This window comes from Streptomyces sp. NPDC002044 (genome assembly GCF_040296725.1).
Taxonomy (GTDB): Bacteria; Actinomycetota; Actinomycetes; order Streptomycetales; family Streptomycetaceae; genus Streptomyces; species Streptomyces antarcticus.
The window spans coordinates 1-52,817 of record NZ_JBEOXU010000036.1; the positions used below are offsets into that span (position 1 = coordinate 1).

At 70.2% G+C, this 52,817-nt stretch carries 55 protein-coding genes; 39 read left to right on the plus strand and 16 right to left on the minus strand.

Annotation, left to right across the window (positions count from 1 at the left end; translation table 11 throughout):
* Nucleotides 1–428 precede the first annotated feature (428 nt).
* Complete coding sequence (locus tag ABT106_RS12345; RefSeq protein WP_351275747.1) at nt 429–1,616, minus strand: hypothetical protein; 1,188 nt, start codon at nt 1,614–1,616, stop codon at nt 429–431.
* Between the two features lie 1,510 nt (nt 1,617–3,126).
* Here ABT106_RS12345 and ABT106_RS12350 point away from each other — a divergent pair.
* Both ABT106_RS12350 and ABT106_RS12355 read left to right on the plus strand, forming a co-directional pair.
* A complete protein-coding gene (locus tag ABT106_RS12350; RefSeq protein WP_351275749.1) occupies nt 3,127–3,657 on the plus strand; it encodes a P-loop NTPase family protein in 531 nt (176 codons plus the stop codon).
* 231 nt (nt 3,658–3,888) lie between these two features.
* Nucleotides 3,889–4,509 (plus strand): helix-turn-helix domain-containing protein, encoded by a 621-nt coding sequence (locus ABT106_RS12355; protein WP_351275751.1) that lies wholly within the window; start codon nt 3,889–3,891, stop codon nt 4,507–4,509.
* Between the two features lie 514 nt (nt 4,510–5,023).
* On the opposite strand, the gene ABT106_RS12360 is transcribed toward ABT106_RS12355, so the two are convergent.
* Nucleotides 5,024–5,296, minus strand: a complete 273-nt coding sequence (locus ABT106_RS12360; RefSeq protein ID WP_351275753.1) for a hypothetical protein — start codon at nt 5,294–5,296, stop codon at nt 5,024–5,026.
* Between the two features lie 1,853 nt (nt 5,297–7,149).
* Here ABT106_RS12360 and ABT106_RS12365 point away from each other — a divergent pair.
* Entirely contained in the window at nt 7,150–7,773 is a 624-nt protein-coding gene (locus tag ABT106_RS12365; RefSeq protein ID WP_351275755.1) for a hypothetical protein, read from the plus strand.
* Nucleotides 7,770–8,198, plus strand: a complete 429-nt coding sequence (locus ABT106_RS12370) for a MarR family transcriptional regulator (protein ID WP_351275757.1) — start codon at nt 7,770–7,772, stop codon at nt 8,196–8,198. Before ABT106_RS12365 ends, ABT106_RS12370 begins: the two co-directional genes overlap by 4 nt.
* A 146-nt stretch (nt 8,199–8,344) precedes the next feature.
* On the opposite strand, the gene ABT106_RS12375 is transcribed toward ABT106_RS12370, so the two are convergent.
* Nucleotides 8,345–8,770 (minus strand): hypothetical protein, encoded by a 426-nt coding sequence (locus ABT106_RS12375; protein ID WP_351275759.1) that lies wholly within the window; start codon nt 8,768–8,770, stop codon nt 8,345–8,347.
* Nucleotides 8,771–9,362: 592 nt separating this feature from the next.
* Here ABT106_RS12375 and ABT106_RS12380 point away from each other — a divergent pair.
* From ABT106_RS12380 to ABT106_RS12425, 10 genes are all read left to right on the plus strand, one after another.
* A complete protein-coding gene (locus ABT106_RS12380) occupies nt 9,363–10,154 on the plus strand; it encodes a conjugal transfer protein (RefSeq protein ID WP_351275761.1) in 792 nt (263 codons plus the stop codon).
* On the plus strand, nt 10,151–10,453 hold the full coding sequence (locus ABT106_RS12385; RefSeq protein WP_351275763.1) for a hypothetical protein: 303 nt from the start codon (nt 10,151–10,153) through the stop codon (nt 10,451–10,453). Before ABT106_RS12380 ends, ABT106_RS12385 begins: the two co-directional genes overlap by 4 nt.
* Nucleotides 10,450–11,010, plus strand: a complete 561-nt coding sequence (locus tag ABT106_RS12390; protein WP_351275765.1) for a hypothetical protein — start codon at nt 10,450–10,452, stop codon at nt 11,008–11,010. The genes ABT106_RS12385 and ABT106_RS12390 overlap by 4 nt, the downstream gene beginning before the upstream one ends.
* Complete coding sequence (locus tag ABT106_RS12395) at nt 11,007–13,574, plus strand: ATP-binding protein (protein ID WP_351275767.1); 2,568 nt, start codon at nt 11,007–11,009, stop codon at nt 13,572–13,574. Before ABT106_RS12390 ends, ABT106_RS12395 begins: the two co-directional genes overlap by 4 nt.
* Nucleotides 13,571–13,936 carry a hypothetical protein gene (locus ABT106_RS12400; RefSeq protein ID WP_351275769.1) on the plus strand — a complete coding sequence of 122 codons (366 nt, stop codon included), beginning with the start codon at nt 13,571–13,573 and terminating at the stop codon, nt 13,934–13,936. The genes ABT106_RS12395 and ABT106_RS12400 overlap by 4 nt, the downstream gene beginning before the upstream one ends.
* The gene (locus ABT106_RS12405; RefSeq protein ID WP_351275771.1) at nt 13,933–16,695 is read left to right on the plus strand and encodes a hypothetical protein; all 2,763 of its coding nucleotides are present in this window, start codon (nt 13,933–13,935) and stop codon (nt 16,693–16,695) included. Before ABT106_RS12400 ends, ABT106_RS12405 begins: the two co-directional genes overlap by 4 nt.
* Nucleotides 16,692–17,816, plus strand: coding sequence for a C40 family peptidase (locus ABT106_RS12410; protein WP_351275773.1), 1,125 nt, complete (start codon nt 16,692–16,694; stop codon nt 17,814–17,816). Before ABT106_RS12405 ends, ABT106_RS12410 begins: the two co-directional genes overlap by 4 nt.
* A 158-nt stretch (nt 17,817–17,974) precedes the next feature.
* Nucleotides 17,975–18,490 (plus strand): hypothetical protein, encoded by a 516-nt coding sequence (locus ABT106_RS12415; RefSeq protein WP_351275775.1) that lies wholly within the window; start codon nt 17,975–17,977, stop codon nt 18,488–18,490.
* The gene (locus ABT106_RS12420) at nt 18,472–21,066 is read left to right on the plus strand and encodes an ATP/GTP-binding protein (RefSeq protein ID WP_351275777.1); all 2,595 of its coding nucleotides are present in this window, start codon (nt 18,472–18,474) and stop codon (nt 21,064–21,066) included. Before ABT106_RS12415 ends, ABT106_RS12420 begins: the two co-directional genes overlap by 19 nt.
* Nucleotides 21,063–21,968 carry a replication-relaxation family protein gene (locus tag ABT106_RS12425; protein ID WP_351275779.1) on the plus strand — a complete coding sequence of 302 codons (906 nt, stop codon included), beginning with the start codon at nt 21,063–21,065 and terminating at the stop codon, nt 21,966–21,968. The genes ABT106_RS12420 and ABT106_RS12425 overlap by 4 nt, the downstream gene beginning before the upstream one ends.
* Nucleotides 21,969–22,054: 86 nt before the next feature.
* On the opposite strand, the gene ABT106_RS12430 is transcribed toward ABT106_RS12425, so the two are convergent.
* Nucleotides 22,055–22,624, minus strand: a complete 570-nt coding sequence (locus ABT106_RS12430) for a hypothetical protein (RefSeq protein WP_351275781.1) — start codon at nt 22,622–22,624, stop codon at nt 22,055–22,057.
* A 665-nt stretch (nt 22,625–23,289) separates the two neighbouring features.
* Here ABT106_RS12430 and ABT106_RS12435 point away from each other — a divergent pair.
* The 13 genes from ABT106_RS12435 to ABT106_RS12495 all read left to right on the plus strand — a co-directional run bounded on the left by ABT106_RS12435 (nt 23,290) and on the right by ABT106_RS12495 (nt 34,918).
* Nucleotides 23,290–23,733, plus strand: a complete 444-nt coding sequence (locus tag ABT106_RS12435; RefSeq protein WP_351275783.1) for a hypothetical protein — start codon at nt 23,290–23,292, stop codon at nt 23,731–23,733.
* 608 nt (nt 23,734–24,341) lie between these two features.
* Nucleotides 24,342–24,599, plus strand: coding sequence for a hypothetical protein (locus ABT106_RS12440; RefSeq protein WP_351275785.1), 258 nt, complete (start codon nt 24,342–24,344; stop codon nt 24,597–24,599).
* A 47-nt stretch (nt 24,600–24,646) separates the two neighbouring features.
* Nucleotides 24,647–25,369 carry an SAF domain-containing protein gene (locus ABT106_RS12445; RefSeq protein WP_351275787.1) on the plus strand — a complete coding sequence of 241 codons (723 nt, stop codon included), beginning with the start codon at nt 24,647–24,649 and terminating at the stop codon, nt 25,367–25,369.
* Complete coding sequence (locus tag ABT106_RS12450) at nt 25,369–26,190, plus strand: CpaE/TadZ family protein (RefSeq protein ID WP_351275789.1); 822 nt, start codon at nt 25,369–25,371, stop codon at nt 26,188–26,190. The genes ABT106_RS12445 and ABT106_RS12450 overlap by 1 nt, the downstream gene beginning before the upstream one ends.
* 166 nt (nt 26,191–26,356) lie before the next feature.
* The gene (locus ABT106_RS12455; RefSeq protein WP_502979327.1) at nt 26,357–27,739 is read left to right on the plus strand and encodes a TadA family conjugal transfer-associated ATPase; all 1,383 of its coding nucleotides are present in this window, start codon (nt 26,357–26,359) and stop codon (nt 27,737–27,739) included.
* A gap of 11 nt (nt 27,740–27,750) precedes the next feature.
* Entirely contained in the window at nt 27,751–28,668 is a 918-nt protein-coding gene (locus tag ABT106_RS12460) for a type II secretion system F family protein (RefSeq protein ID WP_502979329.1), read from the plus strand.
* Nucleotides 28,665–29,546, plus strand: coding sequence for a type II secretion system F family protein (locus ABT106_RS12465; protein ID WP_351275793.1), 882 nt, complete (start codon nt 28,665–28,667; stop codon nt 29,544–29,546). The genes ABT106_RS12460 and ABT106_RS12465 overlap by 4 nt, the downstream gene beginning before the upstream one ends.
* A 17-nt stretch (nt 29,547–29,563) precedes the next feature.
* Entirely contained in the window at nt 29,564–29,779 is a 216-nt protein-coding gene (locus tag ABT106_RS12470; RefSeq protein WP_351275795.1) for a hypothetical protein, read from the plus strand.
* A 29-nt stretch (nt 29,780–29,808) separates the two neighbouring features.
* Nucleotides 29,809–30,258: a TadE/TadG family type IV pilus assembly protein gene (locus tag ABT106_RS12475; protein WP_351275797.1), complete on the plus strand. Its 450-nt coding sequence runs from the start codon at nt 29,809–29,811 to the stop codon at nt 30,256–30,258.
* Nucleotides 30,255–30,743 (plus strand): TadE/TadG family type IV pilus assembly protein, encoded by a 489-nt coding sequence (locus ABT106_RS12480; RefSeq protein ID WP_351275799.1) that lies wholly within the window; start codon nt 30,255–30,257, stop codon nt 30,741–30,743. The genes ABT106_RS12475 and ABT106_RS12480 overlap by 4 nt, the downstream gene beginning before the upstream one ends.
* A gap of 2 nt (nt 30,744–30,745) precedes the next feature.
* Nucleotides 30,746–31,195 carry a pilus assembly protein TadG-related protein gene (locus ABT106_RS12485; protein ID WP_351275801.1) on the plus strand — a complete coding sequence of 150 codons (450 nt, stop codon included), beginning with the start codon at nt 30,746–30,748 and terminating at the stop codon, nt 31,193–31,195.
* Between the two features lie 29 nt (nt 31,196–31,224).
* Nucleotides 31,225–34,623 (plus strand): LysM peptidoglycan-binding domain-containing protein, encoded by a 3,399-nt coding sequence (locus ABT106_RS12490; RefSeq protein WP_351275803.1) that lies wholly within the window; start codon nt 31,225–31,227, stop codon nt 34,621–34,623.
* Nucleotides 34,624–34,696: 73 nt separating this feature from the next.
* On the plus strand, nt 34,697–34,918 hold the full coding sequence (locus ABT106_RS12495) for a DUF397 domain-containing protein (RefSeq protein WP_351275805.1): 222 nt from the start codon (nt 34,697–34,699) through the stop codon (nt 34,916–34,918).
* A 451-nt stretch (nt 34,919–35,369) separates the two neighbouring features.
* On the opposite strand, the gene ABT106_RS12500 is transcribed toward ABT106_RS12495, so the two are convergent.
* The 10 genes from ABT106_RS12500 to ABT106_RS12545 form a co-directional block, all read right to left on the minus strand.
* Nucleotides 35,370–35,687 carry a hypothetical protein gene (locus tag ABT106_RS12500; RefSeq protein ID WP_351275807.1) on the minus strand — a complete coding sequence of 106 codons (318 nt, stop codon included), beginning with the start codon at nt 35,685–35,687 and terminating at the stop codon, nt 35,370–35,372.
* Between the two features lie 71 nt (nt 35,688–35,758).
* A complete protein-coding gene (locus ABT106_RS12505; protein WP_351275808.1) occupies nt 35,759–36,424 on the minus strand; it encodes a hypothetical protein in 666 nt (221 codons plus the stop codon).
* Entirely contained in the window at nt 36,414–37,229 is an 816-nt protein-coding gene (istB, locus tag ABT106_RS12510) for an IS21-like element helper ATPase IstB (RefSeq protein WP_240804075.1), read from the minus strand. The genes ABT106_RS12505 and istB overlap by 11 nt, the downstream gene beginning before the upstream one ends.
* Nucleotides 37,226–38,563 carry a Mu transposase domain-containing protein gene (locus tag ABT106_RS12515; protein WP_351275810.1) on the minus strand — a complete coding sequence of 446 codons (1,338 nt, stop codon included), beginning with the start codon at nt 38,561–38,563 and terminating at the stop codon, nt 37,226–37,228. The genes istB and ABT106_RS12515 overlap by 4 nt, the downstream gene beginning before the upstream one ends.
* Before the next feature lie 451 nt (nt 38,564–39,014).
* On the minus strand, nt 39,015–39,917 hold the full coding sequence (locus ABT106_RS12520; protein WP_351275812.1) for a hypothetical protein: 903 nt from the start codon (nt 39,915–39,917) through the stop codon (nt 39,015–39,017).
* An 87-nt stretch (nt 39,918–40,004) separates the two neighbouring features.
* Nucleotides 40,005–40,208, minus strand: a complete 204-nt coding sequence (locus tag ABT106_RS12525) for a hypothetical protein (RefSeq protein WP_351275814.1) — start codon at nt 40,206–40,208, stop codon at nt 40,005–40,007.
* Between the two features lie 222 nt (nt 40,209–40,430).
* Nucleotides 40,431–40,661 (minus strand): hypothetical protein, encoded by a 231-nt coding sequence (locus ABT106_RS12530; protein WP_351275816.1) that lies wholly within the window; start codon nt 40,659–40,661, stop codon nt 40,431–40,433.
* A 317-nt stretch (nt 40,662–40,978) separates the two neighbouring features.
* On the minus strand, nt 40,979–41,197 hold the full coding sequence (locus ABT106_RS12535; protein WP_351275818.1) for a hypothetical protein: 219 nt from the start codon (nt 41,195–41,197) through the stop codon (nt 40,979–40,981).
* Nucleotides 41,194–42,210, minus strand: a complete 1,017-nt coding sequence (dapF, locus tag ABT106_RS12540; protein ID WP_351275820.1) for a diaminopimelate epimerase — start codon at nt 42,208–42,210, stop codon at nt 41,194–41,196. The genes ABT106_RS12535 and dapF overlap by 4 nt, the downstream gene beginning before the upstream one ends.
* Nucleotides 42,207–42,455 (minus strand): hypothetical protein, encoded by a 249-nt coding sequence (locus tag ABT106_RS12545; protein WP_351275822.1) that lies wholly within the window; start codon nt 42,453–42,455, stop codon nt 42,207–42,209. Before ABT106_RS12545 ends, dapF begins: the two co-directional genes overlap by 4 nt.
* 137 nt (nt 42,456–42,592) lie before the next feature.
* On the opposite strand from ABT106_RS12545, the gene ABT106_RS12550 reads away from it, so the two are divergent.
* The 11 genes from ABT106_RS12550 to ABT106_RS12595 all read left to right on the plus strand — a co-directional run bounded on the left by ABT106_RS12550 (nt 42,593) and on the right by ABT106_RS12595 (nt 50,361).
* The gene (locus tag ABT106_RS12550) at nt 42,593–43,348 is read left to right on the plus strand and encodes a GntR family transcriptional regulator (protein WP_351275824.1); all 756 of its coding nucleotides are present in this window, start codon (nt 42,593–42,595) and stop codon (nt 43,346–43,348) included.
* Nucleotides 43,349–43,479: 131 nt separating this feature from the next.
* On the plus strand, nt 43,480–43,704 hold the full coding sequence (locus ABT106_RS12555) for a hypothetical protein (protein WP_351275826.1): 225 nt from the start codon (nt 43,480–43,482) through the stop codon (nt 43,702–43,704).
* 10 nt (nt 43,705–43,714) lie between these two features.
* Nucleotides 43,715–44,380 (plus strand): hypothetical protein, encoded by a 666-nt coding sequence (locus ABT106_RS12560; protein WP_351275828.1) that lies wholly within the window; start codon nt 43,715–43,717, stop codon nt 44,378–44,380.
* Nucleotides 44,381–44,415: 35 nt separating this feature from the next.
* Entirely contained in the window at nt 44,416–45,576 is a 1,161-nt protein-coding gene (locus ABT106_RS12565; RefSeq protein ID WP_351275830.1) for a PIN domain-containing protein, read from the plus strand.
* Nucleotides 45,577–45,849: 273 nt separating this feature from the next.
* Nucleotides 45,850–46,803 carry a fatty acid desaturase gene (locus ABT106_RS12570; RefSeq protein WP_351275832.1) on the plus strand — a complete coding sequence of 318 codons (954 nt, stop codon included), beginning with the start codon at nt 45,850–45,852 and terminating at the stop codon, nt 46,801–46,803.
* 49 nt (nt 46,804–46,852) lie between these two features.
* Nucleotides 46,853–47,092, plus strand: a complete 240-nt coding sequence (locus ABT106_RS32135) for a DUF8825 domain-containing protein (protein WP_502979328.1) — start codon at nt 46,853–46,855, stop codon at nt 47,090–47,092.
* Entirely contained in the window at nt 47,089–47,415 is a 327-nt protein-coding gene (locus ABT106_RS12575; RefSeq protein WP_351275834.1) for a DUF8825 domain-containing protein, read from the plus strand. Before ABT106_RS32135 ends, ABT106_RS12575 begins: the two co-directional genes overlap by 4 nt.
* Nucleotides 47,405–47,737, plus strand: a complete 333-nt coding sequence (locus tag ABT106_RS12580; RefSeq protein ID WP_351275836.1) for a DUF6233 domain-containing protein — start codon at nt 47,405–47,407, stop codon at nt 47,735–47,737. The genes ABT106_RS12575 and ABT106_RS12580 overlap by 11 nt, the downstream gene beginning before the upstream one ends.
* 275 nt (nt 47,738–48,012) lie before the next feature.
* Nucleotides 48,013–48,396: a hypothetical protein gene (locus ABT106_RS12585; RefSeq protein ID WP_351275838.1), complete on the plus strand. Its 384-nt coding sequence runs from the start codon at nt 48,013–48,015 to the stop codon at nt 48,394–48,396.
* 274 nt (nt 48,397–48,670) lie between these two features.
* Nucleotides 48,671–49,309 (plus strand): ParA family protein, encoded by a 639-nt coding sequence (locus ABT106_RS12590; RefSeq protein WP_351275840.1) that lies wholly within the window; start codon nt 48,671–48,673, stop codon nt 49,307–49,309.
* 17 nt (nt 49,310–49,326) lie between these two features.
* A complete protein-coding gene (locus tag ABT106_RS12595; RefSeq protein WP_351275842.1) occupies nt 49,327–50,361 on the plus strand; it encodes a hypothetical protein in 1,035 nt (344 codons plus the stop codon).
* Nucleotides 50,362–50,443: 82 nt separating this feature from the next.
* On the opposite strand, the gene ABT106_RS12600 is transcribed toward ABT106_RS12595, so the two are convergent.
* Both ABT106_RS12600 and ABT106_RS12605 read right to left on the minus strand, forming a co-directional pair.
* The gene (locus ABT106_RS12600; protein ID WP_351275844.1) at nt 50,444–51,499 is read right to left on the minus strand and encodes a hypothetical protein; all 1,056 of its coding nucleotides are present in this window, start codon (nt 51,497–51,499) and stop codon (nt 50,444–50,446) included.
* Between the two features lie 2 nt (nt 51,500–51,501).
* The gene (locus tag ABT106_RS12605; protein WP_351275846.1) at nt 51,502–51,678 is read right to left on the minus strand and encodes a hypothetical protein; all 177 of its coding nucleotides are present in this window, start codon (nt 51,676–51,678) and stop codon (nt 51,502–51,504) included.
* Between the two features lie 645 nt (nt 51,679–52,323).
* Here ABT106_RS12605 and ABT106_RS12610 point away from each other — a divergent pair.
* On the plus strand, nt 52,324–52,461 hold the full coding sequence (locus tag ABT106_RS12610) for a hypothetical protein (RefSeq protein WP_351275848.1): 138 nt from the start codon (nt 52,324–52,326) through the stop codon (nt 52,459–52,461).
* The last annotated feature ends 356 nt before the right edge of the window (nt 52,462–52,817 follow it).

A 52,817-nucleotide genomic window follows, 5' to 3' on the forward strand; every position in this document is an offset into this window, starting at 1 on the left:
TAGGCGGCGATGGCGGCCGTGAAGCCGGTCACCGCGCCGGACTCGATCTCCGCCTGCTTCAGGGCGGCCGCGTCGCCCTTCGGGCGGGGCTGGCCTGCGCTGCGCTTCGGCCTGGTGTGGTTCCGCTGCGCTTCACCACACCCCTCCCTCACCCCCTGCGCTGCGCTTCGGGGGTGAGGGAGGGTCACCGGCCGTGCTGCGCGCGGCTGGTCATGGCCTTTCGCTGCGCTTCAGGCCGGGCCGGTCCGCTGCGCTCCCCGGCCTTGAGCCCGCTTCGCGGGCCGCTGGCAAGGGGCGGAGAGGGGTGGCGGTGTGTGTCATCTGATGCAGGATGTAGCTTTGGCGGAATAGCTGGGCACCCCGGGTGGGGTGAACGCGGGGACGGAGAGTTTCTGGCCTTTCGTCAGAAACTCTCCGTCCCGGCTCGTTTAGATGCCCGGGAAGAACACCCGGGAGGCAAACGGGTGCTGGTGAATCTTACCGAGGTATTCGGCCTGGAATGCCTTTCGGGCCGCTACTTCGTCGGCGCGGAGGATTCCCACTCCCTTCTTCGTCTTCACAACCACTCCGTCGATGATGCTGATTCCCGCTCCGCCGAGATCGGAGAAGAGATTGATTCGCAGGTGCAGGTACACCCTTCCGTCCTGCTCGGCGATGGTGACCGCATAGGCCAAATCGGCGAGCGGGTAAACGTGGGTGTCACGGGACCGGTTGGCCTCCCGATGACTCGTCAGGATTTCCGGGCGGAGCGCCCGAAGGTAGTGCGCCAGGGTGGCGCGTGTAGCCGGGCGAAGGGGGATGCTGATGTCGTCCGCGTCGAACTCCCGGACCACGGGCCTTTCCCACATGCCGGTGACGCCGGTTGTGCAGGTGCTCACGATCTCGTTGTAGGTGCGCCGCAGCTTGCGCTGCACGTAGGCGAGATCGGCATGGAGCCCGGGGTCCGTAAGGCTTGCCCATCCCTCCGGCAGGAGGAACTGAGCGGTCACGGTTGCCGTGGGGGTGGAGAGCGCCGGTACGGGGACGAGGACGCGGAGCGCGTCCGGGTCCACGCAGTCGGCGCTGAGGAGCGATCCGAGCACGGAGGCTTCCTCCACGATGCGCCGCGACCGGGTGGCGGAGAGGGCCCCCGCCCGCACCGCCATTTCCGCGACGGTCGCCCGCTCGGCCTGGGTACGCCCGACCAAGTGAGCGTGGAACCTCTTTTCGCCCTGGATGGACTCGCGGTCCACCGTCGCGGGGTCGTAGCTCCACGACACGACCGAAGTGAGGTCGTAGGCGCGGCAGTGGTCCGCGAATGCATCGGCCATGACTCCGAAGGCCGCGCCGAACTGCGCGGAGTGGTCGTGCAGTCCCGGCCGGTGCGTCGCCCCGGCCGAGATCACCATGAGCTCGAACAACGCGTGGGGGGCACTCTTGTTGGTGAGGGCGAACGCCTCATCGGGCGAGATCACGACGTGTCCGAACACCGTGGTCCGGTCGTACAGGTTGCTGACGGTCCGCAGACGGCCCGTCGCGTTGACGTAGCCCCGGTAGCCCTTCGCGGGCAGGGAGTCCACGACCCGGAGATCCATCCGACGGGCTTCGAGGTCGAGCGGGAGGAGACGACTCGTCATGTGCTGTCCTTTTCCGGTTGGTGAACGTTGTTGCCGGGTCGGGGTGTGCCGCCCCTCTCCGACAAAGACAACTTTACAGGACTCAAGCTCGTCAGTCCACGGAAATCCCCTGCTCAGAAGCACTTCTCATGACTCCGAACCACCCGGGAGCGCAGCGGACCGCCCCTCCCTGGCGGGGAGCGCAGCGGACCGCCCCTCCCTGGCGGGGAGCGCAGCGGACCGCCCCTCCCTGGCGGGGAGCGCAGCGGACCGCCCCTCCCTGGCGGGGAGCGCAGCGGACCGCCCCCGCCCGCCGCGCAGCGGCGGGCATCCCCCGGGCGCGCAGCGCGCGGGGTCACCCGCTGCGCGGGGAGTGGTTGAACCTCAGCCACGCACCGGCCCGCACCCGGCCAACCAGGCCGCTGCGCCCCGGTGCGTGGGCGTGTCGATCGGCCCGCGTGCTCGGGGTGTAGGTGCGGCGGCCGTGAGGCGGGATTCCGCGTGAGTGTGGGTCTCTGGGTGCCCTGGCGCCGTTGAACCGGAGCTGGCGGGGTGCTAGCTCCCGGCCAGGGTGCGTGGAGACCCACACTCACGCGGAATCCCGCCGACCCGATCCCCTCAGGTGCGTCCCCCGGGGCCTACAGCCGTCCCGGCGCGCCCGGTGAACCCGTCAGACCGTGGCGGGCTCACAAGACTCGGCCAGCGGGTCGAGAAGCGCTGCGCGCCATCGGAGAGCGCGATCGCGGGAGCGACTGGACCCCGCGAGTCCGTCGGCCCCGGCATTCCGTCGGAATACCGGGGCCGGGGCGGCCCGGTCGTACTGCCCCAGAGCGCTCTGGGCACCGGCCCTGGCCCACGCACCCATGTCGGCGCGGACTGCCCACGAACCTAGCCTGCGCCCGCAGGTCCCCACGCCGCGCACAGGTCTCCCCTGGGTGCCGGCAGGCGGCCCGCTGCGCCACGGCTCTAAGCGCGGGCGGAGACTGTGCGGGTGGATGATCAGCGCCGCCCCCTGGGCACCGGCCCCCGCCAGCCCCCGACCCGGACGGGTCGGTACGACGTGGCCGTCTGGCGGCCGAACTCGCCGCCCCGGCCCCGGTGGTACCCGCGACCGAGGAACCGGCGCCAGAAGCCCCCGTGCGGCCGCATCGGCGGATCCTCGGCACCGGCGGCGCCAGCGCCTAGGCAGGGCCGGCACCGGCCGGGCCGCCTTCCTGGACCACCACGACGCGGACGGCGCGCAGGCTCGCGGCGACCGTGACTGCGGCGAGCCCGGGCTGGACGGGGTCGCCCAGGGCCGGCCGTCACGTACGTGGCGGCCGCGACGGCGGGCCAGGGCGAGGTAGCTCAGGACCAGTAGCAGGCGAACCGGCGCGCGCTGGGTAACCATGTCGGGCGCGTCGGCTCGGGGACTACACCGAGAGAGAAACACCTCAAATAGTTTGGATTTCAGAAAACAAGGCGGAATCAGTTCTGCGGTCAAGGATAATTGAGCTTCGCTAACCGTTGGACGAGTAGTCAGGAATCATTGGTGGTAAGAATCGCTCTATTCGGCCCTCCTGCGAGCGGGAAAACAACGATCGCGAAGAACCTCTCTGCTTCACTGGGCCTGCCGCATACCGATCTTGACGACGTGTTGTTCACGGAGGATGGCCCGCTTCCGCTCGATGAGTTTCGCGGCAAGGCCGATCGGGTCACGCGGGGAGATTCCTGGGTGGTCGAGGGAAACTACTCGAAACTCGCTGATGTGGTGTGGCATCGGGCTGACGTCCTGGTCTGGCTCGATCTTCCGTTGTCCTTGATCGTGTGCCGGATCGTGCACCGAAGCCTGCGTCAGCTCGCCGGTCTGGACACGAGCGCGCAAGCACGGCGTCTCACCTGGAACCGCGCCTTCTTCGGTCGGCGCTCCCTGCTGCGCACCGCGATCCGGAAGTACCGCGAGAACCGTCCCCGGTACGCCTTGCAGGTCGCCGAGACCGCGGCTCTGGGCGTCGATGTCGTACGGCTCCGCAGCGGGCGGCAGGCGGATGCATGGCTCGCGGGCCGGCTCTCCGGTCGGTGAACCAGGGGCCTCGGGCCCCGGGGAATCCCCTGATGAACCCAAATGCTGTAAGGTTAAATCCGTCTCTCGCGGGTGCCCGGGAAACGCCGAAGCCGGCGGAGGGCCGCTCTGGGAGCGACCCGGCACACCGCCGGCTTCGTACAACGTTCAGGCCCGGAAAACCAACCAGCCTGCACGCCAAGCCTACAGGCTGCGCCCCCGCGGCACAGCAGCAGCCGCCGAGGAGACGACGTGATCCCCCGCAATCAGCCGGTCATCAACGAGGCCGACATCGCCCGCCGGCTCGGGGTGCCCGTGGCCACCTGGCGCCGCCGCGACGCTCCCGCCTTCCGCAGCCACGTACCCAGCCTCCTCCCCGGAAGCCGCTACCTGATCTACAGCCTGGCCCAGGCGGACGCCTACCTCGCCGGCAAGCCGATCCCCGCGCTACCCGACGGCGAGCACCGCGACGACCTGCTCACCGCCGAGGAGGCCGCCGGCATCCTCGGCATCAGCCCGAGCACCGTGCGGGCCTACAGCGTCCAGGGCTACCTCTCCGCCGGAACCAGCGTCTACGGCGCGCGCCTGTGGCCCCGGCACGAGGTCGAAGCGCGCCGCGACCACGCACCCCGCCAGGGAAAGGGCGGAGGCCGCCGCGCCGGCGAACCCCAAGGCCCCCGCAAACAGCACGCCTACGAGGGCGACCCACGGCTGCGCACCGCGGCCAACGCCCTTACCGTCGCGCACAGCGCACCCAAGGGCCGCATCGCCGCCGAACTCGCCGCGCAGCACGGCGGAACCCCCCGCACCTGGGAACGTCTCCTCACCGCGGCCGCGGCAACCCGAGACAGCACCCCGCCTGTCCACGAGTGACCAGCCCCAGCTAGAAAAATACGGGCACTTCGGCAGATCTGGTGACCTGGATGGTCCGGCTCCCTGTCTCGGGGCCGTCAGCAGGGGTGGGCCGGGGAGGAGCCAGGCAGCTCATCGACGGGTGGGCCTGACGCCTGGGACGTGGGCACTGCGGAACGCCGTGCGGACGGCCCCATTCGGCCCGGGGGGGGCGGAAGGGGCGTACGGCCAGGTGTCAGGCGAGAGGGGCGTTTCCCGGAGGCTCGGGGGAGACCTCCGGAACGGGCGTTCCCGCCCCGCCCAACGAGCCGCCCCGCATACAGATGCGGGCGCCCGCCGGCGGTCGCCTCTCTCCCGCCCCGTGACGGGCAGAGACGACCGGCCGAACCGGCCCCCGGACGCTCGGGGCGCCCGGGGCCACAGGGTGTGCATTCCCTCCCCCTCCAACGACCGTGCGAGACACCCGGTACGAGTGACCCTGCGCCGGCCGGCGCCCTTGCCACCCGCTCTCAGCGGAAGTGGGCGTCGGCCACATTCATTTCCTCCCCCCTCCCTCTCCCCAGTCGCTCTCCCTCCATCTCCGCCTCACCTTTCCGCCGGTCTTCTCACCCACTTCCCCTCTCTCATCCAGCACTCCTCTATACCTCACCTTCCCCCACCTGCTCCCCTCCCCTTTCTTTTCGCCTCTCCACTTCCGCCCACCAAACACCCTTCCAAACCTGCCCTCCTCAATCTCTCTTTCCTCTTCACCCCTCCTCCCTATAAGTCCAGCCTCCCACCGGCTGCAATTTGGGGTCTGACCAGGCAAAATGCAAGTCGTCTGTAGAGCGCACCTACCCCGACCTGTGCCCCGACCTGTATCCCCACCTGTGCCCCGACCTGTGCCCCGACCTATGCCCCCAGGATGTGCAGCTGGCCAGGCCGCGGAATAGCACAACCAGGCGGTGGAAGGTCAGCGCGCTCGAAGCCGGCGTCACCGCCCCGGCGCCGAGCGCCATCTCCACCGCCACCTCTTCGCCGGCCTTCCGCTACGGCCGGAGCGGGTCGAGTGGGCCTGCCCTCCTTCACCGTCGGGGCGTCGGCGGCAGCGTCATCCTTGCGTCGCCGCAGCCGCCAAGTGGTGGGCGGCGGTGTCGCGGATACAGACGTGGCGTCCGGCAGCAGCGTCCAGCCGGCTTCGGCTCCCTCCGCCACGGCCTCCTCCGGAGTGTCGAACAGCATCGTCCAGTCCTCTCCTTAAAGTGAGGCGAGGCAGTTGTCGCAGTCGAGAACGTGGCCCCTGGGGCGGGGTGTGCGAATCGTCATCAGGTGTCTCTCATCCAGGGCGCTCGCCCCCCGTGCACGCGATGGCCTTCTGTCGGCTGGAGCCCCGGATCGCCCGGGAATCGGCTCGTCATCCTGAGTCACGCGATCAGCGTGACGGTCAAGGAAGTCCGGACGGCGTTGGCAACCATCATCACTCGCGGGACTACCGCGGGCGTGCTACCGGGGGTGCGGCGTACGGTCACGCCCCATTTGGAACTGAGGCCGGGACCTGTCAAACAGCACGCCTAATGGGAGCTATGGAACCGAGCAGAGAGCTTCCCGCTCCTGACCTGCGGTGGGGAGGAATTCGGTGACTACGGGTCCCCGGCGCCAGATCTGGGTCCCCTCCGCTCCAGCCCGTTCGAGCACCGCACCGCAGCCTGGAGACCTTGCGTGCCGCCGTCCTTCCCTGTGGCTGCCTCAGCCACCGAATGTGTGCCCACGCGATGCCGACACACGGTATCCGGCGGGCGGGGGCCACCCGCACCACAGACCAGACCAGCCCCCATGCTGCTTGCAACCGAGGCCCGCCCCCGACTCACCGTCACTTGGAGGGCCGGCCGCACCGACGAAGCGAGTACCGGAGCGCAGCGCAGGGCGCAGCCGCCCAGCCTGTGGATTCCGCAGGGAGACGACTTCGGAGTGGTGATGGTGCCTGTGACGTTGCTGCTGCTGGTGGGGTGCGGGTGAGTGCTGTGGGTACATGCCGGGCAGCAAGTACATCAGATTGGAGAGCCAGAGCGTTTCCGCTGGCCAGAGAGTTTCTGACGGAGTCTCAGCGTCTCCTCAGTAGTGACACTGGAGTCGCGCAGTGTCCCTTCTGGGGAGACATTGCGAAGCCAATAAGTCAGGAATCCTGACGCGATGACCCCTGAAACGTCAGCAATGCTGACCTTTCAGCGTCTCGGCGACACCCTTTGGCGTCGGCACGGGTGGCGGACCTGCTTCTTGCGGTGGGGAGTTCGGTGTGAGTCACCGGCTGGATCGTGTCCCAGCTGTGATGCCGGAAGGAGTGCCGTGGTGATCCAACCGGTGGGGTCGTCGCCGTTCCTTGGGGCAGAGCAATTCCCACCCCAGGAAAGGCTGACCATGGCCCCGACAGCTCCGCGGCCCCTCCGTACGCCGCAGCCGACCGCGCGGCTGCTTCGCCGGTTGGCCCCCGGGTGTCACCCCAGGGGTGACACCCAACACGCCAGAGGTCAGTAATACCGACCTGTAGGTCAGAATTGCTGACCTTCTGCTACGTTGCTGCCGCCCGGGATCTTGAAATGTGGAGAGTCGTCCGTGTCTGATTCGCCGAGTCGCCGTCGTGTCCCGAAGCAGCCTGCGCCCCCACCCCTGGACCCTGGCAATCCGTTGACCGCGTTCGGTTCGCGCCTGCGCAGCATCAAGGATCTGGACGACCTGGCGCAGCAGTATCCCGACCGGGAGCTCAGTCTCAGCCGCAAGCGGCAGAAGCTGGAGTTCTACTCCAGCAACGAGCGGCCGAACGCCTTCGCCATGGCGAGTCTGGAGTTCCTGCTCGTCATCGCGCAGTACTACCGCGAGGCGCTGCCTCTGCGCCTGATCCTGCTGCTGATTGCCGGGCAGAGAGCCGGGGGGAAGATTCCTCTCACCCAGGACGACATGGCGGCCGTCTTGGACGTGCCGCGGCAGAAGGTGAATCCGGCGCTGCAAGAAATTATGGAACACGGGATCGTGCTGAAGCGCCGACCCGGCGTCTACCAGTTCAACCCGCCATACTCCTACGTCGCGGCCGAACTAGTCCGCGGAGTCGACGGCAGCTCGGAGTATGTTCAGGTCGACCAGCAGGATGCGTTGGACGAGCTGAGGGCGGGCAAACTGCCGGAGCTGGTGCGCTATCCGTCGCTGCAGCTCATGCGCGAGGCGATCGACGAACTGCGCCAGGAACGGGCGGCAAAGCGTCGGGAACGGCGCGAGCGGAGCGGTTCTCAGGTGGAGAGGGAGCAGGGACTGTGAGCAGAGGGATGTTGTTCGCGCCCGTCAACGGCGAAGGAGTCATCGCGGCGTTGGACCTGCCGCAGCCGGCCTACCGCGTACTGCTCGCGTTGCGCTCCCGCAGTGAGCCCGGCGGCCGGGTGGACATGGGCCAGACCCAGATCGCGGCGCTCTTGGGCCTGAGCCGCCCCAGCGTCACCTCCGGCCTCCGCGAGCTGATACTCGCCCGCCTGGTCACCAAGCAGCGCAACGGCGTATACCGGATCAACGCCATGCTCGCCGGCTACGAGTCGCCTGCCTCCGCACAGCGCGCCATCGATGACATGGAAGCCGACGACCGGCTTGACGATCCGAACTTCGTCGCCCGCTACCACCAGGCCGCCGAGGACTACCGCGAGCAGCTCGCCCTCGAACGGCGCAAGAGGCTTCACATCGCCGTCGCCTGATCCTCCAACGGAAGGGTGCCGCACACCCCGGCCTGGGGTGCGGCGCCCTTCCTGCACTCTGACGGTCAGGGGACGGTGCCGCAGCAACCTTGTCTGCCGTGGCCCGGTTCAGCACGGAGCGCGACGGACAAGGAAATGGGCGGAGCTCAGTTGGTCTTGGTGCAGGTGAGCCACTTGCCCTTGGGAGCGGCCGTGCAGGCCCGGATCTTCACGCCGGGCCCGTCGTACTCCCATTCCGCCCCGGTGGTCATCAGCGGGTCGCCACTCGTGGGGTAGGTGGGAGCGGTCACCACCCGGGCCCGCTTCGGCGCTCCGCCGTTCTTACGGACCTCCAGCCAGAGCTGTCCGCCCTGGGGTACCCAGCCAATCGCCCGCGCGTGGTCTACCCCTCCGATCTTCTTGATCCGCAATTCCACGATCGGACCGTCCCATTCGCCCGTGGCCCGGTAGCAAAGCCGAGCCCCGTCCCGCAGTTCGCACGTTGAGTGCACCGTGACGGCCGCGTTCGCCGGAAAGCCAACCACCATCACCATCGCGGCCGCCAACGCGGCGCCGGTCATCGTCAGTCGCATGGCCGTACCAAGGGTCCCCGGCCTCATTCCGATACGGGCCGGCCCCCGCGTTCCTTCGCACGGACGACACCGGCCGCACCCGCAGCAGGCAAGCCCTCCCCCGCGGCGTCATCCCGCCAGCAAGGCTGTGACCTGCAATGGGGAGGTTACTGGTGACGTCACTGGTGAGTCTTCCGGGAGTCACCGGTGAGTCACCGGCTGGACCGTTGTCCACCCGTGACGCGGCATGGGTGGCCGTGGTGATCCAACCGGTGAGGGGGCCGCCGTTCCTTGGGAGCAGAACACAACTCCTCCCAAGGAAGGCGTCACCATGACCCCCGCTCCTCCCCCGCCAGGCCGTCGCCGTACAGTCCGGCGCAGCGTCGCGAAGGCGGCTTCCCCGTCGCTCCGTACGGCTCGTCCGGAGACTGTTCCGGTCCGGCAGCCGGTTTCCCGCGGGCCGAGGTTCGTCCGGGCCGGGATCTGGACCGCGCTGGCGGCCGGGCCGCTGGCCCTGGCCCTCGCGCTTACCGTTCCGCGGACCGTCACCGCGCAGGCTGCGCCCTCCCCGTACCCCGTCGAAGCGGTCCGGGCGTCGGCGGATCCGCGTGGTGTGGCGGAGCTGTTCGTGGACCTGTGGCTCCGGGCCGACGCTGCCGACCCGGACAGCTCCGTCGCGGCCGCGGTCCGCTCGCTGTCCTCGAAGGTGGAGCTCCCCAGGCGTTCGCGGACCGGTGGCGCACCGGCTCCCGCGCGCGTCATGGCGGTGCGGTCAACGGCCACCCCCGAGATGTGGACGGTGGTGGTCGCCGTACTTCACGACCAGGCCGTGCCCGCCCCGGACGGGGGCCCAAAGACCAAGGTTCCGCCGGTGCGGTACTTCGCCGTGTCCGGCAGTGGGGTGAAGGACGGCGGACCCGTCACGATCGGCGGACCGCCGGCGGAGGTCGCCGCCCCCGGCGCGGCCGCGGAACCGGCTTCCCCCTTCACCCACCCGATCCCCCACGATTCGGCGTTGGAGACGTCGCTGGGCGAGTTCCTCCGCACCTACCTCAGCGGCGGCCAGGGCGCTGGACTGGAGCGGTACCTGTCGCCGGGACTGCGGGTGTCGGCGCCAGCCGTAGCGCCGTACGTACGGGTCGATGTCGAGGATGTCGTCGCGGACGCTGCGGTGGCCATGGGCAAGGGCGTGGCCGCAGACGGTTCGAAGGCACGGGTCGAGGTCCGGGTCACGGGCGAGGACAAGCACGGGGCGAGGTGGCCCCTGATGTACCGGGCTGAGGTGAGCGCCCGCGCCGGGCGGTGGGAGGTCAGCGCGCTCGAAGCCGGCGTCACCGCCCCGGCCCCGAACGCCATCTCCACCGCCACCTCTTCGCCGGCTCCGGTCTCGGGCGGTGTGCGATGAACTCTGTGGTTCTGGCCGGTGGCCTTGATGTGCTCGGCGACTCCCTGCTCAACACCCTAGGCGACTGGGGCGACAAGGGCCTGAAGGTCATTTTGACGCTGGTGGTCCTTGTGATCATCGCCCGGAGTCTGTCCGTGAAGGCGGCGATCGGCGCGGTGCTGGCGATGATCATCGCCTTGTCGCTCTACGCCTCCCGCGACTCGCTCGCGTCGCTCTTCTCCGACGAGATCAACAACCCGGCCAGCGGCGCCGGTCAGGTCACAGCCGTGTTCACCCCGGACCGGGGGCCGGTCCTGTGAGCGAGAAGACGCGGCCGCGCATCGCGCGGGTCTACACGAAGGCGCGCCGGCACCCGTGGGTGCTCGGCAAGCTCGGCGACTGGACGGTCTGGTTCGGCCCCTACACCCCGGCGCAGCTCGTGGTGCTCGGGGGTGGCGCGTTCACTCTCATCAAGACCTACGCCTGGTGGTCGTGGGCCGGCCCGGTTCCCGTCGTGCTGTGGCTCGCTTCGGTGTGGGCGGTGCGCGGGGCGCAGATCGCCGGGCAGAACCCGTTCACCGCGCTCGCCGGCATCCTCGTGCTGCTGGCCCGGCATCCGGCCGGGCTGGTCGGCGGCAAGGTCGCCAGGGACCGGCGGCCGTCGCACATGCGTTGCCGGTTCGTCATCACCCCTGTGCCCGCCCCGCAGGCCGTCCTGGCGATGGCCGGTGCACGCACCGCGGCGCCTGTACCGGCCCGGGGCCGTACGGCTGCGCCCGCGCCTGCGGTGCGCGTCGCGGCCGATTCCGCTAGCGCGGCGGCGGGTTCAGGTCTGTCGCGGCTGCTCGTCGGTGCCGGACAGGGGGGTGCGCGGTGAGGACTCCATTCCGGCACATCAGCGGCCACCTGCTGTGGTCGACGTCGGCCCGCGTCTGGGGCGTATGGCGGGTCGCTCCCCTGCCCGGCGGTTACCTGCCCGCCCGAGTCCACCAGGAACTGCTGGGGCGGATCACCTCCCTGGTCCGGTCGATGCCCGGCATGGAGCCCCGGCTCCTGGTCCTCGCTTCGCGCACCGATCCGGGGGAGGTCGCGGAGCGGATGGTCGCGGACCTCGACTGGCGGCGCCTGCCCCAGTGGGCGCAGACCTGCGAGGCAGCCGTAGATCTGCTGGCCGGCCAGGAGATGCACGAGCGGACCCTGTGGCTCGCCATCCCTCTCCCCGCCAAGGGGACGGCGGCAGGGGCCACGTTCAGCGCCCTCTACTCCGAGCTGTCGGCTGCCCTGGACCTGCCGGCGGTCCCGGTCACGGACGCGGAGTTGTCCGCCGCCGTGGCGGAGGCTGAGCGGATCCAGACGTCCCTGGGGGGCGGGCTCGGGCTGCGTCCGGCGTCTCCGGCGGAGATCGTGTGGCTGCTCCAGCACGCAGTCCACCGCGGCCTGCCCCAGGAGCCGCTGCTGTGCGACGCCGAGCAGAGTCCCCTGTACGGCAGCCGCGTCCGGGAGGGGGTACTGAGTTCCCCTTCCTATGCCGACCTCGGGCAGATCCGTCTTGCCGAGGGCGGGCAGCCCCGGGGCGGTGCTCCGAAGGGGGAGAAGGCGCCATGGTGGCGGACGGCGGGTGTCTCTTCGCCGGTCGGCCGCAAGTGGCTTCAGGTCGAGTCGGAGTCCGGGACCGGATTTCAGGCGCACCTGGTCCTCGCCGAGCTTCCGCCGGCGGTGTCGGTGGAGAGCGCGGACATCCTCGCCCAGCTGGAGGGGCTTCCCTTTCCCGTCGACGTCGTCGTGGACCTTCATGTGGTACCGGCGAAGAAGGCGCGGGCGCAGGTGCAGCGCAAGAAGCGCGAGCTGATGGACCAGGCCGAGCAGTACGGGGCGCAGCCCACCGGTATGCCGCACTCACTGCCGGATGCGGCCGGGGACCTGGCGGAGCAGGACGCGCGGATGGCGCGGACGTCGGTTGAGGTCGAGGTGCAGTCCGTGACTGTCCTGACCGTGTGGGGGCCCGATCCGGTGACGTGCGATGCGCGGGCCAGGGAGCTGTCTTCGGCTCTGTCGGGTGGCGACTACCGGGCGGAGCGCCCGTACGGGATGCAGGAGGAGATGTTCGCTGTTGGCCTGCCCGGTGCTCTGCGGGCGCAGAAGCTGGGGCAGTTCACCCAGCACCAGCTTTCCGAGGACTGGGCCGCCTCCGGCGCGCTCACCCTCTCCAGGGTGGGTGATCCGGCCGGGATGATGATCGGTCACGACCTGGACAGCGGCACCATCCGCCCGGTGTTGCTGAACCCGGCTGACGCTCCGCAGGTCAACGCGTCCGCGTCCAGTGCGGTGATCGGGGACCTGGGCGGCGGCAAGAGCGTACTGGAGAAGCTGGTCACGGGCGCGGTCGTGGACCGGGGCGGCCGGGCGATCGTCATCGACCGGACCCCGGTCCGTGAGTGGGCCAGTTTCGCGCAGGCCGCGATGGGCGACCGCTGCCAGATCATTGACGCCGCGCGCGCCGAGCTGTCCATCGACCCGCTCCGTGTGTTCGGTGGCTCGGTCGGCGCCCACTACGCCCTGTCCTACCTCACCCTCCAGCTGGGCGTCGGAGCGATGAGCCCGGCTGGCGCCGTCCTTCACCACGCCGTCGAGGAAGTCGCCGGGAGCCCGAAGCCGTCCATGGGAAAGGTCCTGGACGTCCTCGCCGGGCTGGCTGCGGCCGGAAGCGGCAGCCGCGCGGACGCGGCCGCGAGCATGGGCGACCTGCTGCGGATCGTCCGCAGCAACCCCCTGGCGGCGATGGTGTTCGACCCGGATCTGCCACCCGTCTCCCTGGACGGGGACCTGGGCGCGGACATGGTGGTGGTGACCACCGCCGGGCTGACGCTGCCGCCGAAGGAGGCGTTCGCCGATGTCGAGGTGCTGCGGCAGCAGCCGCTGGAGGCACTGATCGGGCGGGCGGTGCTGTATCTGATCGCGGCGATCGCCCGGCAGGCCGCGTTCACCGAGCCGGAGCGGTTCTGCCTCGTGACTCTGGACGAGGTGTACTGGCTTACCTCTTCGGCTGAGGGCGCGGCCCTGGTCCACGAGATTCTCCACGACGGTCGCAAGCACGGCGCCGGGTGCTTTCTGGGCGCCCACGACGAGCAGGAGCTTGGCAAGGATGCCGGGCTGATCGCCTACCGGTTTCTCGCCCGCACCACCGACAGCGCCCGCGCCGCACGGGGCCTGCGCTTCCTCGGCCTCGACCACGAGAACGAGGACCTCCTGCGCCTGGTGACTACAGGTCTCTCCCCGGTCGGCCAGAGCGGACGCGAGGGCGAAATGCTCCTGCGTGACCCCCGCATGCAGGTAGGCCGTATCAAGGTCGTCGTCCCGCCGGTACCCCGCATCAAGAAATCGATCTTCACGACGCCCGGCGGCGCACGCAACGCGTCGGCCCCTGGGGGGACTCCGCGATGACCACCCACCTGCGTCTGCGCCTTGGCGGTGCCCTCGCCCTGCTGCTCCTCACCTGCACCACTGCCGTATGGGCCTCCTCGCAGGACCATGCCTCCGCATCGAAGGCCGGCCCCTGCATGCACCTCATCGGGCCGGCCCGGGACTACTGCGCCCGCCTGCCCGCCACGCCCGTACCCGCTTCCCCGCCTCCTGCGGCGGACGGCCGTACGAGGGCGGCCATGGTCAGTCCTGCTGTGGTGACGAGGGCGGCGGACCGGGTGCGTGCTTCTGCGGGCTGGCGGAGTGGGCTGCTGCTGTTCTCCACGGCTGCGATCGCCGGGGCCGTGGGAATGGTCCTGAGCGCCGAGCGGCGGACACGGTGAACCGGATCCGGCTGCTGGGCCGGTACGACATAGACCGGGGAACGCTCCGCTCGGCCGGCTTCACCGCGCTGCTGACCGTCGTGTTCCTGGTGACGAACACCGCGGTCGCGGCGGCCGCCGACGGCACGGCGCAGGGCGGAGGGCTGCTGGGCCCGCTGGACATCATCACCCGTGAGGGGGTGCCGCTCAGCGGCTACCGGCTGGAGAGCAGCATCGACACCTTGCCCGTCGGCGAGCAGGTCGAGAGTGCTGTCCTGCGCAACGGCCTGCCGTTCGATGTCATCGGGGAAACCCAGCGGCTGTGTCTGAACGGCTTGTTCACCCTGGTGCGGCTGCTGGTCGGCCTGTGCTGCTGGCTGCTCCGCTTCGTCTTCGACTTCCCGCTCCTGACCCTGCTCACCGACCCAGCGCAGCGCCTCGCCGACGCATACCAGCGGCACGTCGTCGGAGCCCTCGGCCTCGCCGGCCTCCTCCTCGGCTGGGCGTTCATCTTCGGGGCGATCCTGTTCGTCCGAGGCCGGGTCGGGAAGGGCCTGGGCGAGATCACCCTGACCCTGGTCATCTCCGCGTTGGCCGCGAGCGCGTTCATCCGGCCGGACTACGTGCTGGGCGAGGACGGGCCTCTCCAGCAGACCCACCAGGCCGCGATCGAGGTCGCGTCCATCACGACGTCCTCGTACTTCGATACCCCCGGCCGCGGCGGCCGCCCCTGCGACAGCGCGGTGGGCTCAGCCCACGAGGCGTGCGTCAACGAACAGGCCGACGCGAAGACGGTCACCACCCCGATCCAGAACGCCCTCACGGACGCGCTGGTCGTCAAGCCGTACATGCTCCTCCAGTACGGGCGCGTCCTGGACCCCAAGGGCCCCGGCGAGTCCGCCGCGTACCGGGCCCACCTGAAGTGGATCAAAAGCAATGCGCCGAAGCCGACGGCACCGGTGGCAGACGGCACGGATCCGTGCGCGCTTCTCGACGGGCCGTCGCTCGACCACTGCCGAGGCCAGCAGGCGGCTCGCGCCGACAAGCCGGAAGATTCGTGTCGTCTCCTCTTCGGTTCGGCGAAGGATTACTGCCTGGCCCAAGCGCAGAAGGCCGAGCCCACCGACCGCTGCTCGTATCTGGACCCGCAGAGCGAGAAGTGGTGCCGAGAGAGGAACAATCCCACCACGGGATTCCCCGCACTGCTCAAGGATCTACAGGGCGCGGGCCCGGTCGGCCGGTCGGCGGCCGCGTACGCCGAGCAGCCGTCGTGGGACCGGGTCTGGTCGGTGCTCGCGCTCTTGGTCGCCGTCATTGTCGTGGCACTCATGATCGTGTCGATGGCCGTGGTGATGCTCGGCGCTCAGGGCGCCGACGCCGCCGCGGCGGCCGCCGGCCCGGTCGCCTGGGTGTGGGCGATGCTCCCGGGCCCCTCCCGCATGGTGCTGTGGCGCTGGCTCGGCGTATTCGTCGTCTCCGCCCTGGTGGCGTTCATGGCCGCGATGGCGCTCCCGCTGTTCGGGATCGCCGTGGATGCGCTCCTCGCCGACACCGGCCCCGACCAGATGGTGGAGCGCCTCCTCCTCGTGGACGCCCTCGCGCTGGCGTTCCTGGTCCTGCACCGGCGGATCCTGACCGCGACGGCCGGGTTCGGGCAGCGGATGGCCATGCGGATGCAGTTCGCCAAGGTCGGCGGCAGCCACCTGCGCGGCGACAACTCCGAGTTCGGTGCCGCCCTGGCCCTGCACGGCCCTGCCGGACGAAGCGGCGGCCTCAGCGGCAGGCTGGGCGGCGGCCTCTCCTCGGCGCACGGCGCATTCGGCGACCGGCTGCGCTCCCTGGGCAGCTTCGCCGCCCTCACCGACGGTGCCGGGATGCCCATGTCCCCGGGCCGGTTCCTCGGTGACGCCGCAGCCGAGGGCCGTCGCGGCATCGCCCCGCTCGCCATCGCCCTGCGCGGCGCGCACGCAGCGCTCATCGGACCCAAGCCCGGTCAGCACCCGGCGGCCGCCCACTTCCACAATGCCGCCTCTGTTCAGCAGAACGGCGCATCCGGAGGCGAGATGGTGGTGGACCAGTGGTCCGGTGAAATCCTCCACGACCCGGCCACCGACCGGCCGCTCCTCGGGTCACGTATCCACGCCCGGGCTTCCCGGCTGCGCGGATACCGGATCGCCTCCGGGACAGCCCGCCTCGCCTACGGCGCGACCGTGGGCCTGCCCCGCACCCTCAGCGCAGCTCAGGCCGCGGGCTCGGAGTTCACCGACGACGCCCGGACGCAGCTGCGGGTCGCCGGGCACCACCTGCGCGAGGACACCGGCCGCTGGGCCGACGGCGGCCGCGCCGTGCGCGATCGCGTCGACCACACCGGGCAGGTTCTGGCGACCGCGTGGCAGGTCCACGATCCGGCCGGAACCGTCCGGGACGCCGCCATCGCGGGCGTCATCCGCACGGCCCCGCTGGACCGCACCCGCCAGCCCGCCCCCCGGACCACGACGGCGTCAATCAGCCGCCCCAGACCGGGAACTGTCCCCCCTTCACGCGCCGTCCCGGACCGGGGAATTCCCCCGCACCGCATCCACGCAGCGCCGGGCAGCAGCCAGGACCCGGCACCCCGGCGCCGTATCCGACCCCAAGCCACTGTCCCAGCACCGGCACCGGCACCGGCACCGGCGGATGTCCGGGCGGACCGGACGGCGGCGAATTCAGCCCGGCTCCGGCGGATCTTCGAAGCCCGCGCAGCCGAGCGCCGCCAGCGTGAGGAAAGGGACGGCCAGTGAAGCGGTGGAAGAAGTTCGGATGCCTCGGCGTACTGCTCCTGGTCACGGCTGTGTCCTGCACCGGAACCGTCCTGCTGGCCGCGGCCACGACGCGCAGTCAGGCGGGCGCCGGCAGCGGCGGAACCGTTGACGCGGCAGCCGCCGGGATCCCCGAACGGATGCTCACCGCGTACCTCACCGGCGCCTCCCAGATCAGCCAGCACGTCCCCACCTGCCAAGGAATGCGCTGGCAGATCCTCGCCGGGATCGCACGGGTGGAATCCGACCACGCGTCAGGCCGCATCATCGGCGCGCGCGGCGACATCACCCCGATCATCACCGGCCCCCGCCTCGACGGCTCCGGCGCAGGCGGCAACACCACTGCGATCCGCGACACCGACGGCGGCCGCTGGGACAACGACCCCGAGTACGAGCGGGCAGTCGGCCCCTTCCAGTTCCTGCCCGAGACGTTCCGCGCGTACGGGAAGGACGGCAACCACGACGGCACCATCAGCCCGCACAACGCCGACGACGCCGCCGCATCCGCCGCCGTGTACCTGTGCGGAGGTGGCCGCAACCTGGGCGACCGCCAGCAACTGCGCGCCGCGATCCACACCTACAACCGGTCCTGGGCGTACGTGGACGACGTCCTCTCCGGAATCGACCGCTATGACGCCCTCGGCCGGACCCCGCACATCCCTGGCGGGAACATCGGCGGCGTCATCAAGACCGCGCTCGCGCAGCAGGGCCTGCCTTACTCCTGGGGCGGCGGCAACGCGAAGGGCCCCTCCACCGGCATCTGCTGTTCCCCGGGCGGGCAGGACGGCCGCACCGTCACCGGCTTCGACTGCTCCGGCCTGACTCTCTATGCCTACGCCCAGGCCGGTATCGCCTTGCCGCGGACCGCGGCCGCCCAGGCGGGCGTCGGCCGGCGTATCCCCGCATCGGCTGGGTTCGCCGCGCTCCAGCCCGGCGACCTCGTCTTCTACGGCTACAGCCCCACAGCCGACTCCACCATCCATCACGTCGGCCTCTACATCGGAGACGGAAAAATGATCAACGCTCCCAGGCCCGGCAAACCCGTCCGGATCGACCCCGTCACCGCCATGCCCGACTACGCGGGCGGGGCCCGAATCCTGTGAACCACACCCCCGTCACGCACTGGTGTACCGGTCTCCGGCTTGCCATCGCGGCCGTCGCTCTCGCCTGCACCGGAGCCTGGCTACTGACCGCAGGGCTGACCGGTGCCCCGGCTCCGGACCCAGCGCCGTCTCCCAAGGCTCTCGCCTCACCAACCCCGGTGTCGGGCACGATCCGCGCTGCCTCCGCCACCGCCGCGCCTCCCCCGCCGGCGTTCAGTGACGAGGCTCCCGTCCCTGCTGCCCGTCCACTGGCATCCTCATCTCCGGCTCCGCAGCCCGGGACCGGGCAGGTTGCCGCAGCGGCTGGGCAGTCCGGCGGTGCCCTGGCGAGCGAGCTGCCGCCGCCCGGGTCCGGCCCGGCCGCGGACCCGATCATCCAGCAGACGCTGGACCGGGCCAGCCCGCCGGACCTGCCGCCGCACGACGAGAAGCATTTGCTGGCCGCCGGCCGTAGGGCGTGGTCGGCAGAGACGGCCGGATACACGCAGGTCCGCATCCAGGCCGCGACCGCCCGCCGTGACACCAGCACAGCGGCAGCGCCCGGCGGCCGCGAGGCTGCGGTGGTGCGGCTGGTGTGGGCCGGCGCCGACCCGGCCGGGACCTTCCTCGACGGCCGCACCGCCAGCGTCCGCTATACCCAGAACGGAGAAGGATCATGGGAACGAGCCCTGTGACACTGGCAGGCGAGGCCGTCGGCACCATCGTCGGCGTGGCCGATGCTGTCGGAGGTGTCGTCCGCTGGGTGTTCGACAACGCCATCTGGCTGGCGCTGGCCGCCGGCGTACTGCTGGCAGGGTGGGAGGCGTTGCAGCGGCGCCTCGCTGAAAGGGCACTGGCCAAACGGACGTACGTAGAGCTGGTGCCGAGCGCCGAGTTCGCGCCGAGTCCGGAGCAGATCTGGCGGCAGGGGATGCAGCTGATCAGCGCGGCCGGAGCCGGCCGCTGGTGGGTACCCGCGCGGGCCCGCACCGTGCGGCTGCGGCTGCGCGCCGACGGCAAGAAACCCATGAGCTACCGGATCGAGGCCCCTGCCGGCGCTCGGGCGCTGCTTGCGCAGACGCCGTACGGGGCGAGGGTGGAGGTCATAGAGGCGGCTCCGATCGCCGACAAACGGCGTAAGTACGTGGTGCGCGCTGTCCTGACCCTGCGGGGTGAGCCCGGGGCCCGGCTGCGGGACGTACCCCTGGACCCCGACCCGCTCCAGCCCCTGATCGACGCAGTCGCCGACCTGAAGACCCGGTTCGGCGACCTTGCCGAGGTCTGCGTTGACCTGTCCCCCGCCTCCCGATGGCGCCTGGCAGTACACCGCGCGCAGATCATGCAGAGGGCCCGGGACAAGGGCCGTCGCGAAGCGCAGCGCGATGCGCGGTGGATCAGCCGGGAAGCCGACAGCAGCTTCGGCCTGCGGCAGTTGCTGGATCCGGCCGAGGGGCAGCGCTCGGGCCGCGGCCGGATGGCCATGTCCCCGCAGCCCCGTCGGCTTGAACGAGAAACCGTGCTGCGGAAGCTGACGCAGAGCACTGGGCTGGTGCGGGTGCAGATCCTGGTGCGGTGCGCTTCCAACAAGGAGGGCCGCGCCGAGCAGCGCCTGGCCCGGGTCAACGCTGCCCTGGACGTGTTCGCCGGCGCCACCAGCCTCGCCTCCCAGGGCTGGTCACTGGGCCCGGTGCGAATCGGTCCGGACCGGTGGCCGTGGTGCAAGCGGTTCGATGAGCGCTGGACGAGCGCGCTGATGCGGCCGGCCCGCAACGGGTGGGCCCACCTGGAAGAACTGGCCGGGCTCCTCAAGCCGCCCACCGGCGCGGCGTCCGTGCCGCTGCTGGAGAGGGACATGCCCACGTTCAAGAACGGGGCGGACCTGATTCCGCAGGGCTGGCACCGGGGGCCGGACGGGCAGGAGCGGCTGCTGGCCACACACGAGGACGACACCCTCTTCGAAGTGCAGTCGGGCAAGAGCAGCTGGGGCAAGACGATGCGCGCCCAGGTCCAGGCAGTCGCCAGCGCCCACAACGACCGCGGCCTTGCGTTCGTGGACCCGCACGGCGACTCCTTCAGCGACGTCGCCCGCTACCTAGCCCACGACAAGATCATGGAGCGGATCGCCCTCTTCGACCTCACGGTGAGAAGCGAAGACGACCTGCTGGGCTGCTGGAACCTGCTGGACATGTCCAGTGGCCAGCGACCCTACGAAGTCGTCGCTGCCGTGGTCGACGCGATGTCCACCGCTCTGGGGTGGGACGACGTGAGCGCGCCACGGGCGCTCACCATCCTGACCAAAGCCGTCGAGGCGCTGGTCGCGGTCAACACCCGCGCAACCGCGGCCGGCCTGCCGGAGCGGCAAGCCACGATCTTCCAGGTCCGCCCGCTCCTGACTGACGCGGCGTTTCGCGCTCTGGCCCTCGGCGCCCTCGATGGGGAAGCGGCCCGGTGGTGGACGAGCAGCTTCCTCGACCTGCCGCGGGAAGGGCTCCTCACCGTGCTGAACCCGCTGGAGCGGCTCGGTGCGAACCCAGTCATCCGGGCGTTCCTGGGCAGCCCGGTCAGCGGGTACGACATCCGGCGGGCAATGGACGAGGGCCACGTCGTGTGGATCTGCCCGCCCGGGACCGGGCCGACCGACCGGCTGCTCGTCTCCCTGATCGTCCGCGACTTCCTGCGGGCCGGCCTGTCCCGCCGCGACCTCCCCGAGGCAAAGCGGCGCCCATTCCGCTTCTACCTGGACGAGCTGATCTCCCTGGACAGCGGGGCCTCCACCGTCATCGCGCAGATCACCGAGGAACTCCGCAAGTTCGGCTGCCGCCTGCACGGCATGACCCAGCTCCTGCAACGCCTGACCCCCACCACCCGGGCCGCGCTCCTGCAGAACGCCTCCTGCCTGTCCACCACAGCCGGCTCGGTGGAGGCGATCGCGCAGATCACCAACCAGTGGCCTGGCTCTTCGGTCACCCCACAGGACGCGGCCGGGCTCGAACGGTGGTGGCACTACGCCTCCTTCACCGTCGCAGGCAAACGCATCGGCCCCCTGCGCATCCGCGGCCCCGAGCTGAAAGAGGTCTTCGGCCGGCTCGCGAAGCCGGCCCGCGTCGGCGCCCTGCGCAAAGCCGCGCACACAAACGCCGGGGCCCGCCCACTGTCCGCACTCACCGCCGCGGCCCTCGCCCAGGAGGAGCAGGTCCGCGAATACCTCACCGGCCTGACCCCGCAGGCACCCCCCGCACCCGATGACCAGTCCGAGGAGCAGTACGCATGACCACCGCTACCGTCGCCCAGCCCGACACGGCCGACACCCATGCTCACCGGGCGCTGGCCCTGATCGCCCAGCACCGCCTGCTGACCAGCCCCCAACTGCACCAGCTGGTCATGCCAGGCGCCCTGCCCAACAAGATCCACAAGATCCTGCGGCCCTTGCGTGAGGACGGGCTGATCGCCCACACAGCGCTGGGCGGCCGCGGCTACCACGCCTACTTCCTCACCCCCGCCGGCACGCAGGCCGTCGGCGACTGGCCCGAGCTCCGGGGCCGCCACATCTCCACCATCCCCAGCCCGGCCGCCGCCGCGCTCCGCGCCGCCCACACCCTCACCGGCGTCCGCGCCCACCTGACCTTCCTGAAGGACGCGCGGGCCCGCAGGGACGAGTACCAGGCACTGGACTGGGTTCCCGAGGTCACCCACCGCCTCCCCGACACCGGAGGTGAGGACCGGCTCGTCGCCGACGCCGTCTTCCACTACACCTCCACCGGCGCCCGCCGGATGCACTACCGGGCGTTCGTGGAGATCGACCGCGCCACGATGAGCAGCGAGCGCCTGGCACGCAAACTCATCACCTACGCCCGCTTCCACGACTACACCCCCCAGACACCCGGCCGGCGCGGCACCGTCGCCGACCAGGACACCCCGCTCGCCTGGCAGCGGTTCTACCCCCGCTTCCCCCGCATCCTGTTCATCCTCACCGGCGCATCCCGCACCACCCTCGCCAACCGCATCGCCGACCTGCGGCGCATGACCGCCGACCACGACCTCGTCACCCGCTTCGCCGCGCGCGTCCCTCTCGGCGCGGCCATCCTCGAAGACCTCGAAACCCAAGGGCCGGCCAGCCCTGTCTGGACGCCGCTGGCCGGTGCCCCCGAACTCCGCGGGTGGACCCAGCTGTGAGTGCCTGTTCCTGGGGCCGACATGACATGTGGGTGGTCGAAGCCCTGGCTGCAACCCGGCCGCAGGCCGCAACCAGGGCTCGATGCTCACTGGCCGGAGTCGCGCGTGGCGGGGTCGATGCCGGCGTCGCGGAGGACTTCGTAGACCGTGGTTCGGGAGAGTCCGGTCGCGCGCCTGATGTCCTGGACGTTCTCCATGCCGTTGTTCCACAGCTCGACCACGATGCGCTTGAGGGCGTGAGCGGCGCCGAGGCGTTGGGTGCGCCAGTCCTCGGCCGAGGCGAGCAGCTGCTCGCGGCCGGAGGTCTTGTTTCCTTCCCACCCGGTGGCCCGCGACCAGACCTTTTCGGCGACGTCGTCTCCGAGCCGGGCGTGGAGGCGGGCATACAGGCAGGGGAAGACATCCTGGTCCTGGTCCTCCTGCTCGGCAATGAGTTGGCCCAGAGTCCAGGGGTCGGTGGGCAGCCGCGGCTCCAGGTGCTTGCTGCGCGGGCGGGCGACGACGACGAACGCGTCGACCTTGCTCTTCAGGCGTCGGCTCCCGAACGGCCCGATCCGCTCGGCGTAGCGCTCAGCGTTGGTCTTGGCGATGAACGGACCGATGGAGGCCGGGGGATAGTCCTGCGGGGTGACGAGCACCGCATAAGTCTTCAGCATGTCCAGCTGTGGACACATAGATGAGTGCCTGTCCTGAAGGGACACGGCGGCGTGGAGGTCGGCCAGCGTGCGGCGCTGGCGGATAGCGGCACGCTGGACGCGGCGGTCCCAACGGTTCAGCTCTCCACATCCGGGCGGCGCTTCCGAGGGAGCCAGTGGCCGCCCGCACTCACGCAGAGGTGTTACCGAGAGCAAAAAGAATCAGCCGCATGGCCGACTTTCGTCCATGTGGAGCGCCTATCACTGCATCCCCCTCCATCCCCGCATCAGGGGTGGAGGGGTAACACCGGACAATGGATTGGCATATGACTGACCGGCATTTATGGACAAACGTTCGCAATAGATCATCTGTACCCCAACAACCGTATGGGCCTACTGACGCTGACGTCGTAGGGTGCCGAGTACAACGCACCGCCACGACACAAACACGTTGCAGCAGCGACGGCGGGGCCAGGACGGACGACCCAGAACGCCCGCCTGGCGATGTGACACCGGGGGGACTCCACGTGACAATGACATGCCAGCACCACACCCATAGGGCACTGTGGCAACGGCTGTGCGCCACCGCTGCGATCATCGCGACTGTTGGGACTGTCACCGCCGGCTGCTCGAAGGACGACACGGCAACGCCGCCACCCAGCCCGAGCACACCACCCACCGCAACCGTGTCGCCGAGTCCCGCCACCGATCCCCTGGCCGCCGACAAGAGCGCGGTACAGGCCGCATACGACCGCTACTGGAACGCGCTTACCGCCGCCTACTCGAAAGCCGACTCCTCCGGCACCGAGTTGAAGAGCCTGTCCAACGGTTCCGCTTACACGCAAACGGAGAACGGACTCGCCAACCTCCGAAACGCGGGTCAAATCGTCACGGGCAAGCCGCAGCATTCAGGTACTGAGATCATTTTTAAGGACGGCACGAAGCTGAAGACCGCCGTCATTACAGACTGCGTGGACATCTCACAGTGGAAACCCGTCGACAAAGGGAGCGGCAAGGAAATTTCGCTCCCCCCCGAGCGGCTCCTTCGTTACATCACCACGCTGACCGTCGAGCAGTGGCCCAACGGGTGGACGGTCATTGAGGAAAAGCTTCAGGACCAGACATGCTGACGGTGAAGAAGCGCGGTGCCCTACTGGTTGGCAGTCTCATCGTGGTCGGCGGTGCAACTCCTGCGGCTCAGGCCGATGGCGGAACCGGAGCGGGAGCGTGTACAGATCTTCGGTTCTGCGTGAGCGTAGAGATTCCTCCCAAGCCGGGTACGGGAGGAAATCCCAGTCGGCCAGGGGGTGGCGGTACCGGCAGCACAATCCCCGCAAACTGCACGGTCAGGCTGCTCGAACCCCAGCCGCCTGCCGGCAGCGCACTGTGGGAGGGACATGAACCCGGTGATGGCGCTGTGTATGTGAGCCCCTGTCTCGGTACAGGGCCCGGCGGGGCAAGTACCGGAGATATTATCGGCCTGGCCTTCTGGTCGAGGACGACGCCGGACCCTGCCATCGACCCGGCTGTCCTTGCGCAGCGTGCCGTCGATTCAATGTTGCTCAGGCCGCCCGCGATCGGCATCACACCCCGTCCTGGCGGTACTGGTCTGGTGGGTATGCCGGTCTACATGTGGACTGCTGTAGGGACGGAGACATACGGCCCTAACACCGCCTCTGCCACTGCGGGCGCCGTAACCGTCACGGCTACGGCGAAGGTCTCAAAGATCGTGTGGGAGATGGGTGACGGCACAACCGTCACATGCACCACCGCCGGAACTCCCTATCGCGCCGAGTTCGGCGCGTCCCCGTCTCCCGACTGCGGCCACCGCTACCGGTCCCCTTCCTCCCAGTCCGGCTCCGGGAAGTACCACGTGACCGCGACGTCAACATGGGCCATCGACTGGGCGGGCGGCGGCCAAAGCGGCCAGCTGACCCAGACCAGGACGGGCTCTGTTGACATTGCCGTCGGAGAACTCCAGGTCGTCGGCCAGTAACCCCCGCAGCCGACTGAACTTCCTTTCTCTTCCAGGAGGCAGAGCACGTGAGTACCGCCACCACGCCCGCAGCGCCGGGCCGTGCAGCTACCCCCGGGTCCGGTAGCCCCGGAGGTCAGCCGGCGGCCGCGCCACGCGTCGTACGCCAACGCCGCCGCAGGCCCGGGCTGATCGCCCTGTCCGTCGCACTGATCGCCGCCGGAGGCCTCTCCGGCGCCCTGCTCCTCACCGCCTCCGGCCAGCGCACCGCCGTCCTGGTCGTGGCCCGCGACGTACCGGTCGGCGCAGCTATCTCCGACGCGGACCTCGCGCCCGCCTCGCTCGCTCTGGACCCGGCCGTCAAGGCCGTCCCCGTGACGAAGAAGGCGGGCATGGTCGGGCAGCGTGCCGCGGTCGCGCTGAAGTCCGGCTCGCTCCTCTCCCCCGGCCAGGTCACCTCCGTCTCCCTCATCAAGGCCGGTGAGCAGCTGGTGGGTGTCGCGCTGAAGCCGTCGCAGGTGCCCGCGAGCCGTCTCGCGCCCGGGCAGAAGGTACTGATCGTCTCCACCCCCGACCCGGCGCAGGCCGCGGGGGCCGGGGGCAAGGCGGGCGAGCCCGCCGGGGCTCCGAAGACGCTTCCCGCGACCGTGGTCGCGGTCGGGGCGGCCGCCCCGGCGACGGGCGTGATCGTGGTGGACGTCGCGGTCCCGGCGGCGGACGGGCCCACGCTGGCGGCGCGGGTTGCCACTGGTGCGGTCGCGTTGATCCTCGCGCCGCAGGAGGGCAGCTGATGGCCGTCATCGCGCTCGCCGGGGGCCTTGGCGCGCCCGGGGTGACCACGGCCGCGATGGCGCTGCTGATGACGTGGCCGCTTCCAGAGGGGCACCGGGTGGTGCTGGCCGAGGCCGATCCGGATGGCGGGGCGATTCTGCCCGGCGCGCTCCAGGGGACCCTGGACAACTCGCACGGGTTGCGGAACCTCGCCATCGCGGCGCGTCAGGGTCAGCTGGGTGAGGCGTTCTGGCGGCAGCTGGTCGACGTCACCGACGCCGGGACCCGCGACCGCCTGGTCCTGCCCGGTCTCTACGATCCTGCGCACGCCTCCGCGATGGAACCCGTGTGGAAGCCGCTGGCCGGCCTGTTCGCCGGGATCGAGGACCACCGGCACGACGTCCTGGTCGACCTCGGCCGCCGCGGCGCGTTCGGGGCGTCCGCTGTCCTCGCGCAGCGCGCCGACGTCGTCCTGATGGTGGCTCGCAACACCCTGCGGAGCTTGCAGAGCGCTCACGTTCGGCTGTCGGCGCTGCGGGAGCTTCTCGGGGGGAGCGCCGAGCTGACCATGCTCCTCGTGGACGAGGGCCCCTTCTCCAAGGAGGAGGTGCGCAAGACGCTCGGGGTGCCGGTCGCGGCAGTGGTGCCGTGGCGGCCGAAGGAGGCCGCGGTGCTGTCGGACGGGGCGGAGCAGCCGCGCCGGTTCGAATCGAGCGAGCTGATGCGTTCCGCGCGGTCGGCCGCGGTCCGGGTGCAGGAGCTGGTGGCGATCCGTCGCTCACGCCTCGCCCCGCCGCCGCCAGGCCCTGCCCAGGGGCGGGTGATCTCCGGTGCGCGCTAACCCGCTCCACAACAACCCGCAGGTACCCGCCGGGTCGCTCCAGGCCCGCCTGGCCGGCCCCCGCCCTGGATCTGTGGCGTCGCCGCCGGCGCCGCACGGCGTCGGCGGCGGGCCGGCCGACCCGCGGTCACGGTTCTCAGCCGTTCCCGGGCCGGCGCTTCCGTCCGTGCCGGTCGTGGTGGACTACGCGGCGGTCCGGCTGATCAAGAAGGAGGTCGGGAACCGGCTCACCGACCTGCTCCGCACCCGGCCCGGACTGAGTCCGGCCGCCCAGGAGCAGCAGGGCCGTCACCTGATCAACGAGCAGGTCGCGGTGTGGTCGGATGCCGAGGCCGTCAAGCGGGGCGCGGCGACGGGCCCGGGCGAGGACACGGTAATCGCGCAGGCCGTGTTCGATCTCCAGTTCCGGGCCGGCCGCCTTCAGCAGCACCTGGACAATCCGCTGGTGGAGAACATCTTCATCAACGGGTACGCGCACACATGGCTGGACTTCACCGACGGCCGCCGTACCTGTGTGGCTCCGGTCGCCGATTCCGATGAGGAGCTCCGCGAGCTGCTGCGTGACCTCGCGCGGCGAACGACCGGGCAGGCCGAGCGGAGCCTGTCGACCGCCGACCCGTTCCTCGCCCTGCGTCTGTCGGACGGATCCCGTCTCCAGGCCATCATCGATGTCACGCCGGGCACGTACGTCACGATCCGCCGGCACAGCATGCGCCACGCGGACCTGTCGGAGCTGGTGAACCGGGGGATGCTCGACACCACCCTGGAGGCGTTCCTGCGGGCCTGCGTGCGCGCGGAGAAGAACGTGATGATCGTGGGCGGGCAGGCCGCGGGCAAGACCACTCTGCTGCGCGCCCTGCTCCGCGAGATCGATCCGGACGAGCGGTTCGCGACGCTGGAGACCGAGTACGAGCTGTTCGCCCACGAGAACGGCCACCATCGCCAAGTGGTGCCTATGGAGGCGCGTGAGTCGAACGGTGAAGTCGTCGGCGGTCAGGCGGCCGGTGAGATCACGCTCATGGACCTCATGTACCGGGCTCTGCGCATGACGCTGACGCGGATCGTGGTCGGCGAGGTCCGAGGACCGGAGATCGTGGCGATGCTCCAGGCGATGACGAACGGCGCGGGCGGCAACCTGTGCACCCTCCACGCCATCCACCCGTCGGTGGTGTTCGACCGGATCGCCGAGCTCTACCTCCTGGCGCAGGCCAACATGTCGGAGGGCCTGGCGTACCGGCAGGCGGCGAACGGGCTGCACTTCATCGTGTTCGTGTCCTCGATCGATGAGACGAAGATCGGCGGGCACCGCCACCGGTTCGTCTCCCACGTCCTGGAGGTCACCGGCATCGGCGAAGGCGGCCGTCCGGAGACCAACGCCATCTTCGGCCCCCGGCCCGAGTGGGGCGAAAACCGTGCGGTCCCGCTGATGCACCCCCGCTGCATCGACCAACTGCGCCGCGCCGGATTCGACGCGGGCCTACTGAACGTGCCGGGCGGGACGTGGAGTACGGCCCTGCCCCTGCTGATCGACGAGGGGGCCGCGCTGTGACCACCCTGTTCATGTGGGTGCTTGCCGGTCTCGCCCTCACCGGCGGCCTGGTCGGGCTGGCCGCCGGGATCATCGGCACCACCGCTCCGGAAGGCCGGCCGGTCGCGGCCCGCCTCCGGGCGGGGCGGCGGCTGGCCGGGCGGGACGCGCGCATGGCGCGCCGCACCCGCCTGGCCGGCGGGGCGCTGGCGGGGGTGGTGCTGTGGCTGGTGACCGGGGTGTTCGTGGCCGGGGCGCTGGTGTTCCTGGCGGTGGCCGGGGTGCCGTGGCTGCTGGCCCCGACGAAGTCGGCGACGGTCCGGATCGGGAAGCTGGAGGCGCTCGGCGACTGGACGCAGCGCCTGGCCAACGTCCTGCGGCTCGGGCGCGGCCTGGACGAGGCGTTGCAGGTCTCCCGCAAGGGCTGCCCCGAGGACATCGCCGCCGAGGTCGGCGACCTGGTCGACCGGCTCCAGGTCGGCTGGCGGCCGGGGGACGCGCTGCGCGTGTTCGGTGACGCCCTGGGCGACGTCACCGCGGACAAGGTCGTCGCCGCCCTGGTGCTGTCGGCCGCCGACCGCGGGCCGGGCCTGGCCCAGGCGCTGGACGACCTCGCCGAGTCGGTCCACGAGGAAGTGTCCCGTCGGCGGTCGATCGAGGCCGACCGGGAGAAGCCGCGGACGACGATGCGGTGGATGACCATCATCACCCTCGGCGTCGTCGGGCTCGGCTTCCTCATCCCCTCCTACACCGCCCCCTACGGCACGCTCCTCGGACAGCTGGTCCTCGCCGTCCTGGCGGCCGGTTTCGTCGGAGTCCTCGCGATGATGCGGCAGATCGCCGACACCAAGCCGGTCCCCCGCTTCCTGGTCGCCGACCCCCGCAGCGCCGTCGCCGCCCCGACGGCCGAGACCGACGCGGAACCCGAAAGTACGGAGGTGACGGCATGATGCCCGTGGCCGCGATCCTGTCCGGCGCGACGATCGGCGCCGGAGCCGCACTGCTCCTGCGTGAAGTCCTGCGCCCCGCACCCGCCCTCGCCCCGGCGCTGCGGCGCCTGAACCAGCCCGCGCCGCCCCCGGCGGAAGCCGCGCCCAGCGACCGGGACGAGCAGTGGGGCCGGTGGCTGGTCGAGCACCTGGCCGACATGCCCGGCGTGCGGATCCCCTACAAAGACCTGGCGCTGACCGGGACGACGCCGGGGCGGTTCCTGCTCACCAAGGTCGCGCTGGCGGCCGGAGGCCTGCTCTTGCCGCCGCTGTCCACGATCCCGCTCCTGCTGCTGGGCCTGCCGCTGTACCTCCCCGCCGCCGTCGGGATCCTCGCCGCGGTCCTGCTGTGGTTCACCCCCGACCTCGCCCTGCGCGACAAGGCGAAGCGCGCCCGCGCCGAGTTCGCCCACGCCATGGCCGCCTACCTCGACCTCGTCGCCCTGCGCCGGGCGGGGAACGTGTCCGCGGAACAGGCCATGGAACAGGCCGCGCAGACCGGACAGGGCTGGGCCTTCCTCCGTATCCAGGGGGCGCTGGCCCGCTCGCACGTAGACAAGGTCCCGCACTGGGAGTCCCTGGCCCGCCTCACCGCCGAACTCGATCTGCCCGTCCTGGACGACCTCGCCGCGATCATGCGGCAGTCCGCCGACGACGGGGCGTCCGTGTACGCCACCCTGCGCTCCCGCGCGAAGAACCTGCGCACCGAGCTCCTCGCCGCACAGGCCGCAGAAGCGAACGCCAACAGCGAGAAGATGACCGCCCCCGGCGCGCTCCTCGCCGTCCTGGTGATGCTCCTGATCGCCTTCCCCGCCCTCATCCGCATGCTCAACACCTGACAGAGGAGACCCACGTCATGATCACCAAGCTCGCCGCCAAGACCACCGTCGCCGCCACCTCCGCCGTGCAATGGCTGAAGTCCCGCATCGAGCAGGGCGGAGCCGACGACCGCGGCGACATCTCGATCACCACCGTCATCATCTGGGTCGCCGCCGTCGGCGGAGCCATCACCATCGCCGGCTCCCTCGCCGTACTCATCACCAAGTACAACGGCAGGCTCGCCGGAATCTGAGACGGGCACGGCCGGGGAGGAAGGCGAACGTGCCGTACGAGAACAAGAACGAGGACGATGCGGAGCGGGCCGAGAATACCGGTCCGCTCAGCCGGGGCCGGGACCCCGGCGATCGGGGGGAGTCCTCGATCCAGATGGCGATCGTGTTCCCGTTCGTCATCCTGGTCACGGTCGCCGTGGTGCAGGCCGCGATGTGGATCCACGCCCGCAGCATCGCGCTGACCGCGGCCCGCGAAGGCGTCGCCGCAGCCCGCACCTACCAGTCCCCCGACAGCGTGGGAGCCGCCCGGGCCCGCGAGACCCTCGGCCGGATCGCCGGCGACAGCCTGCGCGGAGCCGCCGTCAGCACCGGCGGCAGCACCGTCACCGACGTCACCGTGACCGTCACCGGCAGCGCCCCCTCCATGCTGCCCGGCCTGTCGGGACTCTCGGTCTCCCAGACCGCCTCAGCACCCCGCGAACGGTGGACCCAGCCATGAGCCAACCCACGGCCGGCCCGGGCCCCGAACCCGCTGCGGGCGGGAAGGGTTGGCGCGTACGGCTGCGCGAGGACCGGGGCAGCGAGGCGATCGCCACGGCGATCGTCACCCCGCTGCTGCTCATGCTGCTGTGCATGGCGATCGCCGGCGGGCGGATCGTCACCTCCGGCGCGAAAGTCGACGCCGCCACCGAGGACGCCGCCCGCGCCGCGTCCATCTCCCGCACCCACTCCGGCGCCCAGGCCGAAGCCGCCACGGCCGCCGCCCGCTCCCTGAACGACCAGGGCGTCCACTGCGCGTCGACCAGCACGAGCATCGACACCTCCGGGCTGGCCGTCCCACTCGGCGAGGTCGGCACGGTGACCGTGACAATCTCCTGCACCGTCCCCCTGAGCGATCTCCTCCTGCCGGGCGTGCCCGGCTCCAAGACCCTGACCAGCCGATTCACCTCCGTCGTGGACGCCTACCGATCAAGGGAGGGATAACCGTGCCCCAGCCGGAACCTGCCCAAAGCCGTCAGCGGCTGCGGGGCGACGAGGGCGGCATCGCCGTGTACACCGCGATCGTCACCGTGGCCCTGCTCGGCATCATCGGCCTGGCCATCGACGGCGGCGGCAAGCTCCGCGCCACCGAACGCGCCGACGCCGTCGCCATGGAGGCAGCCCGCGCCGCCGGGCAAGCCATCGACCCCGCCTCCGCCGTCACAGGCGCCGGGATCCGCATCGACCCCGGCGCCGCCCAGGCCGCCGCGTACGCCTACCTCGCCCGGGCCGGCACCCAGGGCAGCGTCGGCCTGTCCGCGGACGGCACCCAGCTGACCGTGACCGTCTCCGACGCGTACGCCACCAAGTTCCTGTCCGTCGTCGGGATCGGCTCGATGAGCGTGACCGGCCACGGTAGCGCCCGTCTCCTGCACGGCGTGACCCAACCCGAGTAACCGCCGGCTCCCCCGCGAAGGACCTCCGTATGACGAAGCCCTCCCCCACCCGCACTCCTGCGCGTCCGGCACGCGGCGGCGTCCAGACGGCGGCCGCTATGGTCCGCGGCCTGCTCAGCCTCACCGTCCTTACCGCGCTCCTGGCCGGGCTGCCGGTCCTGCTGTGGTGGGCCGCCTCGATCGTCGGCCCGCCAGGCCTGGCGGCCCTCGGCTCCCTGTTCTCCACCGACGACTCCGGCCAGGTGTTCCTCCTCGCCCTCGCCGTAGCCGGCTGGATCGGGTGGGCCGGCTTCGCGTTCGCGGTCCTGCTGGAGATCCCGGCCCAGCTCCGTGGACGCAGCGCCCCCCAGATCCGCGGACTCCTAGGACAGCGGGCCGCCGCCACCCTCGTGGGAACGATCCTGCTGGCCCTGCCAACGGGTACCGCCCTCGCCGCGCCTGCCTCGGCCGCCCCTTCGCTCGCGGTCCCGGCGGGCGTCAGCGCTGCTGCCGTACCCGGTGCAGCTGCCAGCGGCGACTCAACGACCGGCAGCTCGGCGGCCGCCGAGGACGCCGGGGCGGCGCCGGCCTACACCGTGCGGGACGTGCGCCCCGCGGAGAGCCTGTGGTCGATCGCCGAACAGAGCCTCGGCGACGGCGAGCGGTGGAATGAGATTGCCACCCTCAATCAGGGCCGCACCATGGCCGACGGCACCATCTTCGACGCCGAGCAGCCCATCCAGCCCGGATGGGTCCTCACCCTCCCCACCAACGCCGCGACCGCGACCGCGGGCGCGCTGGGGCCTCGGGCGCAGGGCGCCGTCTCCGGCCCGGTGGCGGGCCAGGAAGGCGAGTACAGCGTGCGCGAAGGCGACAACCTGTCCTCGATCGCGGCCGCACAACTGGGGCAGCCCGACCGGTATACGGACATCTTCGACCTGAACCAGGGTGAACCGGTCCCGGGCGGGGGGACCTTCACCGACCCGGATCTGATCTACCCGGGCCAGCAGCTCACCCTCCCCGCGACCGGCGCCACACCGCAGGAGCCCGGCTCTGCGACGCCCGGCACTACCAGTCCCACCCCTGCTCAGGAGAAGACCGAGGGCGAGACAGTCGCCCCCGTACCGGCCGCTACCTCTCCCGCGCAGCCCCGTGAGCAGGCCTCTCCCTCGCCCGGTGCCCCGGTCCCGGTACCTGCTCCGGCCGCGAGCTCCCCGGCGGCGCAGGTACCGCAGCCGACCGGATCAGCGGCGCCGACGACCACGGCCGCGCCGAGCACGGAGCAGTCCGCAGCCCCGGCCACGCCCACGCCCACGCTCCAGAGCCGGAGCACAGGCCTCAACTGGGGCCTGGTCGGCGGGATCGGCACCTTGCTGGCCGCCGCCCTCACCGGCACCCTCGCCGTGCGGCGCATCCTCCAGCAGCGCCAGCGCCGCGCCGGACAGACCATCGCCCAGAACGACACCCCCAATGCCACCGAGCAAACCCTCGCCGCCACGTCGCAGCCCGCGGGCGTCGAGCTCCTCGACGCCGTCCTGCGTACCCTCGCCCACCAGGCCGCCGAGAACGGCCAGACTCTCCCCGCCCTGCGCGGAGCCCGCCTCACGGAGACCGACGGCGTCACCCTCCTGCTGGATGAACCCGCCGAGCCGATCGCCCCGTTCACCACCGGACCGGATACCCGGGCATGGGTCCTGGACCGCACGGCAACGCCGACGGCAGCCGACGATGCGGCCGACGTCCAGGCGCCGTACCCGGGCCTGGTGACGCTCGGCGCCGACGACCTCGGCCTGCTCCTCGCCGACCTCACCACCTGCCGTGTGCTGCTGCTGGACGGCACCGACGAGGAGGTCCTCGAAGTCGCCCGCGCCTTGGCCCTGGAGCTGGGCACCTGCGGATGGACCGACTACAGCGAAATCCTCACCGAAGGCCTCGGCACCCGCCTGGCAGGGCTCCTGCCGCAGGGCCGGATCCGTACGATGCCGCACCTGCCCGCCGTCGCCGCCGACCTCGGCGAGCTCCTCCTCGAAGCACACCAGAGCGGCGAACAGGTCCTGCCCTGGCTGCTGATCGCCGCCGGGGACCACGCCGAGGACGACGTCATCCAGCTCGCCGACGCCCTCTCCGCCGCCCGCGAACTCCAGACGGCCGTAGTCCTGCCCGCCACGGCGCATACGCGGCGGATCTTCCCCCACGCCGAGATCCTGGACACCACCCGGGACCAGCAGGCGCTCCTGGCGCCGCTGGAAACCCCGGTCACCCTGCAGCGCGTCTCCGACGAGCAGTACCGGGACTACGTCCACGCCCTCCAGGTCTCCCTCCAGGAGCCGGAGCCCGCAACGGGCGCCTGGGGATTCGCCGAGGACCACGGCCAGGCGGCAGCCACCGGGAAGCCGTTGACCGTCCGGGTCACCAGCGCGGACGCCTACGCCGCCCCAAACCCCGGAGACCCCTTCCCCGCACTCCTCGCAGGCCTCACCCCCACGGCGGCCACGCCCCCCGCCTCTCCACCCGCCGCCGCGGCGGTCCCTTCCGCCGACGCCTCCCAGGCCGCAGACGCCGCAAGGACGCCGGACCTCGGCCAGAGCACGCCCAGCCGGCCTGCGGAGCCGGGCGCGCTCCCACAGCAGACGACCCGCACACCGCCGGAAGCGGATCCCGCCCCGCAGGCCGGACCGGTCCCGGACGGCGAGTCAGGGGTACGGATCGAGATGCTCGGGCCGCTCCGCATCACCGGCAGGTCCGGATCCACCCACGCCCACACCCCCCGCACCACCGCCCTCGCAGCGCTCCTGCACCTCCGGCCCGGGCGCACCGGCGACTACCTGTGTCACGCCATGGACCCGGTGAAGCCCTGGTCGACCCGGACCCTGCACTCCCGGCTCTCGGAACTCCGCAACGAAGTCGGGCACGCCGAGGACGGGAAACCGCTCCTGCCGCGGCCGAAAGCGGATACGGGCAGCGGGTACACCTTCCACCGGGCGGTCACCTCCGACTGGGACCTCTTCAAGCGCCTCGCTTCCCGCGGCCTGGCCGCCGGCCCGCAGGACGGAATCGCCGACCTGGAAAGCGCCATGGCACTCGTACGGGGCAAGCCGTTCGACGGCCGGGTCCTGCCGTGGGCCGAGCCGGCCATCCACGAGATGCTCTCCCGGATCACCGACACCGCGCACACCCTCGCCCGCTGGCACACCGACGGTGATATCCCCGACCTCGACGCCGCCCGCCGCACCGTGCTCCACGCCCTCGAAGTAGAGGAGTCCTCAGAGGTTCTGTACCGGGACCTGCTGAACATCGAGTGGGCCGCCGACAACCCAGCCGCCATCCGCCGCACCATCGCCCGACTCCAACAGATGTCACGGACCTACGACATCACCCTCGACGGCCTCACCGAAGACACCATCCAGCTCGTCCTGTCCAGCCGACCAGCCCCCGCGGCTGCCCGCTGAACCCGGACATGAGTGTGGGGCCCGCGGACCAGTCGCGGGACCTGTTGAAGCACCACATCGAAAGGCTGAACGCATGACGACCCTGAACCCGGACGCCAGGACCGCGCTGCCCTGGCGGAAGTCGAGCTTCTCGGGGGCGAATGAGAGCCAGTGCGTGGAGGTCGCACCCCTCGCGGCCGTCGGCCAGGACAGCATCGCCATCCGGGACTCGAAGCAGCCCGACGGCCCGATCGTCCAGATCGGGCCGGGCGCGTTCGCCGCCTTCATCTCTTACACCCGAAGGCAGACCATCTGACGGCAGACCGCCAGGTACCTCACATGAAGGCCCGCACTCGCTCTCCCGGGAGGACGCGGGCCTTCGTCGTACTGAACCCTGCGCAGTAGCGGCATCCGCGCCACTGGCTGAGGAAGGCCACCCGCATATCCGGAAGGTAGCCGTCTCCCGGCAGGGCGCTGATAGCCGATCCGGGGCGGTGAGGGTCTCGATGGTGCCGTGACGCAGACTCAGGCGGGTGACTCACATGCGCCGTCAGCTCGGCATCGGACCATCGACCACCGAGGCACTGCCCGCTCCCGGCGGATGTCGGGCCCCTCTGCCCGCCGATGATGGGGATTCTTGAAAACGGCCGCTGTCGCTCTTCGCCTCACTTCGTTGCAGCGTGAACGATGTGGGGAAGATGGGGAGCCCGAGAGCATGCGTGGGCCCCGCCGACCGTCAGGTCGGCGGGGCCCAGCGATCGTGAACCTCAGCTGGTAGTCAATTGATCAGCTCCCACCTCGAACTCAACGTGCCCTTCGAGCGATTCGAGTCCCCAAGGAGTGACGGAGATCTTGACCGTGTCCGAGGTGTCCGTGGTGGTGCCGGTCGTCAGGATGTCGCAGAGGATGCTGACCTTGGCGGGGTAGCGGGAGTCAGGGGACAAGGCGTCGCCTCCGGCGAAGACGGGCCACTTGTCGATGAAGGCCCACTGCTGGTGGTGGGCGTCTGTGAAGCGGACCTCGATCAGGCTGGGCTGGGGTTCGTCATCGACCCATCGGACCGCTTCGCAACGTAGGAAGACCATGGGCGGACTCTGCCATCAGGGCCTGTGGTCGGCAGCTGGATTTCCAGGTTGCCGACCAGTTGATGGTGCTGTCACGGAGCCCTGCGGAGTGGGACGACATCGGGAAGCCCGGTCGGCATGGAGGGCCGGGCGACTTCTGGCGTTGCGAGGAGAGCGACGATGGTGACGGGCTGCTGGCAGTGGGGGCAGTTGCGGGTTGCCGTGGGCTCCAGCGGGTCCCGTTCCGGGGCCGGGCGGTAGGCGGCTCGTGTCGCGGGTTTGGGTGTCGTCGGCAGGCCGGGCATCACGGGAGGCGAGGCCGCGGCGGGGTGAGGCGTTTCGCCGAGGCGGCGGGCTCGGTCCTGCTCTCGGGCCTGGTCGCGGTAGCGTTCGGCGTTCCTGCGGCAGGTCGGGGAACAGTAGACCTTCCGGATGGTCTTGGGTGAGTCGAAGGTGTTGTCGCAGACCGGGCAGGTCCGGCTCTCCCTCGCGTTCTCACTGCCGCGGGCCGTGGTCCGGCACTCCGTGGAACAGAAGATCCGGCGGGGGCTGATGTCAGTGGTGAACTCGTTCCCGCACTGCGGGCAGGTCCGCTGGACCGGGATGCGGCGGCGGTTCTGTTCGCGGCAGGTGGGAGAGCAGAACACCCGGCGGCTGGTGCGGTCGGCGACGGTGAAGACGGTCTCGCAGTGCGGGCAGAGACGGGCCATCTCGGATGGAACCTCGTTGGTGTTGGAGCTGGAGCTGTCAGGAGACACGGGCGTTCACCCCGGCTCGGAGAGTTTCGGCCTGGGTCCGGTGGCCGCGGAGTCGGTAGGAGGGTCCGTCGATCCCGGCGACCGCGGCCCGGTGCAGGAGCCGGTCGAGCATCGCGGCGGCGACGGTGGCGTCACCGAAGGCGCCCGCCCAGTCCGCAATACCGACATTTGTAGTCAAAATCGTGGACGATTTGAGATACCTCTGGTTGATCACCTGGAATAGCGCGGACGCGCCGTCCTCAGGCAGGGGGAGGTAGCCCAGTTCGTCGATGACCAGCAGCTTCGGGCCGGCGAAGAAGTTCATGCAGGACTTCCACCGGCCTTCGAGAGCGGCCTTGTGGCAGCGGGCCGAGAGCTCGGCGGCGGTGGTGAAGTAGACGCGGTGCCCCGCTTCGACTGCGGCCCGTCCGAGCGCGACGGACAACATGGTTTTCCCGACTCCAGGCGGCCCGACGAACAGGACGTTGGAGGCGTCGTCGAGGAAGCGGAGGGTGGCCAGGTCCCGGATGAGCTTCTCATCGACGCCCGGCTGGGCGGCGAAGTCGAAGTCGTTCAGGGTCCAGGGTTCGGGCAGGCAGGCGAACCGGAGCCGGGCCGCCAGCCGGCGGGCCTCGGTGGCCTCGACCTCGATCTCCAGCAGCCGTTCCAGGGCCGCGGTCAGCGACATCCGTTCGCTCCGGGCCTGGTCCAGGACCCGGTTCAGGGCCTCGGCGGCATCGTTGAGCTTGAGGTAGGACAGGTGGCCTCGCAGCTGCTGGAAGCGGCGTGCTTCGCTCATCTGCATCGGCGACGATGGCGTACTCACTCCTCGTTCTCCTCCTTCGGTGAGGGAGCTGTCCGCAGCCGGTCGGCCACGGCGGCATAGTGGGACAGGTCGATCACGACCCGTTCGGCCGGATCCCCGGCCGCCGGAAGCCCGCGCAGACGCTCGGCCTCCGCGAGAGCGGCCGCCGATGGCGGCCTTCGGACCTTGGTCTTGCATGGAGCCCGGTCGGAAAACGACGCGAGCACGGCCCGCTCCAGCGCAATGACATGGCCGTTGTCCCGGACGGTCTGCCCGGATCCCCGAGGGGCCCGGCGGTGTTGGGCGATGACCGCCCGGCCCGCGGTGGCGATCCGCAGGACGTCGTCGCCCAGGCGAATGAGGACCCTGACCTGGACTCCGGGCAGGCCGGGAGGGACGGAGTAGAAGTTCCCGTCGAACTGGACCAGGCTTTGCGGGCTGACCGTCCGCTCGACTTCCAGCTCGGCCGGGAACGGCCTCACCGGGATGTCGAGCATCGGCTCGGCCGCGGCGAGCTCACCGACCGTGGTGGCCACTCCGTCGATGCGGCGCCGCCGCTCGTCCATCCGGACGGCCAGCTTGTCGACTCCGGACTGGGCCTGGACCACGGTCAGCCCGTCGGGGACCGTCCGCCACCAGCGTTGAGCGGCCGAGTGGTTGGCCTTCTCCACCACTCCCTTGCGGTTGCCGCGGCGGGGCGGACAGATATCCACGCCGGCTCCGTAGTACTTGGCGACGGCGGCGAAAGAGGAGGTCACCTGCCCGCTGGAGGGGTAACAGACCGTCGCCATCCGGTCGAAGCGCCAACGGCGGGCCGTCCCGCCGAGTTTGCGCATGACCTCGTCGAGGGCCTGGACCAGGTGAGGGAAGTCCTCGGACTCCGAAAGAACCGCCCGCCACCGGCCCGAGTGAGCGAGCGCGCCAACCAGCAGGTGGGCGTGCTCACCCACTCCCCAGCCTTCTGGTGGGCTCGGCAGCTCCAGCCAGTCGAACTGGATCTCCTCGCCGGGCGGATGCGCGATCACCGCGACGTTCCTGCCGGTGGAGGCGTGGCAGGGCTCGCAATGCGGGCGAACTTGGTAGCGGCGCAGGGCCCGGGTGAAGGTCGAGTACGCGCCCTCATAGCCGAGTTCGGTCACCTCGTCGAACAGGGTCGACGCCCACAAATGCGGATCGTCGGCAAGGCGTTGGCGGCAGTAGGGCAGGAACGGCACGAACGCATCCGGGCCCTCGCGCCGCTCGCCAGGGGTTCGCTCGCCGTTCAGATAGGCACGGATCGTCTTGCGATCACGACCCAGATGCCGTGCGATCGCCGAGATCGTCCATCCCTGACGACGCAGAGCATTAGCGTCCACGTCTTCCTCCCGAGTGAGCATTCAGGCCCCCGAACAGGCCGAACTCCTAGCTCACGCAGGCTCTCCACGAAACGCCGACACCAGTTCGACACGCCGGGAGGATCACACAATCGATGGGGAGATCAAGAGAGCAGGTTTGACCCACCCCAGAGCGACAAGTGGGGAAATCCAAATATCCCCATCACCGAGGCCGGCCCCGACCCGGCAACTGCGGACCTCGCCCGGCAGTCTGCAGTCCCGTCCGGGCGCCGCCGGGCCCTCGGCTTCGGGAACCCGCCCAGCGCCGACTGACGGTGTCCCGGCACACCTGTGACCTGCACTGGGGAGGTGTTTGGGGACGTTATCGGTGACTCACCGGTGCTTAACCCAGGCACCCACGGCCGCTACCAGCTTGCCGTCCTGGTGCCCGTCGCCCCCCCAGCGCAGGCCACCGGGTTCGTGCCGCACCGGCTCAGGAGTCCGTGGCGGGGTCGATTCCGAGGCCGGCGAGAAGGGCGCGGCGTTCATGCTCCTCGCGTTCCAGGAGTGCCTCGAGGATGTCCGGGTCCTGGGCGGAGGTGATCGCGTCCCGGGCGAGTGCGGCGAGGACGTCGGGCGGCAGTGCCTCGGCCTGGGTGGTGGAGGTGCCGGTGAACGAGCGGCGGTCGCTGGCCTTCGGGGGCGCGGTCGGCAGCCGGTGTTCAGTGATCTGCTGTTCGGTCACCGCCAGGCGCTCGAAGGTGATCCGGCTACCGGGGGCGTCCACGGCGGCGAACGCGGTGACGTCTTCCGCGAGCGCGGAGAACAGGTGGACCCCGCTCTGGTCCCAGTCGGAGACGACGAACACCCGGACCGGCCGCGTGCCGTCGGCGGCCGCGCGCAGTGCCGCCGCCCGCTTGGCCGGCAACCCGTTGAACCCAGAGCCCGAGTACACCGGCACACCACGCGGGCCGGCGACGGCCCGGAGCTGGTTGACCATCCCGGCTGTCTCCGACCAGATCTCCAGACGGACCGGCTGCCCTGCCTGGCGGTCCAGCCGGTAGCCGGCTGCGGCCCGGTGTACCGCGGCGCGGAAGTCTGCGGGTCCGTCGTAGAAGTCGGGTTCCGCGTTGATGGCGGTGTCGTCGCGCAGCGCTTCCCAGGGGATCCGGCCCGAGCGGCGGGCCATGCCCAGGACGTCGACCAGCCCTTTGTAGGTGCGTTCCTCCTTGACCAGGATCCCGTCGGAGATCAGCAGGTACCAGACCTGCCGGATCGTGAGGGGGAGCTGCTCCGTGTACCGGTCCAGAACGCGCTGGACTGCCGCCAGCAGCTCACGTCTGGACGTGCGGGGTGTCCACCCCGGCTGGTAGCCGCGGGCCCGTCGCTGCGGCACAACGAGCCTCCTCGGTCCGGGAGGGACGCTAAGGCGTCCCTTTCCCAGGTCACTACCTCAAGCCAGACTCTGCAACACCGGGGGTGGTCACAGGTCGGAGTCGCGAACGTAAGCTCCTCGCGCAGTGGTCCAGCTCAGCGTGTACTGCAAGATCATGGACGGGACCACCGCGTTGATGCCGCTCAGCGGCGGCAACACCATCGTCTTGCCGTCCTTGCCTACCATCTCGGGCGAGCCCTTCGGCGTGAAGCCGCTCATCATGGGCGAGGCCACCGCGTTGAAGCCGTTCATCGGCGGCAACACCATCGTCTTGCCGTCCTTGCTAACCTAAGGTCACACGGTTCAAATACCAGGTTCCGACCAGGTGTAGAGCCGCTTGTCTGGTGGGTTGACCACCAGACATGAGAAAACCGCCCGGCACCTGGCTACCCACCTTGACCGGACGGCTGTCTCACATCACCGCAGAGTAATCAGACGGCCCCGCCTACATAGGTGAGGGCCGTTCTGCTGTTCTCACGGGGACTGACGGACGGAGTTGGCCGTCTTGTCGTAGAGGTCTCCGCCGAATTCGTGCGCGGCTCCCCCCAGGACACCAAGCACGACCGCGGCCGTGACCCGGATCCCCGCCCGCTTGCGGCGGGTTTTGCGGCGACGCTTAGCCTCCGCCTTCTGCCGCTCCTCCTCGGCCCCGGCCGACTCGGGCGGTTCTTCTTCCGGCTGAGTGCCGGAATCGGGCTCGGACATCTGCGCCTCCTTCATCGATTTCACCTGGGAGTCCAGGCTGAGAAGCTCAGAAGCTCTTCCTGAGTCCTCCTCGGTGGCACCGACGAAGTGGAGTCAACTGTATCGGGCGTTAAGGGAGTTGATGGGAGCGTCACTGCTACCACGAACCACAGGAGCGGAAGGTCGCCATCTGAATGAGTCAATATGGACCCTTATATAATACTTACTCAGCAGTAGACTTGAAAAGAATCTTGATATTGATCAGCGGGGGCCCCGGCCAAGGCCGGGGCCCCCGCTGATCAATGCTGCGTCGGTCTTCCGCGGGGGGCGGTTGGCCCTCAAGCGACGCCGAGGGGATCGATCCTGTTGAGGGCGGTCGCGATTTCCCTTCCGCCGCCGGTGGGCCGGATGTACGCGCGCTTCGCCGTGCGCCGGGGGCCGACGAGTGTCGGTACGTCCTCGCGGACCACGGCCATCAGCAGGCCTTCGGTGCCCGAATCCCGGTCGCGGACGAGGCGGCCGATCAGCGGGTGGGTCAGGTGGCCGTCGCGGTTCACCGGTCGGCCTGCGCGGGGATCAGGGCGGTGTGGAGGTCGGCGAGGCGGGCCAGGCCGCGGTCGGCACGGGCGAGGAGGGCCGGAGTGGGGACCCCGTGGGGCTGCTGGATGCCTCGTTCCCCGTCGCGGGCCGCTGGCATCCATGGGGTGTGGAGGCGGACGGTTCCGCGGGCGGTGAGGTGGGCGGGGCCGGTCAGGGTCATGGTGCCGTGGTCGGCGACGTCGACCAGGAGCCGGCCGCCGGGGGCGTCCACGGTGTAGCGGACCGGGCCGGGCGGCCCGGGGGCGCGGTGTAGGGCGGCCGCGACAGCGGCACAGGCGCCGGTACCGCAGGACGGGGCTTCCCCGACGCCGCGTTCATGGACACGCAGGACCAGGTGGTGGGGGCCGAGGTCGCGGACGAACTCCACGGTGGTGCCGTGCGGGTAGGCGGACGTCGGGGTGACCTCTGGCGCGGTGGCGAGGGTGCCGGCGTGGCCGAGGTCGTCCACGAAGACCACGGCGTGCGGGTTGCCGACGTCGACGTGGAGGGCGGGCCAGTGCCGGCTTCCGGCGGTGACGGTGATGCGGTCGGGACCGGGCAGGGCTGGCAGGCCCATGGCCACGCTCACCGGACCGTGGTGGGATTCGGCGCTGTCGGCGGGGATGTTCAGGTGCCGTACGCCGGCGCGGGTGGCGAGGGCGAGCGGGCCGCCGTGGTGGCGGCCGGTCGCGGCGAGGTAGCGGGCCAGGACGCGGGCGCCGTTGCCGCACATCGCGCCCAGGCTGCCGTCCGCGTTGCGGTAGTCCATGAACCACTCGGCCTGGCCGGCCATGGTGAAGGCCTCCGGGGAGGCGATGCAGCGGACCAGGCGCAGCAGGCCGTCGGCTCCTATGCCTTTGCGGCGGTCGCAGAGGCGGATGGTGTGGGCGGGGGTGAGGTCGAGGTGGCCGTCTGGGTCGTCCAGGATCAGGAAGTCGTTGCCGGTGCTGTGGCCCTTGGCGAAGGCGATGCCGATCGGGATGCCGTTCATGGGCGGGGTGTGTCTCCCAGCTCGATGCGCAGCCAGACGACGTCGGTGCCGGCCGCGATGGTGGACAGTCCGTAAGAGGTGGCGGTCTCCAGGACCGCGACCAGGCGCGGCCAGTCCTCGGGCTGAACGCGGGAGGGGTCGGCCTGGATGGTGAGGACGCCGTCGTGCTTGGTGGTGTCGGGTGGCTGGCCGGTGAGTTCGGTGAGGGCGGCTATGACCGCGGCGGTGCCTAAGAGTTCGTCCATTGCCCGCCGCCCCGACCCATCAGTCAGTCACCTAGCGCACTTCTAGTCCACTAGTATTTAGCTAGTGGACTAGATTGTCAAATGGTTGGCGATACGCGCTGACCAGTTGTCAGGACAGCCGCTGGCGAGGGAGATTCATGGCCGACACCAACGCCCCCTATATGCTGGTCGCCGACGCGTTCCGCCGGTCCATCAGCGAGGGCGAGTGGCCCCCCGGCACCCGCCTCCCCTCCCGCATCGCCCTCGGAGAAGTCCACGGCGTCGGGGAGAACGTCATCCGCCGTGCCCAGGAACTCCTCATCATCGAGGGCCTGCTGGAGGGCCGCCCCGGCGCCGGCACCTACGTCCGCGCACCCCAGGAGCGGCTGCACATGCGGCGCTGCCCCGCGCCCGGCCACCCCAGCGCACCCCTCGCCCCGGCCGGGATCGCCACCTGGGACGCCCACAGCACCGCCAAGGTCCCAGCCCCGCCGGCGATCGCCGCCCGCCTGGCCATCGAGCCCGGAGACCACTGCGTGCGGACCGCGTACGAGTTCCTGGACGACCGGCGCCGCCCCGTGATGACCTCGGTCAGCTGGGAACCGATGGCCATCACCGGCGGAACCACCGTCGTCCTGCCCGACGGCGGCCCCTTCGGCGGACGCAGCGTCATCGACCGCATGGCCCACCTCGGCATCGCCGTAGTCCGCACCGTGGAGCGCCCGCGGTCCGTCCAGGCCGACCGCGACCAGGCGCAGCAGCTCGGCATCCCCTCCGGCGCCCTCGCGCTGCTGATCGAGCGCACCTTCTACGACCGCGACGACCGACCCGTGGAAACCGCCGACCTCCTTATCCCCGCCGACCGGTGGACCGTCGACTACGACATCCTCCTGACCAGCGCGGGCGACGCCTGAGCACCGGCCACGGACGGCGCCGAAGCAGCCTTTGGCCAGGGGAGATCCGCCGATCCCTTGGACCGGGCACGGGCCCTCGGGAATCATGAAACCCGCGGCCCGACCAGGCGGGCCCCGGGGTAGGAATCACCATGTCCGAAGCACGTCCCAGTCCGCTTGGCAGGGCCACCGCCGCGCTGGGTTCACCCGCGCTCGGCGCGGCCCTCGCCATCGCCGGACTCGTCGTCCCCGTCGTCGGGTGGGCCGCGGACCGGGGCAACCTGAAGATGCTGCTCGGTATCCAGGCCGTGCTGATCCTCATCCTGGCCGCCGGGCACTACTGGACGCGGAAGAACTGCATCCAGCTGCGGCGCTAACCTCAAGGCCATGGATGACGCCCAGTACTACGACAAGGTCCGCGCCCAGCTCGAAGCCGAACTCATCTCCGACTACAGCGAGATCGCCGACGGCCACCTGCGCGTGTATGCCTCCGAGGTGCCCCGTCTGTCCGCCCTGCTGGTGAAGACGTTCACCGAGGCCCAGGCCCAGCCGCAGCGGATCCTGGCCGCCGACCTGACGACCAACCCCACCCTGCTCACCGGACGGCGCGAGTACATCGCCGCCAACCGCCGCTTCACCGATGGCGGCGGCCGCATCGACCGCCTCTTCATCGTCCACGCCGCCGACCTCGCCAAAGAGGACTTCGCCCGCTCCCTGCTGGAGCTGATCGGGCAGCACCGCGACCTCGGCGTCACCTGCGGACTCGCCGTACGCGACCGGCTGCGCGCCGACCAGGCCGTGGACGTCGTGATCTTCGCGAACGCCGCCGCCCTCGTGGAGGAGGAGCAGGGCGACGCCGACTACCAGCGCGGCCGCAGCAGCGTCTACTTCAAGGGCGTCGCACGCTGGGCCGACCGCTTCGAGAGCGCCTGGGGCAACGGCGCCGACTCCGCGCCCCGCGCCCTCCAGCGCTACGAGGCCGCCGCCCGCCCCCAGCTCGACGCCGGTGCCTGGGACGGCGCCCGCATCAGCGGCGCCGTCGCCAGCCTGTAGACCACCGCACCATCCGCACGACCGTGGGGGGACCCTTGATCATCCTCGACACCAACCAGCTCAAGCACGTGGCTTTCCCCCACGGGCCCGTCCTCGGGATGCTCCGCAAGATCGCCGCGCTCAACAACCGCACCCTGGCCCTGCCGGAAATGGTCGCCATCGAGCACGTCGCCCACTACCAACACGAAGTGGAAGAACAGCACAGCCAGGCTCTTCGCGCGCTCCGGGCACTGGGCAAAGCCTTCGACAAGGACTTCGCCAAAGAGGTACGGGCACACAACCCGGCCGACGCCGGAGCAGCCAGGAGTGCCGCCCTGAGGGAAGTCTTCACGATTCTTCCCACCCCCGAGGGGGCGGCGGCGGAGGCATTGCGGCGAGAGGCGAACCGGCTGCCCCCAGCGAAGCAGGACTGGACCGCCAGTGAGGGTGGCAAGTCAACTGCGCGCGGCGCACGGGACGTGGCCATCTGGCTCACAGTCCTCGCCGCCGCCCGCGAAAACGACGGTGAGGTGTGGTTCCTCAGCGAGGACGGCGACTTCCGCGGACCGGACACCGATGACGACTTTCACGCCGTGCTGCGTCAGGAGGCCGATGCTGCACTTACCGGCAGCAACGGGACGCTGCGGCTGCTGCCGCAGGGCATAGAGCAGCTGCTCAGCGAACTCGCCGAGGAAATCAAGCCCGTCCCGGAGGACCTGGAAGACTCTCTTCACCACCCCGATGTCGCCGACGCCGTGGTCAACGAACTCGTCTACGGCTCCGTCATCCAGTCGACCGTGCCCGAAGTCAACGACCAACTGTTCCGGTCGATCGGCATGCGCCTCTTCCTGGACGAGGTGACCCGCCGCAATGCCTACCGCGTCGGCGAGAACACGTGGATCAGCGCACAAGTCCGCTGGAGAGCCTCCCGAGAGTACCTGCCGCTGTGGGGCGGCGCCTCGGAGCCGTCGGACATCAAGTTCGTCTTCGACACCACCCTGCTCGTGCAGACCAGCGGTACAGACATCCAGGCCGTCGAGGTGGCCGCCACCAGGGCGGCCACCGACATCTACTACCAACTGCCCGCACCATCGCCCACACAGCTAGGCGAGCAGTTCGTTCGGCTCAACCTGCGCGATGGCGGACACGTGCCCGTTGCGCTGTTCGCCCATCTTGAGCCCGGCGCCACGCGACGACGCCGGGAGCAGTCGAGCTGACGCATAGCCGCAGACCTCCGCCCGGGGCGGCCCACCTGGTGGGCCGCCTCTCGCGTTCCACGAAAGTAAGCGCGACCCCAGTACGTGATAAATAGTGGACTAGATGTACTTTTGGTGATCGATGGCGGGAGGTGCCTGCCCCTGATCACCACGGGCTCGCCGCATGCTGCTCGCCTTATCCCTGATCACTGCCGGAATCCTGCTGCGCCAGGCCGACCGGCTGCGCTTCTCCCCGGCCAGCTCGGCACCGCGACGGCCGCGCAGCTCATAGCCGTGCAGCGCGCCCGCGCCAACGACTGGACCCCGGCGGTCCTGGTGGCCGGGCAGTGGGTGCAGATCGCCGGGTACTGGGTCCTCGCCGCGCACGGCCTCGCCGGGGCTGCGGTCGCGGCGGTCGGTGTCGCGGTCCAGTTCCGTCACCTCCAGGAGGTCAGCCACCACGCCGTCCACGGCGTCCTCGCGCGAACCCGGCGCGTCAACCACGTCCTGGCCGAGCTCGGCGCGCACCTCCCCCTCGGTCTGGTGTCCATCGCGGTACGCCGCCAGCGCCATGTCCGCGACCACCACCCCAACGCCACCCTGACCGGCGATCCCACCCTCGCCGAACTCGCCCAGGCCGGCCTGCGCCCCGGCGTCGTACACCGCGTCTTCGCCGCAGCGCTGCTCTTCCCCCTCACCCCCCGGGGCGTGCGGGCGACCGCGGAGGGCCTGGCCGCCAACCTGCGCCCGCGGCCCGGCCGCTACGCCGCGCCCGCCGGGGTGGCCGCGGTCTTCGCCTCGGCGTACGCGGCCGGCGGGTGGGCGGCCGTTCTCGCCGGGGTCCTCGTACCGCGGCTGCTGCTCTACCCGCTGCTGGCCTGGTGGAGCCTGCTGGTGGAGCACACCTGGTTCGACCCCGAGCACCGCACCGGCAGCCCCGCCCAGGTCGAGGCCGGGCGCTGCCTGCGCCTGTACACCGGCAACCGCGCCCTGGCCGTCCTCGCCGCCGCGACGTGGATGCCGTACGGCGACCTCCACCACTACGCGCACTCCGCCCACCCATGCCTGCGGTGGAACTACCTGCCCGCACTGGAGCGGCACATGCCCCTGTGCCACTACACCCCGGACGGCTTCTTCGCCGGGCGGTGTTCAGTCATCCGCCGACACCGGGCGGCACTGGACCGCCCGCCCACGCGGTGCATCGGAACAGGGACCTCAGCAATGGGCGGAGAGTCCACCACAGGCTGAAGCAGGCCCCGTAAAGACACTATATTCGAACAAGTGTTTCACTTGGTGGATGGAATCGTTCCGCTTCCCCGACGATCTACTGGCGCTCCAGATCGCATGGCTCCGTACCTACGGCGCGCTCGCGCAGACTCCTGCCGGGACCAGCACGGCCACGCTCCGACGGCGCCTGATCACCCTGTCCCGCCTGCTCCACACCCATCCGTACTGTGCTGCGCCGGGCCGCTCCCGGGCGGCCGCTGCCGAGCTGCGCCGACAGGCTCGCGCCCGCGGGTGGACGACTGCGGCGTGAGCACAGCCGATCCGGGTGGCCCGAGACCCGCCGCGGACTTCCCCGACGACCTGCTCGCCGTCCAGCAGGCCTGGATCCGGGTCTACAACCAGCTCGCCCGCCGGCCCGCCACGGGCACGCTCGAGCTGAGGGCGGAGCTGTTCCGGCTCTCCCGCCGGATTGGCGATCACGCGTACTGGGGTGAGGGGGACCCGGGCCGGGTGAGGCGTACGCGGCTGTGGCGGGCCGTCCAGGACGCGCCGGGCGGTGAGGCGGAGGTCGCGGTGCGGCTCGTGGGCGGCAGGTTCGTGGTCGAGCCGGAGGAGGGTGGTCGTGGTGGGTGAGCTGGAGGCGCGGCTGGAAAGGTGGAGGGCCGTGGCGGCGTGGCCGGCCTGGCAGCAGCGGCAAGCCGCGCGGACCATCGCCGCTCTGGAGGCGGAGCTCGCCGAGGTCCGGGCCCGGCGGCCGCCGCCCGCGCCGCCAGAGTGGAAGGTCGAGGGGATCCGCACCGGCAGCGGGCTGAAGGGGCTCCGGGTTCATGCCGGGGACTGCAGCATGGGCCGCGGGAAGGAGGCCGATGCCGAGCAGGTACGCCGGATGCTCGCCGAGGGCATCGATGCCTGCCCGTACTGCAGTCCCGGCAACCTGCTCGGCGTCACCGGATAGAACGCCGGGCGGGCAACGCCTGCTTCGGGGTACGTTCGGCTATACGGGGTGCGGCCTTGGCCAGCAGGGCCGCGACGGAGGCCGCACCCCGAGACCTCCGCAATCCTCCGGAGGGGCGGGCCTCTGCTGGGAACGCCGTGACGTACGCGGGCACGGAGGCACTACCTCGGCATGGACAGGCCCCGGACCTGCTGGACGTGCCCCGCGACTCGGCGACCGAGCCCCGAGACACTACGATCCGCCTCGATCCAGTACGCCTCGGAGGGGAACCACTTGTGCGCCGCTACTTCCTATTAAGCCTGTTCGTGGCGGCGGGCCTCTGCGCCGTCGGCTGTTCCAGCACCAGCAATGTTCCAGGCGTGACCGCGAGGCAATGGTGCGCGGAGTACCGGACAGCCGGGCCGGCACTCCCCGGAGGCCGGCTCGGGCCACCCCATGTCAGCTGGTACCAGGCGGTGGAGTTCCGGAATGTCTCCGACAAGGAAGTGACGTTCCGTCCGTCCTACGACGGGGTGCCGGACGACCAGGTGTTCACTGTGCAGCCTGGCGGTGAGGAGACCGCACAGGTATCGCCTCTGAGATCGCAGGACAAAGGGCGCGTCTGCTTCGAGCGGAAGATCGATCTGCTACCGGAGGCGGACAGCTCCAGCAACAGCTAGGTGCCATTGAAAGCGCGTTGCCCGCGAGGCTTCGGCGGTGAGCGCATTGCGACATTTCCTCCAGCACGGACCGGTGTTCCGGCGGAGGCCACGCGGGGCTGTGTTCAGCAGGCGCACCACTGCCGGGCGGGCGGCCGAAGCGGTTCTGCGGCCGGCTGCGAGAGCGTTGTCGTCGCCGCAACTACAGTGCCCGGTCCGGCCGTGCGGAGCAGTCGTCGGCTGTGTCCGGGGTGGTTGATGTGTTGATCTCAGCTATGGCCATAGGCTCATGGCCATGCTCATTGCGAACGTGTCCCCCAGGACGATGGCCAAGACAACCGACACGGCGTGGTTGTCGCACGCCTTGATGGAGTCCGAAGCCGCGTACGAGATTGTGGGGTACGACGCCGACCATTCCATGCAGTTCTGGGACTGGTCCGTACAGGCTCCGTTCGCCTTCAAGGTGCACAAGAAGGCCACCGCGCAGTTCCATGAGGAGGTCGCCCCCACCCCGGGCTGCCTCAGCATCGTTGACTGCGGCCATGCGGAGAACCACCCCCACATCACCGATTCGGTGCTGCGCGTGGCAGACCTGGTCATCCTTCACATGTCCCCGACCCAGGCAGACTGGCTCCGGGTGGACAAGCCGCCGGAGGCCACGCCATTCCAGGACATCATCCGCAGGTCCGGTCTGTTCCGTGAGGACGGCCGGCCGCCGGAGACGTGGGTCCTGCTGAACCGGACCGTCACGAACGCCTCTTCGACAGGTCACTACCGGAGCCAGCTGGAGGCGAAGGGGTGGAACGTGTTCACCACGACGATCCCCCGCTCCGAGACGTACGCATTGTCGATGAACTTTCCCGTCATCGGAGCGAAGAAGAGTGCCTTCGGCTCCCTGGTGACCGAGATGGAGAAGCGGGGGCTGCTGCCGTGAGCACATACCTCAAACTCATGCAGAAGCAGGCCGCAAAAGAGGCCGAGGAGCGCAAGAACCAGACCGATCAGAAGCCGGAGCATGCATCCTCCGCCGAGGCCGCGTCGCCATCCCTGCCTGGCCCCAGCAGCGAGGCAAACCCGGCCCGGCCCGCGGCTGCGGCAGAGCGGCCGGCCTACCGTCCGCAGCCCTTCACCCCGGACTTGATCCCCGAGCCGAAGGAGGTCGAGGCCGAGGGAGAGCTGACTGCCCAAGAGACCGGTGACCTCGAGAACTGTGAGAAGGCGTTCTCCTACGCTGACCAGGCCGAGTGGATGCGGGGCAAGGCGGCACACGCGGTCAGGTCGCGGCGCTTGTACCGGAGCGGCGGGCGGCTATGGCCCGAATACTGCGAGGAAGTCCTCGGGCAGTCCGAATCCGAGGCCAACCGCATGATCCAGCAGTGGCGGCTGGCTCGTGCCATCTTCCAGCTCTGGACCCGCCCCACACCTGCCTCCCACATCCAGGCGCTCCTCCCCGCTGTCGACGCATACGGAGAAGACCGGATCGCAGGTGGATACGTCGAGCTGCGCACTTGGGCCTCAGAAAACGGAACACGAGTCACGGCGGCCGACCTGAACGCCTGGGCAGCCAAGGCACGGGCCGCTGCGAAGAAGCAGCTGTCACCACCAGAGCTGAGCGCCCAGACCCTCACCGAAATGCGTCTTGACCGCGAACGACGGTCTCGCCTGGCCGCCCCACGCCAACGGGCTGTAGGACCAGGCGAAAGCATGGCGAGCGCTAGAGAGCGCACGGACACAGAAGAAAAACGTCCAACATTGAATCACCCAAATTTGGGTGATTCAATTTTCAATGAAACCACTCTGCCCGGCGTTGAACTCGAGGTCGACGAGGAACGGGCCGTCCAGGCATGGTCCGCCCTAGAGGGCATGTCCGAAAGCATGGTGACCACGGGGATCCTGCTGCGGGCAAGCACGTCGACGCTTGAAGAGATCGAGCGGACTGCCCGCCGACTGGCCGATGCTGCCGCAGAGATCCTCAAGGGCCGGTAGGCCCTTCACGAGTGCCAGGCGGTAGTCACCCAAATTTGGGTGACTACCGCCACTCTGCCCGCTGGGCGCCGGCCTGCCCTGTCTATACCGCCTCCTCCCCGTTCCCGGCTTCGATCGCGGGGGAGGTCGTGAGCAGTCCGTCCATCAAGGACATGTACCGCTCCAGGTCTGCGGCCCAGTCGGGCATCGCCAGGTACTGGAACGTGCAGAGCGCTACGGCAGCCGCGCCGGCCGTCCCGTCCGGCGTAATGCCTCCGAGCCGGGCCCACTGGTCCCACATCACGTCCTTCATCAGCCGAACAAGGATCTCCGGCTCGTGCGCCGCTCGTCGGATGAGCCGGTCGAGAACACCGGTGGCTTTCGTGCAGCTGCGCACCGCCGCGCACAACTCCCGGTCCCCAGCAGTCTCGATCGTGCGCACCATCCCAGCCATGCCATCGGCCAGGGGCGACTGTGTCATCCAGTCAGTCCCGTCGAGCTCGGCCTGGTGGTGCGCCTCGCGAATGCGCTCGATGTCAGCGGCGTGGTCTGGGGAGGCCCGTTCCCAGGACTCCAGGAGGTCCTCCATACCTACGTCGGTGGCTCCGCCGAGCAGCATCCGGGCACCGTGTTCGAGGAGGGCCGGGTCGAAGATGTTCCGGACGGGAGCTGCAGGGGATCGGGGAAGTTCGATACCTGCGGCAGTCGCGGCGTCGCGCAGGATTCCGTCGATGTCACGCTGGGGCGAGCGGCGGTTGGCCAGCATCCGGGCAGCCGCGTCCTGGCGGGCGTGGAAGGCTTCGTCGGAGTCGCCAGCGGGGATCTCCTCGAGGCCTGCCCGCGACAGCGGCCGTGTGAGAGTGGTGACCATGGCCGTTCGGAGCCTTCGCGCGCTGTCGGGGGTGTCGTCGATCGCCCAGAAGACCCAGCCGAGCCATCCGATGCTGCGGCCGGGACGCGCGGTGTTCGCCAGCCACAATGCCCGGGTGAGGATCACTGGCCGGATAGTTGAGCAGCCGGGTTCGAACCATTCACCGGTTTTGGGCAGCCAGCCTTGCTGTTGCCAGCGTTCGACCTGTGTCGGGGTGGCTGCTCCCCCGTGCTCCTCGATGGCACGGAGGAGGGCGATATGGGCGGCGGACGGTTGCGTGCGGGCCATAGTCAGTTCCTCCGGTCGTTGCCGGTGACGAGGACGGAGTAGACAGCAACCGCAGTTCCCAGAGCACCGGCCCAGGCCTCGCTCTGCGCGGCTGCGGCGGCTGCGCCCGCCGCCAGGAGCAGCGCCGCTAGGGGCGGCAGGCGGTCGCTGTCGGGGGCGGCGGGCTGGCTGTTGTTCACGGGCGTGGTCCTCCGGGTGCTTGTGCCGGACTCTCCAGCAGCGCCTCTATGACCCCATGCCACGTCGGACGAAATGGAAAAAACCTCGCGGGGATCCGGCGGACTGCCGGCACGGAACGCGGGCCGGGACTCTTCCCGCTCGATCTGCACCAGGCCGACCAGCCGGGCAAGCCTCCCCATTGGACCGCGGGTCCCGTACCAGCATCCGGGTCGACTCTGCGGCGAGCAGCGAGACGAACGTGGACGCAGTGCCGGGAGAACTCGCGATGCCTGTACGCCCCATGGCTTCTCTGCCACCCGACGCGACGAGGTGGATACGACCCGGATCAGCGAGGCACCAGCAAGGACTCCCGTCCAGCCCGCCCATGCCTAACGGACTGAACCGGTGGGACCGGCCATCAACCGCCCCCGCCTCTGCTCGTCACTGCCAAGGCCGGCTGCTGTGCGGGCATCGAGAAAACGGAATCTACGGGCACCTACGCAGCCCTCGCGCTCTTCTCCATTCACGCGATAGGACGGGAAGAACCAGCACCTCTTGGGCTCGCCTGCAGTCACACGACGCGACTTTATGGACCCCGCATCCTGCTAACGTCTAAATCACCCCGAGAGGCGGGGAATCCAAACTCAACAGAAGGGAGGTGGAAGATGTCCGGCATGGAAGGCTCGCCCGAGCAGCCCGCGCCGGGCCGCTCCAAGCGCAAGCTCGCCGCTGAGACGGTCACCCTGGTCACCTGCATCCTGCAGGCCGTGTACTGGGGCCTCAAACTCACTGGAGTGCTCTAAAAGCGCAGGTGGGCCCAGCTGTTGACGCAGCCGGGCCCACCAAGGCCCAGGCATCCGGGCCCCACGCCCACCCCTTGGAACGGGAGCGTGGGGCCCACTTCTATGTTTGGGCCCTTGATCGCCGAAATATCCTCACGGCAACCAATGCCAGGATACACGCCACCTTACAGACCAGAAAAGAGCCGGGGCTAAATACACCGCCCCTGAAATTTGCGGAATCTCCAGAAATCGAAAAACGCAACAAAAGAATGCATCACAATAAAGCGCTGCTCTGAGTTTGTGCGTCCTGCTGGGCATCGGCTGGTTGCGGGTGTTGAAGCATGTTTTAGGCGCTGATTGGGATGTGGCATTGGCGG

Excerpts from the sequence above, each read along its gene's own strand:
- ABT106_RS12495 (WP_351275805.1), top strand. The coding sequence starts at position 34,697 with ATGACGACCCTGAACCCGGACGCCAGGACCGCGCTGCCCTGGCGGAAG.
- ABT106_RS12420 (WP_351275777.1), top strand. The coding sequence starts at position 18,472 with ATGGGAACGAGCCCTGTGACACTGGCAGGCGAGGCCGTCGGCACCATC.
- ABT106_RS12425 (WP_351275779.1), top strand. The coding sequence starts at position 21,063 with ATGACCACCGCTACCGTCGCCCAGCCCGACACGGCCGACACCCATGCT.
- ABT106_RS12555 (WP_351275826.1), top strand. The coding sequence starts at position 43,480 with ATGTCCGAAGCACGTCCCAGTCCGCTTGGCAGGGCCACCGCCGCGCTG.
- ABT106_RS12470 (WP_351275795.1), top strand. The coding sequence starts at position 29,564 with ATGATCACCAAGCTCGCCGCCAAGACCACCGTCGCCGCCACCTCCGCC.
- ABT106_RS12440 (WP_351275785.1), top strand. The coding sequence starts at position 24,342 with ATGGGTGACGGCACAACCGTCACATGCACCACCGCCGGAACTCCCTAT.
- ABT106_RS12345 (WP_351275747.1), bottom strand. The coding sequence starts at position 1,616 with ATGACGAGTCGTCTCCTCCCGCTCGACCTCGAAGCCCGTCGGATGGAT.
- ABT106_RS12560 (WP_351275828.1), top strand. The coding sequence starts at position 43,715 with ATGGATGACGCCCAGTACTACGACAAGGTCCGCGCCCAGCTCGAAGCC.
- ABT106_RS12530 (WP_351275816.1), bottom strand. The coding sequence starts at position 40,661 with ATGTCCGAGCCCGATTCCGGCACTCAGCCGGAAGAAGAACCGCCCGAG.
- ABT106_RS12385 (WP_351275763.1), top strand. The coding sequence starts at position 10,151 with ATGAACTCTGTGGTTCTGGCCGGTGGCCTTGATGTGCTCGGCGACTCC.
- ABT106_RS12450 (WP_351275789.1), top strand. The coding sequence starts at position 25,369 with ATGGCCGTCATCGCGCTCGCCGGGGGCCTTGGCGCGCCCGGGGTGACC.
- ABT106_RS12480 (WP_351275799.1), top strand. The coding sequence starts at position 30,255 with ATGAGCCAACCCACGGCCGGCCCGGGCCCCGAACCCGCTGCGGGCGGG.
- ABT106_RS12590 (WP_351275840.1), top strand. The coding sequence starts at position 48,671 with ATGCTCATTGCGAACGTGTCCCCCAGGACGATGGCCAAGACAACCGAC.
- dapF (WP_351275820.1), bottom strand. The coding sequence starts at position 42,210 with ATGAACGGCATCCCGATCGGCATCGCCTTCGCCAAGGGCCACAGCACC.
- ABT106_RS12400 (WP_351275769.1), top strand. The coding sequence starts at position 13,571 with ATGACCACCCACCTGCGTCTGCGCCTTGGCGGTGCCCTCGCCCTGCTG.
- ABT106_RS12490 (WP_351275803.1), top strand. The coding sequence starts at position 31,225 with ATGACGAAGCCCTCCCCCACCCGCACTCCTGCGCGTCCGGCACGCGGC.
- ABT106_RS12465 (WP_351275793.1), top strand. The coding sequence starts at position 28,665 with ATGATGCCCGTGGCCGCGATCCTGTCCGGCGCGACGATCGGCGCCGGA.
- ABT106_RS12460 (WP_502979329.1), top strand. The coding sequence starts at position 27,751 with ATGTGGGTGCTTGCCGGTCTCGCCCTCACCGGCGGCCTGGTCGGGCTG.
- ABT106_RS12610 (WP_351275848.1), top strand. The coding sequence starts at position 52,324 with ATGTCCGGCATGGAAGGCTCGCCCGAGCAGCCCGCGCCGGGCCGCTCC.
- ABT106_RS12545 (WP_351275822.1), bottom strand. The coding sequence starts at position 42,455 with ATGGACGAACTCTTAGGCACCGCCGCGGTCATAGCCGCCCTCACCGAA.
- ABT106_RS32135 (WP_502979328.1), top strand. The coding sequence starts at position 46,853 with ATGGAATCGTTCCGCTTCCCCGACGATCTACTGGCGCTCCAGATCGCA.
- ABT106_RS12525 (WP_351275814.1), bottom strand. The coding sequence starts at position 40,208 with ATGAACGGCTTCAACGCGGTGGCCTCGCCCATGATGAGCGGCTTCACG.
- ABT106_RS12375 (WP_351275759.1), bottom strand. The coding sequence starts at position 8,770 with ATGCGACTGACGATGACCGGCGCCGCGTTGGCGGCCGCGATGGTGATG.
- ABT106_RS12595 (WP_351275842.1), top strand. The coding sequence starts at position 49,327 with ATGCAGAAGCAGGCCGCAAAAGAGGCCGAGGAGCGCAAGAACCAGACC.
- ABT106_RS12430 (WP_351275781.1), bottom strand. The coding sequence starts at position 22,624 with ATGCTGAAGACTTATGCGGTGCTCGTCACCCCGCAGGACTATCCCCCG.
- ABT106_RS12600 (WP_351275844.1), bottom strand. The coding sequence starts at position 51,499 with ATGGCCCGCACGCAACCGTCCGCCGCCCATATCGCCCTCCTCCGTGCC.
- ABT106_RS12500 (WP_351275807.1), bottom strand. The coding sequence starts at position 35,687 with ATGGTCTTCCTACGTTGCGAAGCGGTCCGATGGGTCGATGACGAACCC.
- ABT106_RS12550 (WP_351275824.1), top strand. The coding sequence starts at position 42,593 with ATGGCCGACACCAACGCCCCCTATATGCTGGTCGCCGACGCGTTCCGC.